General features: G+C 63.8%; 43 protein-coding genes. 25 read left to right on the top strand and 18 right to left on the bottom strand.

What is annotated here, in order from left to right; all coding sequences use genetic code 11:
• The 10 genes from B2S33_RS18900 to B2S33_RS18855 all read left to right on the top strand — a co-directional run.
• Positions 1-1,937 (top strand): hybrid sensor histidine kinase/response regulator (locus tag B2S33_RS18900; RefSeq protein ID WP_288650851.1); only part of this gene is annotated, 1,937 nt, incomplete at its 5' end.
• Positions 1,934-2,947, top strand: a complete 1,014-nt coding sequence (locus tag B2S33_RS18895) for a chemotaxis response regulator protein-glutamate methylesterase (protein ID WP_027913836.1) — start codon at positions 1,934-1,936, stop codon at positions 2,945-2,947. The genes B2S33_RS18900 and B2S33_RS18895, both read left to right, overlap by 4 nt.
• A 51-nt stretch (positions 2,948-2,998) precedes the next feature.
• Positions 2,999-4,003: a response regulator gene (locus tag B2S33_RS18890; protein ID WP_028686906.1), complete on the top strand. Its 1,005-nt coding sequence runs from the start codon at positions 2,999-3,001 to the stop codon at positions 4,001-4,003.
• Positions 4,004-4,143: 140 nt separating this feature from the next.
• A protein-coding gene (gene prfB, locus B2S33_RS18885) for a peptide chain release factor 2 (protein WP_110606993.1) occupies positions 4,144-5,239 on the top strand; the annotation gives its coding sequence in 2 pieces (ribosomal slippage) (positions 4,144-4,215 and positions 4,217-5,239; 1,095 coding nt in all).
• A gap of 92 nt (positions 5,240-5,331) precedes the next feature.
• Complete coding sequence (gene lysS, locus B2S33_RS18880) at positions 5,332-6,834, top strand: lysine--tRNA ligase (RefSeq protein WP_028686905.1); 1,503 nt, start codon at positions 5,332-5,334, stop codon at positions 6,832-6,834.
• Positions 6,835-7,022: 188 nt separating this feature from the next.
• Positions 7,023-7,727, top strand: a complete 705-nt coding sequence (locus B2S33_RS18875; protein ID WP_027913840.1) for a TetR/AcrR family transcriptional regulator — start codon at positions 7,023-7,025, stop codon at positions 7,725-7,727.
• A gap of 27 nt (positions 7,728-7,754) precedes the next feature.
• The gene (locus tag B2S33_RS18870; RefSeq protein ID WP_049695514.1) at positions 7,755-8,303 is read left to right on the top strand and encodes a hypothetical protein; all 549 of its coding nucleotides are present in this window, start codon (positions 7,755-7,757) and stop codon (positions 8,301-8,303) included.
• Between the two features lie 103 nt (positions 8,304-8,406).
• Positions 8,407-9,705, top strand: a complete 1,299-nt coding sequence (locus B2S33_RS18865) for a flavohemoglobin expression-modulating QEGLA motif protein (RefSeq protein WP_173645886.1) — start codon at positions 8,407-8,409, stop codon at positions 9,703-9,705.
• The gene (locus tag B2S33_RS18860; protein WP_288650848.1) at positions 9,677-10,600 is read left to right on the top strand and encodes an alpha/beta hydrolase; all 924 of its coding nucleotides are present in this window, start codon (positions 9,677-9,679) and stop codon (positions 10,598-10,600) included. The genes B2S33_RS18865 and B2S33_RS18860 overlap by 29 nt, the downstream gene beginning before the upstream one ends.
• The gene (locus tag B2S33_RS18855) at positions 10,597-10,923 is read left to right on the top strand and encodes a hypothetical protein (RefSeq protein WP_023534135.1); all 327 of its coding nucleotides are present in this window, start codon (positions 10,597-10,599) and stop codon (positions 10,921-10,923) included. Before B2S33_RS18860 ends, B2S33_RS18855 begins: the two co-directional genes overlap by 4 nt.
• A gap of 94 nt (positions 10,924-11,017) precedes the next feature.
• Here B2S33_RS18855 and B2S33_RS18850 read toward each other — a convergent pair whose 3' ends face one another.
• The 3 genes from B2S33_RS18850 to B2S33_RS18840 form a co-directional block, all read right to left on the bottom strand.
• Complete coding sequence (locus B2S33_RS18850; RefSeq protein ID WP_027913844.1) at positions 11,018-11,800, bottom strand: OmpA family protein; 783 nt, start codon at positions 11,798-11,800, stop codon at positions 11,018-11,020.
• A gap of 50 nt (positions 11,801-11,850) precedes the next feature.
• Positions 11,851-12,264 (bottom strand): DUF4398 domain-containing protein, encoded by a 414-nt coding sequence (locus B2S33_RS18845; RefSeq protein WP_023534068.1) that lies wholly within the window; start codon positions 12,262-12,264, stop codon positions 11,851-11,853.
• Positions 12,265-12,543: 279 nt separating this feature from the next.
• Positions 12,544-12,885, bottom strand: a complete 342-nt coding sequence (locus B2S33_RS18840) for a pilin assembly protein (RefSeq protein WP_288650847.1) — start codon at positions 12,883-12,885, stop codon at positions 12,544-12,546.
• A 197-nt stretch (positions 12,886-13,082) separates the two neighbouring features.
• Here B2S33_RS18840 and ppc point away from each other — a divergent pair, with 197 nt between their 5' ends.
• From ppc to B2S33_RS18805, 7 genes are all read left to right on the top strand, one after another.
• Positions 13,083-15,710, top strand: coding sequence for a phosphoenolpyruvate carboxylase (gene ppc, locus B2S33_RS18835; protein WP_027913846.1), 2,628 nt, complete (start codon positions 13,083-13,085; stop codon positions 15,708-15,710).
• A gap of 256 nt (positions 15,711-15,966) precedes the next feature.
• Positions 15,967-16,617, top strand: a complete 651-nt coding sequence (gene adk, locus B2S33_RS18830; RefSeq protein ID WP_028686901.1) for an adenylate kinase — start codon at positions 15,967-15,969, stop codon at positions 16,615-16,617.
• Between the two features lie 166 nt (positions 16,618-16,783).
• A complete protein-coding gene (gene tsaB, locus B2S33_RS18825) occupies positions 16,784-17,458 on the top strand; it encodes a tRNA (adenosine(37)-N6)-threonylcarbamoyltransferase complex dimerization subunit type 1 TsaB (protein WP_288502276.1) in 675 nt (224 codons plus the stop codon).
• Between the two features lie 130 nt (positions 17,459-17,588).
• Positions 17,589-17,879 (top strand): hypothetical protein, encoded by a 291-nt coding sequence (locus tag B2S33_RS18820; RefSeq protein WP_049695516.1) that lies wholly within the window; start codon positions 17,589-17,591, stop codon positions 17,877-17,879.
• Positions 17,880-17,882: 3 nt separating this feature from the next.
• Positions 17,883-18,752: a DUF72 domain-containing protein gene (locus B2S33_RS18815; protein ID WP_027913850.1), complete on the top strand. Its 870-nt coding sequence runs from the start codon at positions 17,883-17,885 to the stop codon at positions 18,750-18,752.
• 29 nt (positions 18,753-18,781) lie between these two features.
• On the top strand, positions 18,782-19,615 hold the full coding sequence (locus tag B2S33_RS18810) for an isocitrate lyase/PEP mutase family protein (protein WP_140174111.1): 834 nt from the start codon (positions 18,782-18,784) through the stop codon (positions 19,613-19,615).
• The gene (locus B2S33_RS18805; RefSeq protein ID WP_059183685.1) at positions 19,612-20,301 is read left to right on the top strand and encodes an extensin family protein; all 690 of its coding nucleotides are present in this window, start codon (positions 19,612-19,614) and stop codon (positions 20,299-20,301) included. Before B2S33_RS18810 ends, B2S33_RS18805 begins: the two co-directional genes overlap by 4 nt.
• Before the next feature lie 2 nt (positions 20,302-20,303).
• Here the strand turns inward: B2S33_RS18805 and B2S33_RS18800 are convergent, their stop codons facing one another.
• A complete protein-coding gene (locus B2S33_RS18800) occupies positions 20,304-20,924 on the bottom strand; it encodes a hypothetical protein (protein WP_027913853.1) in 621 nt (206 codons plus the stop codon).
• Between the two features lie 104 nt (positions 20,925-21,028).
• On the opposite strand from B2S33_RS18800, the gene B2S33_RS18795 reads away from it, so the two are divergent.
• Positions 21,029-21,805: a class I SAM-dependent methyltransferase gene (locus tag B2S33_RS18795; protein WP_049695519.1), complete on the top strand. Its 777-nt coding sequence runs from the start codon at positions 21,029-21,031 to the stop codon at positions 21,803-21,805.
• A gap of 78 nt (positions 21,806-21,883) precedes the next feature.
• Here B2S33_RS18795 and B2S33_RS18790 read toward each other — a convergent pair whose 3' ends face one another.
• Positions 21,884-22,525: a TetR/AcrR family transcriptional regulator C-terminal domain-containing protein gene (locus B2S33_RS18790; RefSeq protein ID WP_280076626.1), complete on the bottom strand. Its 642-nt coding sequence runs from the start codon at positions 22,523-22,525 to the stop codon at positions 21,884-21,886.
• Between the two features lie 173 nt (positions 22,526-22,698).
• Here B2S33_RS18790 and B2S33_RS18785 point away from each other — a divergent pair, with 173 nt between their 5' ends.
• Both B2S33_RS18785 and B2S33_RS18780 read left to right on the top strand, forming a co-directional pair.
• The gene (locus tag B2S33_RS18785) at positions 22,699-23,796 is read left to right on the top strand and encodes an efflux RND transporter periplasmic adaptor subunit (protein ID WP_286927926.1); all 1,098 of its coding nucleotides are present in this window, start codon (positions 22,699-22,701) and stop codon (positions 23,794-23,796) included.
• A 6-nt stretch (positions 23,797-23,802) separates the two neighbouring features.
• Positions 23,803-26,871: an efflux RND transporter permease subunit gene (locus B2S33_RS18780; protein ID WP_028686896.1), complete on the top strand. Its 3,069-nt coding sequence runs from the start codon at positions 23,803-23,805 to the stop codon at positions 26,869-26,871.
• Positions 26,872-26,928: 57 nt separating this feature from the next.
• Here B2S33_RS18780 and B2S33_RS18775 read toward each other — a convergent pair whose 3' ends face one another.
• Together B2S33_RS18775 and plsB are read right to left on the bottom strand one after the other, a co-directional pair.
• On the bottom strand, positions 26,929-27,615 hold the full coding sequence (locus tag B2S33_RS18775) for a DUF4197 domain-containing protein (RefSeq protein WP_027913858.1): 687 nt from the start codon (positions 27,613-27,615) through the stop codon (positions 26,929-26,931).
• Positions 27,616-27,643: 28 nt separating this feature from the next.
• Positions 27,644-30,130, bottom strand: coding sequence for a glycerol-3-phosphate 1-O-acyltransferase PlsB (gene plsB, locus B2S33_RS18770; protein ID WP_288650846.1), 2,487 nt, complete (start codon positions 30,128-30,130; stop codon positions 27,644-27,646).
• Positions 30,131-30,374: 244 nt separating this feature from the next.
• On the opposite strand from plsB, the gene B2S33_RS18765 reads away from it, so the two are divergent.
• Positions 30,375-30,584, top strand: coding sequence for a cold-shock protein (locus B2S33_RS18765; RefSeq protein WP_023534051.1), 210 nt, complete (start codon positions 30,375-30,377; stop codon positions 30,582-30,584).
• A gap of 60 nt (positions 30,585-30,644) precedes the next feature.
• Here B2S33_RS18765 and B2S33_RS18760 read toward each other — a convergent pair whose 3' ends face one another.
• The 4 genes from B2S33_RS18760 to B2S33_RS18745 all read right to left on the bottom strand — a co-directional run bounded on the left by B2S33_RS18760 (position 30,645) and on the right by B2S33_RS18745 (position 35,785).
• Positions 30,645-31,025 carry a hypothetical protein gene (locus tag B2S33_RS18760; protein WP_023534045.1) on the bottom strand — a complete coding sequence of 127 codons (381 nt, stop codon included), beginning with the start codon at positions 31,023-31,025 and terminating at the stop codon, positions 30,645-30,647.
• Between the two features lie 17 nt (positions 31,026-31,042).
• Positions 31,043-31,855: a putative RNA methyltransferase gene (locus tag B2S33_RS18755; RefSeq protein WP_288650845.1), complete on the bottom strand. Its 813-nt coding sequence runs from the start codon at positions 31,853-31,855 to the stop codon at positions 31,043-31,045.
• Positions 31,855-33,006 carry a succinyl-diaminopimelate desuccinylase gene (dapE, locus tag B2S33_RS18750; RefSeq protein ID WP_049695524.1) on the bottom strand — a complete coding sequence of 384 codons (1,152 nt, stop codon included), beginning with the start codon at positions 33,004-33,006 and terminating at the stop codon, positions 31,855-31,857. Before dapE ends, B2S33_RS18755 begins: the two co-directional genes overlap by 1 nt.
• 181 nt (positions 33,007-33,187) lie before the next feature.
• Positions 33,188-35,785: a glycosyltransferase gene (locus tag B2S33_RS18745; protein ID WP_027913862.1), complete on the bottom strand. Its 2,598-nt coding sequence runs from the start codon at positions 35,783-35,785 to the stop codon at positions 33,188-33,190.
• A 118-nt stretch (positions 35,786-35,903) separates the two neighbouring features.
• Between B2S33_RS18745 and tcdA the strand changes: the two genes are divergently transcribed.
• Complete coding sequence (gene tcdA, locus B2S33_RS18740; protein ID WP_023534048.1) at positions 35,904-36,713, top strand: tRNA cyclic N6-threonylcarbamoyladenosine(37) synthase TcdA; 810 nt, start codon at positions 35,904-35,906, stop codon at positions 36,711-36,713.
• A gap of 13 nt (positions 36,714-36,726) precedes the next feature.
• Here the strand turns inward: tcdA and B2S33_RS18735 are convergent, their stop codons facing one another.
• The 4 genes from B2S33_RS18735 to B2S33_RS18720 form a co-directional block, all read right to left on the bottom strand.
• Positions 36,727-37,137: a SufE family protein gene (locus B2S33_RS18735; protein ID WP_027913864.1), complete on the bottom strand. Its 411-nt coding sequence runs from the start codon at positions 37,135-37,137 to the stop codon at positions 36,727-36,729.
• Entirely contained in the window at positions 37,134-38,339 is a 1,206-nt protein-coding gene (locus B2S33_RS18730; protein ID WP_059183690.1) for an aminotransferase class V-fold PLP-dependent enzyme, read from the bottom strand. Before B2S33_RS18730 ends, B2S33_RS18735 begins: the two co-directional genes overlap by 4 nt.
• A gap of 85 nt (positions 38,340-38,424) precedes the next feature.
• A complete protein-coding gene (dapD, locus tag B2S33_RS18725) occupies positions 38,425-39,459 on the bottom strand; it encodes a 2,3,4,5-tetrahydropyridine-2,6-dicarboxylate N-succinyltransferase (RefSeq protein ID WP_027913866.1) in 1,035 nt (344 codons plus the stop codon).
• A 31-nt stretch (positions 39,460-39,490) separates the two neighbouring features.
• A complete protein-coding gene (locus tag B2S33_RS18720; protein WP_027913867.1) occupies positions 39,491-39,838 on the bottom strand; it encodes an ArsC family reductase in 348 nt (115 codons plus the stop codon).
• 363 nt (positions 39,839-40,201) lie between these two features.
• Here B2S33_RS18720 and B2S33_RS18715 point away from each other — a divergent pair, with 363 nt between their 5' ends.
• Positions 40,202-41,848: a Na+/H+ antiporter gene (locus tag B2S33_RS18715; RefSeq protein ID WP_027913868.1), complete on the top strand. Its 1,647-nt coding sequence runs from the start codon at positions 40,202-40,204 to the stop codon at positions 41,846-41,848.
• 26 nt (positions 41,849-41,874) lie between these two features.
• Here the strand turns inward: B2S33_RS18715 and dapC are convergent, their stop codons facing one another.
• From dapC to map, 3 genes are read right to left on the bottom strand one after another with little or no spacing between them, the layout of a single operon-like run.
• Positions 41,875-43,071, bottom strand: a complete 1,197-nt coding sequence (dapC, locus tag B2S33_RS18710; protein WP_028686888.1) for a succinyldiaminopimelate transaminase — start codon at positions 43,069-43,071, stop codon at positions 41,875-41,877.
• Positions 43,072-43,098: 27 nt separating this feature from the next.
• Positions 43,099-45,798 (bottom strand): [protein-PII] uridylyltransferase, encoded by a 2,700-nt coding sequence (locus tag B2S33_RS18705; protein ID WP_027913870.1) that lies wholly within the window; start codon positions 45,796-45,798, stop codon positions 43,099-43,101.
• A 38-nt stretch (positions 45,799-45,836) separates the two neighbouring features.
• Complete coding sequence (map, locus tag B2S33_RS18700) at positions 45,837-46,622, bottom strand: type I methionyl aminopeptidase (RefSeq protein WP_288650844.1); 786 nt, start codon at positions 46,620-46,622, stop codon at positions 45,837-45,839.
• A gap of 239 nt (positions 46,623-46,861) precedes the next feature.
• Between map and B2S33_RS18695 the strand changes: the two genes are divergently transcribed.
• Positions 46,862-47,389: a Csu type fimbrial protein gene (locus tag B2S33_RS18695; protein WP_164073412.1), complete on the top strand. Its 528-nt coding sequence runs from the start codon at positions 46,862-46,864 to the stop codon at positions 47,387-47,389.
• A gap of 10 nt (positions 47,390-47,399) precedes the next feature.
• Positions 47,400-47,903: fimbrial biogenesis chaperone (locus B2S33_RS18690; RefSeq protein ID WP_288650842.1), on the top strand; the 504-nt coding region annotated here is incomplete at its 3' end.

The raw sequence follows: 47,903 nt of genomic DNA, 5'->3' as shown, positions 1-47,903 counted from the left end.
TGCCCGCCGTATTGGGGCCCGGGGGGCCGAGCGCAGCCCCTGCCGTTCCCGCACAGGCCGGTGCACCGATGGCGCCGCCGCCGGTGGCGAGCCAGGCACCGGCGGCGGCGCCTGTACCAGCGTCTGAGCCGCCAGACGATGCTGAGCCCGCGCCGCGTCGCAAGGCCGGCAAGCGCACAGTAGAGGGGGGCGAGCGGGTGCTGCGGGTGACCGCCGACAGGCTCAACAGCCTGCTCGACCTGTCCAGCAAGTCCTTGGTGGAAACCCAGCGTCTCAAGCCCTACCTAGCCACCTTGCAGCGTCTCAAGCGCATGCATGGCCAGGGCATGCAGGCGCTCGATGGGCTGCGCCTGCAACTCGAAGACAGCGGCCAGGGTGGCGAGGTGCTCGAGGCCTTGGCCCAGACCCAACGCTTGTTGGCCGAAACCCAGCAGATCCTGCGTCAGCAAGCGGCCGACCTGGACGAGTTCGGCTGGCAGGCCAGCCAGCGTGCACAACTGCTCTACGACACCGCCCTGGCCTGCCGTATGCGACCATTTGCCGATGTGCTGGCCGGGCAGAGCCGCATGGTGCGCGACTTGGGCCGCGCCCTGGGCAAACCGGTGCGCCTGATCATCGAAGGGGAGAAAACCCAGGTCGATCGTGACGTCCTGGAAAAACTCGAAGCGCCGCTGACCCACTTGCTGCGTAACGCGGTCGATCATGGCATCGAACTGCCAGACAGGCGGCTGTTGGCGGGCAAGCCCGAAGAAGGGCTGATCCGCCTGCGCGTCTCGCACCACGCCGGGATGCTGAGCCTTGAGCTGATGGACGACGGTGCCGGCGTGGACCTGGATCGCCTGCGTGCCAGCATCGTGGAACGTGCCCTGTCTCCGGCCGAAACCGTCGAGCGCATGAGTGACGATGAATTGCTCACCTTCCTCTTCCTGCCGGGTTTCAGTCTGCGGGATACGGTGACCGAAGTGTCCGGGCGGGGTGTGGGGCTTGACGCCGTGCAGCACATGATCCGCGAATTGCGCGGGGCAATCGAACTGACCCAGACGCCTGGGTTGGGGTGCCGCTTCCACCTGCAGGTACCGCAAACCTTGTCGGTCGTGCGCAGCCTCGTCGTGGAAGTCGGCGGGGAGGCCTATGCCTTCCCTCTGGCGCATATCGAACACACCCTGGCGGTGGACGCCAACGACATCGTGCAGATAGAAGGGCGGCAGCACTTCTGGCATGACGGCCAGCACATCGGCCTGGTAGCCGCCAGCCAGTTGCTGCACCGGCCGGCCGGGCAAACCGATCAGAACAGCCTGCGGGTCGTGGTCATCCGCGAGCGCGAGCGCTTGTATGGCGTGGCGGTCGAGCGGCTGATCGGCGAGCGGGTGCTGGTGGTGATGCCGCTCGATCCGCGTCTGGGCAAAGTGCAGGACATTTCTTCAGGGGCGCTGCTGGACGACGGCTCGGTGGTGCTGATCGTCGATGTGGAGGACATTCTGCGCTCGGTCGACAAACTGCTCAGCACCGGTACGCTCGAGCGCGTCGAGCGCGGCGGTGCCGGCGCCTCTGGCCTGGCGCGCAAACGCATCCTGGTGGTCGACGACTCGCTGACCGTGCGTGAGCTGCAGCGCAAGCTGCTGGGCAATCGCGGCTATGACGTCGCGGTGGCAGTCGATGGCATGGATGGCTGGAATGCTCTGCGCGGCGACGATTTCGACTTGCTGATCACCGACATCGACATGCCGCGCATGGACGGCATCGAGTTGGTCACCCTGGTGCGCCGTGACCAACGCTTGCAATCGCTGCCCGTCATGGTGGTTTCCTACAAGGACCGGGAGGAAGACCGACGGCGCGGCCTGGATGCCGGGGCCGACTACTATTTGGCTAAAGCCAGTTTCCACGACGATGCGTTGCTGGATGCTGTAGTCGAACTGATCGGAGGTGCTCACGGATGAAGATCGCCATCGTCAATGACATGCCCTTGGCAGTGGAGGCCTTGCGCCGTGCCGTCGCGCTGGAACCTGCCCATGAGGTGGTGTGGGTGGCCAGCAACGGCGCCGAAGCCGTGCAACGCTGTCAGGAGCAGCAACCGGACCTGATCCTGATGGACTTGATCATGCCGGTGATGGATGGCGTGGAAGCGACTCGCCGGATCATGGCCGACACCCCGTGCGCCATCGTCATCGTTACGGTCGATCGCAAGCAGAATGTGCACCGGGTATTCGAAGCCATGGGGCATGGTGCACTGGATGTGGTCGACACACCGGCGCTGGGTGCGGGCGACGCCCGCGAAGCCGCCGCGCCATTGCTGCGCAAGATTCTCAACATCAGCTGGCTGATTGGACAGCAGCGCCCGCCGACGCCCAGGCCGGTTGCCGCACCGCTGCGTGAAGCGAGCCAGCGACGAGGGTTGGTGGCCATCGGTTCCTCGGCAGGTGGTCCGGCGGCCCTGGAAATACTGCTCAAAAGAGTGCCAGCCGGGTTCCCGGCCGCGATCGTGCTGGTCCAGCATGTGGATCAGGTCTTTGCCGCTGGCATGGCCGAATGGCTCAGCAGTGCGGCCGGGCTGCCGGTGCGCCTGGCGCGCGAAGGCGAGCCACCGCAACCTGGCCAGGTGCTGCTGGCCGGAACCAACCACCATCTGCGCCTGCTACAGAACGGGCAACTGGCCTACACTGCCGAACCGGTCAATGAAATCTACCGCCCCTCCATCGACGTTTTCTTCGAAAGCGTGGCGCGCTACTGGTCAGGCGAGGCAGTGGGGGTATTGCTCACCGGCATGGGGCGTGACGGAGCACAGGGGCTCAAGATGATGCGCCAACGGGGTTTTCTGACCATTGCCCAGGACCAGGCCAGCAGTGCTGTCTATGGCATGCCCAAGGCTGCTGCGGCGATCGATGCCGCAGTGGAAATCCGCCCGCTTGAAGGCATAGCCGGGCGTCTGACGGAAATTTTTTCACAATGATGAAGCGTAACGAATCATGCCGCCCGGCCGGCAGTGTTCAGGTGAACAGCCATGAATGAGCTCCCCATCGAAGGGTTCGCCGCCGCCGATGAAAATTCGGCGATGGTGCTGCTGGTCGACGATCAGGCCATGATCGGGGAAGCCGTGCGGCGGGGCCTGGCCCATGAGGACAACATCGATTTTCATTTTTGCGCCGACCCGCACCAGGCGGTGCAGCAGGCCATGCGCATCAAGCCCACGGTGATCCTGCAGGACCTGATCATGCCCGGGCTCGATGGCCTGACGCTGGTGCGTGAGTACCGCAGCAACCCGGCCACCCAGGACATCCCGATCATCGTGCTGTCGACCAAGGAAGACCCGCTGGTCAAGCGCGCCGCGTTCGCGGCCGGGGCCAACGATTACCTGGTCAAACTGCCCGACACCATCGAGCTGGTGGCGCGCATTCGCTATCACTCGCGTTCCTACCTGACCTTGTTGCAGCGCGACGAAGCTTACCGCGCCCTGCGGGTCAGCCAGCAGCAGTTGCTCGATTCGAACCTGATGCTACAACGGCTGATGAACTCCGATGGCTTGACGGGCCTGTCCAATCGACGCCATTTCGATGAGTACCTGGAGCTTGAGTGGCGACGGGCGATGCGCGAGCAGCAACAGTTGTCGCTGTTGATGATCGACGTCGATTATTTCAAGGCCTACAACGACACCTTTGGCCACCTGGCCGGAGACGAAGCGCTGCGGCGCGTGGCAGAAGCCATCCGTGGCTCGTGCTCGCGGCCTAGCGACCTTCCGGCCCGCTACGGCGGCGAGGAGTTCGCCCTGGTGTTGCCCAACACCTCCCCAGGTGGCGCCAGGTTGGTTGCCGAGAAACTGCGCCAGAGCGTGCTGGGCCTGGCGATCGAGCACACGGCACCGGCTGCCGGAGCGTACCTGACCGTCAGCGTGGGCCTGGCCACGCAGGTTCCCGCTATCGGCAGCCTCTGTCGGCAATTGATCTCGGCGGCGGACAAAGGGCTGTACCAGGCCAAGAACGGTGGCCGCAACCAGGTGGGTGTCGCCTAGCGCGCTGGGCGAGGGGTGCTCCTTTCGAGCGGCTGCACCCGGCGGCTGGTTGTCGATGCCTGCCAGGCGGGTCTGCCGCCACGCGGCCGACTCGGTTATACTCGCAGGCTTTTCACCGAATTCGCACGAGTAGCCTGCCCATGGAAATCCAACCGATCCTGAACACCATCAAGGACCTCTCCGACCGCTCCCAGTCCATTCGGGGGTATCTTTGACTACGATCTCAAGCATGACCGCCTGATCGAAGTCAATCGCGAGCTGGAAGACCCCAACGTCTGGAACAAGCCCGAGTACGCCCAGGCCCTGGGCCGTGAGCGGTCCATGCTGGCGCAGGTCGTCGAGACGCTGGACAAGCTGTCCAACGGCCTGGCCGATTGCAAGGACCTGCTGGACATGGCCGTCGAAGAGGGCGACGAAGGCGCTGTCGGCGACGTCGTGACCGAACTGCAAGGCCTTGAAGAAAACCTGGCCCAGCTCGAGTTCCGTCGCATGTTCAGCGGCGAGATGGACATGAACAACGCCTACCTCGACATCCAGGCCGGCTCCGGCGGGACCGAGGCGCAGGACTGGGCCAACATTCTGTTGCGCATGTACCTGCGCTGGGCCGACAAGCGTGGTTTCGACGCCACCATCATCGAACTCTCCGAGGGCGAAGTGGCTGGCATCAAGGGCGCCACCGTGCACATCAAGGGCGAATATGCCTTCGGCTGGCTGCGCACCGAGATCGGCGTGCACCGCCTGGTGCGCAAGAGCCCGTTCGACTCCGGCGCCCGCCGCCACACCTCGTTCTCGGCCGTGTTCGTCTCGCCCGAAATCGACGACAAGGTCGAAATCGAGATCAACCCGTCGGACCTGCGCATCGACACCTACCGCTCCTCGGGCGCCGGCGGCCAGCACGTGAACACCACCGACTCGGCAGTGCGTATCACCCACGTGCCGACCAACACAGTGGTGGCGTGCCAGAACGAACGCTCCCAGCATGCCAACAAGGACACCGCCATGAAAATGCTGCGGGCCAAGTTGTACGAGCTGGAGATGCAAAAACGCAATGCGGCCTCGCAGGCGCTGGAAGACAGCAAGTCGGACATTGGCTGGGGCCACCAGATCCGCTCGTACGTGCTGGACGACTCGCGCATCAAGGACCTGCGTACCGGCGTGGAACGCAGCGACTGCCAGAAAGTGCTGGACGGTGACCTTGACCAGTACCTGGAAGCGAGCCTCAAACAGGGGCTGTAAGCCACACCCTATCGCCGCGCCACCGGCCTCGTACCGGTAGCGCGCGCCCTGCCCGCCAAGGGCAACGAATACCTGATGGAAACAAAGACGACATGAGCGACCTGAAGACCGAATCGCAAGACCTGCAACAGGAAGAAAACGCCCTGATCGCCCTGCGCAAGGAAAAGCTTGCAGCAGAACGCGCCAAGGGCAATGCCTTCCCCAACGACTTCCGTCGCGACAGCTACTGCAACGACCTGCAGAAACAGTACGCGGACAAGACCAAGGAAGAGCTGGAAGCAGCCGCGATCCCGGTCAAGGTGGCGGGCCGCATCATGCTCAACCGTGGCTCGTTCATGGTCATCCAGGACATGACCGGCCGCATCCAGGTCTACGTCAACCGCAAGACCCTGCCCGAAGAAACCCTGGCTGCGGTCAAGACCTGGGACCTGGGCGACATCATCAGCGCCGAGGGCACCCTGGCTCGCTCGGGCAAGGGTGACCTGTACGTCGAAATGACCCAGGTGCGCCTGCTGACCAAGTCGCTGCGTCCGCTGCCCGACAAACACCACGGCCTGACCGACACCGAGCAGCGCTACCGCCAGCGCTACGTCGACCTGATGGTCAACGAAGAGACACGCCACACTTTCCGCGTGCGCTCCCAGGTCATCTCGCACATTCGCAAGTTCCTCATCGAGCGCGACTTCCTCGAAGTCGAGACGCCGATGTTGCAGACCATCCCGGGCGGTGCAGCGGCCAAGCCGTTCGAAACCCACCACAATGCGCTGGACATGGCCATGTTCCTGCGTATCGCGCCTGAGCTGTACCTCAAGCGTCTGGTCGTCGGTGGTTTCGAGAAGGTCTTCGAAATCAACCGCAACTTCCGCAACGAAGGGGTTTCGACGCGCCACAACCCCGAGTTCACCATGCTCGAGTTCTACCAGGCCTACGCCGACTACCGCGACAACATGGACCTCACCGAGGAACTGTTCCGCGAGCTGGCGCAACTGGTGCTGGGATCTACCGATGTGCCGTACGGTGACAAGGTCTTCCACTTCGGCGAGCCCTTCGTGCGCCTGTCGGTGTTCGACTCGATCCTCAAATACAACCCGGAGCTCACCGCTGCCGATCTGCAGGATGTCGACCGCGCTCGCGACATCGCTCGCAAGGCCGGTGCGAAGGTGCTGGGCCATGAAGGCCTGGGCAAGCTGCAGGTGATGATTTTCGAAGAGCTGGTCGAGCACAAGCTGGAGCAGCCGCACTTCATCACCGAGTACCCGTTCGAGGTCTCGCCGCTGGCCCGTCGCAACGACGAGAACCCTGCGGTGACCGACCGTTTCGAACTGTTCATCGGCGGGCGCGAAATCGCCAACGCCTACTCCGAGCTCAACGATGCCGAAGACCAGGCCGAGCGCTTCCTGGCCCAGGTGGCCGAGAAGGATGCCGGTGACGACGAGGCCATGCATTACGACGCCGACTTCGTGCGCGCGCTGGAATACGGCATGCCGCCAACGGCGGGCGAGGGCATCGGCATCGACCGCCTGGTGATGCTGCTGACCAACTCGCCATCGATCCGCGATGTGATCCTGTTCCCGCACATGCGTCCGCAGGGCTGAGTGAAGTCGAAAAAGCCGCCTTTTCAGGCGGCTTTTTCTTGCCTGAAGCATTATGTTGTCATTACCGGCCCGCTCGCGATCCAAGCGCCTGCGAAGCAATCTGCGATTCCAACGCCTGGGGGCAGATCGGACGCGAACGGGCATGCTCCGACCAGACACCGTACATGAGGTACTCCATGACAACCGCCATGGCTCAACAAGGGGCTGCAGGCATCGCCACTGCCGTTGCCGAAAGCGTGCGCTACCAGGGCCGCAAGACGGCCCGGCAAGGCAGTGAGCAGCGTCGCCAACTGATTCTGGACGCCGCCATGCGCATCGTGGTGCGCGATGGCGTGCGGGGCGTGCGACACCGTGCCGTCGCCGCAGAGGCAGGGGTGCCGCTGTCGGCCACCACCTACTACTTCAAGGACATCGAGGACCTGCTCACCGACACGTTCGCCCAGTACGTCGAACGCAGCGCCGCCTACATGGCCAAGCTCTGGCTCAACACCGAAGCAGTGTTGCGCCAACTGCTGGCCCAAGGTGACGGCAGTCCCCAGGCACGGGCAAAACTGGCCGATGAAGTGGCGCGCATGACGGCCGATTACGTGCAGCGCCAACTGCTCACCCGCCGCGATTTCATGATGGCCGAGCAGGCGTTTCGCCAGGAAGCGCTGCTGTGCCCACGCCTGGCCGAGCTGGTCTGTGCTCACGAGCAGATTCTGCTGCACGGTACGCGCCAACTGCTGCAGGTCGTTGGCTCGCGACAGCCCGAACAGGATGCACAGATGTTGACGGCGATTATCGAGCAGATGGAATATCAGGGCCTGCTCAAGCACGCCGAGGCGCAGGCCGATGGGCCGATGCTGGCGATGCTTACCCGATACTTGCAGTTGGTGCTGGCGTCGGCTTGAGCCCGACCTTTTCGAGGAAGAAACCTGATGAAAGCCTGGCGTGTGGTGCTGTTGACGCTGTCATTCCTGATGCTGGGCGGTTGTCTGGTGACCTTTTCCGAACCGCTACCCGGTAAGTCCTCGGCCCCCAAGGGGCTGGTGGGCAGCTGGACCACCAAGGACGCCTGGGGCGAGCCGCTGAAGCTGGTCATCACGCGTGCCGACGCAGGTGCCTACAAAGCGGTGGCCACACCCAAGGGCAAATCTGCCCAAACCTATGTATTCAATGTGGCCCAGCAGGGTAACCGCTGGTACCTGTCGGCGCGAGTGCCTGGCGACCTGGGCGGCAACTACGTGATCGGTGGTTTCGATATCGTCGATGGCAAGGAGCTGGTGGTCTATAACCTCGATCTGCAGCAAGTGCAGCAGGCCGTGGACAGCAAGGAATTGAGCGGGCACAGCACCGAGGTGGCGCAGGACAACGGCGAGGGTCTGCTGGTCGACAGCCCACCAGCGCGTGTCCTGGCCTACCTCAACGACCCAGCGAATTCGGACCTGTTCGTGGAGGCAGTGCGCTTCAAACGCGCTGGCCAGTGACAGGGCAAGTCTCTGGTGATTCGCGGATGCGCCAAGGGCGCACTCTCGCCTCGGCTGCTCGACACTTGAGTCGGCCGACACGAGCGGGACATGGCTTGGCCTGATGGCCGATAAGGATTTCTTTGTGGACGAGTACCAGCAAACCATTCGCGCACTGTCCGACCGCATCGTGGCTGCGCAAACGCCGATTCGCGTGCTCGATGCAGTCAAGTGGGACGATGGCATCCGTCGCGGCTTCTTCGAGGCCAAGGGCAAGGTCCCGCCTGCCGTGGACCGTGCCTATTACCAGGCGCGCTCACTGGGGTTCGACTCCAGCGCTGTAAAGGCGGAGTTCCAGGCCATCGAGCGTGACATCATTCGCCAGCTTGGTCAGTTCAGCCCCGTGGGGCAGATCATGAAACGCATGTGCCGCGAGTACCGCATGGTCGTGCGCATGCTCGAGGCCAGGGGTACGCAAGATTTCGGTCTGATTTCCCAGGAGCTGTACGGCGCTGCCTCCGATGTTTTCCATGCCGGTGACCCGACCCTGGCCGACCTTGGCCTGATGCTGTCGGACTACCTGAACAACATCGATGGACGCGGTGACCTCAAGGACGAGCCGAAGGACCTGACGGCCAAGCAGGCGGTGGAAATCCTCCAGTGCCGGTTGAACAAGGTGTTCGGTGAAGCCGAGGGGACCATTCGCGTGTTCGAGTCCGACGGTATCGTGGCCGATGCCGCCGCCGGTGCCGACTACATCAAGGTGCGTGCCGATGCCATGTTCAACGCGCGCGATGTACGGGCCCTGGAAGTGCACGAGGGGTTGGTGCACGTGGGCACTACCCTCAATGGCCTGAACCAGCCTATCTGCACGTTCCTGGCCAAGGGCCCGCCTTCCTCGACGGTGACCCAGGAAGGCCTGGCCATCCTGATGGAAGTCATCGCTTTCGCCTCCTACCCCAGCCGCCTGCGCAAACTGACCAACCGCACCCGCGCCATACACATGGTCGAGGACGGTGCGGACTTCATGCAGGTGTACCGGTTCTTCCAGGAGCAGGGCTTCGACATGGGGCAAAGCTACAGCAATGCCAGCCGGGTATTCCGTGGGTCGGTGCCCAATGGCTTGCCATTCACCAAGGACTTGTCCTACCTCAAGGGCTTCATCATGGTTTACAACTACATTCAGTTGGCCGTGAAGAAGGGCAAGCTGGAGCAGATACCGCTGCTGTTCTGTGGCAAGACCACCCTCGAAGACATGCGCACCCTGCGCCAGCTTGTCGAGGAGGGCCTGGTGGAGCCGCCCAAGTACCTGCCTGAGCAATTCCGCGACTTGAACGCCTTGTCGGCCTGGATGTGCTTTTCCAACTTCCTCAACCACTTGAGCCTGGACCGTATTGAAACCGACTACGCGAATATCCTTTGACGGGCTCCGCCTGCTGACGGCGGGCATGGTGCTGGTGCTGCTGAGCGGGTGCAGCGGTTTGCTGTTCTACCCTGAGCGGGGCCAAGCGTTCACGCCAGAGCGCGCCAGGCTCGCCTACAGCGATGTCACCCTGGTCGCCGCCGACGGTGTACGCCTGCATGCCTGGTGGCTGCCGGCCAAACCAGGTGTGGCGGTCAAGGGTACGGTACTGCACCTGCACGGCAATGGGGGCAATCTGCCCGGTCACCTGGGCGGCAGCTATTGGTTGCCGGAGCAGGGTTACCAAGTGCTGATGATCGACTACCGAGGCTACGGCCTGTCCGATGGCAAGCCGCGGCTACCTGAGGTCTATCAGGATATCGCCGCCGCCATGGCCTGGCTCGACCAGTCTCCGCAGGTCAAGGGCAAGCCCCTGGTCTTGCTGGGGCAGAGCCTGGGCGGTGCCATGGCCATCCACTACCTGGCGGCCCATCCCGAGCAGCGCGAACGCTTCAGCGCTCTGGTGTTCGACGGCGTTCCGGCCAGCTACCGGGCGGTGGGCCGATACGCCTTGAGCACCTCGTGGATGACCTGGCCGCTTCAGGTGCCGTTGTCCTGGCTGGTGCCCGATGCCGATAGCGCCATCGAGTCCGTCGGACAGCTGACCAGCCCGCCCAAGCTCTTTTTCCACAGCATCGATGATGACCTGGTGCCCATGAACAACGTCATCCGCCTGTATCAGCAGGCACCCCCTCCACGGGTGCTGCAGTTGACCCGAGGTGGACACGTGCAGACGTTCGCCGACCCTACCTGGCGTGAAGTGATGCTGCGTTTTCTGGATGACCCCAGCCACTTCACCGGCCTGCGGCGGCTCGCCGAAGTGCCCAATGCCTATGACGAGAAGAACCCGCAATGAGCGAAGAACGCAACGCCATACCGCTGATCCTGACAGGAGTCGGCAGCATTATCGTGACGGTGGGGGCCCTGTGGTACTACGGCTACCTGCACTTCGCCAAGCCTGAGGATGCCTTGTTGCTGCAGGATTTCACCATGCTCAAGACGGTACCGGGCGAAGACTACAAGGTGTCACTGGAGCCCGCAGCGCAGGTAGCCCAGTGCGCCGATGGCGTGCTGGTACTGTTCGACACTCAGCAAAAAGGCCTCAGTGGCGTGCTCGTCGACAGCCGCAAGCGCGCCGTACGCTGCGTGGGCGCCGATACGCCGCAGCAGGTGCGATAGGGCCTACGTGGCTAACCGGTAGCACCAAAAAAGAACCCCGCGCTGGNNGTGGAGGGACGCTCCAGCGCGGGGTTCTTGTTCCTGCCGTGCAGCGTTACTTCATCGAAGAACGCGGTGCAACTGGCTGGTTGTCATTGGAAATGGTCACTTCCACACGACGGTTCTGGGCACGGCCCGAGTTGCTGGAGTTATCCGCAACCGGATATTCCTTGCCGTAGCCCTGGGCAACGATGCGCGCTGGGTCTACGCCTGCGCGGACCAGTGCCATGCGTACGCTGCCGGCGCGACGCTCGGACAGGGACTGGTTGTAGCTGGCCGAGCCGACGCTGTCGGTGTAACCCTCGACGATCACTTTGCGCTCAGGGTTTTCCTGAAGGAACTGAGCCAGCTTGGTGATGTTCGGGTAGGCATTGCTCTTGAGCTCAGCCTTGTTGAAGTCGAACAGCACGTCGCCGAAGGTCACCAGGGTGCCGCGCTCGGTCTGCTTGGCGTTCAGGCTTTGCTGCAGCTTGGCGATCTGGGCGTCACGGGCGTCCAGCTTGGCCTGTGCGCGCAGCGCGGCGGCGTTTTTCAGGTCGCCTTCAGCAGTGCGCAGTGCGATGGTCTGCTTGGCCACTTCAACACGCTGGTTGGTCAGGTAGGCCAGTTGGTCGACCTTCTGCTCGTCTTCGCGGTCCATGTAGGCTTTGTCAGCCTTGTTCAGCCAGTCCTGGGCGTCCTTGGTTTCAAGGGCAGCCACTTTGCTGGCCTGCGGATCGCTCTGCAGGGAAGAGAAGTTGGTGCGAGCCGCTTCCAGGTTGGCGTTCGGGTCGTGCGAGCAGGCAGCGAGACCGACGCTCAGGGCCAGGAGGGCGGGAATCATGACGTGTTTGCGCATAGTGTTCATCCTTTGATCGAGTGCGAAGGCTAAGGGAGACAGGGCAGGGCTCATTGAGCGCTGCGCAGGCCTTCCTCACGTACGTCCTGGGCGCCTTGACGGGCGTCCTGTACGGCCTTCTGGGCCTTGGCCGCCTGGGCCTTACGTTCGGCGAGACGCGCGTCCCATTCGGCCTGTTCGGCCAGACGCTTGGCTTCGTCGTACTTCTTGTCATGCATGGCGATTTCGGCCTGCTTGAACTTGTCCTGAGCTGCTTTCATTTCGACAGCAGCGTACTCGGTGCCGCCTGCGCTGACGGCAGAGTTCACGGCGGACTGGGTCACAGCATACTGTTCGGTTGGCGGGTTGCCTGCACAGCCAGCCAGGACCAGGCTACTGCCCAGGGCCAGCGCGGCCAGCTTGAACCCGCGCACGTAAGTGGATGAAGGTTTGACAGTGCGGGTTTTCATGGTGGTCAGCTCCATTGGATCACTCCTGATAATGACGATGTCCGTAGCAGTCCATCGCTCATTCCCCGGACCGTTTTCATGCGCTTCAGCTGAATGGCGCACAAGTACCGGTGTGCAGGGTTTTAGCGTGATGGCTATTGGCTCCGACTGGAAGAATTTTCGAATAGTTCAGTAAAAAGTCCAGATTACGAGTAACTCTTTCTGACTAATCGGTCAGCTGAAATTCAGCGGAACTTTTGCCTGCCCAAGCGGTTTTCGCTACGGCCAGAAACCGAAGTCTTGGTCGGGCGACGGTCATTTGTCATCTCCCCCCGCCCCGTTCAGCGCATGCAAATGCTGACGCGAAAGTGCGAGGAAGCGGGGCGTGGGCCCTACGTCTTCGTACAAGGGATCACCCTCTTCATCGGTGGCGATGACCTGGCGTCCCTGGACATAGGGGAAGCTTGCCTCCAGCTCCTCCAGCGCCGCACCGACCAGTTCGCCAAGTAGCGCTTCGGCGGTTCGCTTGGGGTACATGTCGATGAGCGCCGCCAGGCGCGCTTCGGACTCCAGATCAAGGTGCAACACATGTTCGGTACGGCTGAGGGTGCCGGCCGCGTTCTGTTCCCAGTGCTGGGCGAGTTCACGAATTTTCATGATGACCTCTGTTAGCGCCTGCTAGGGCACGCAAGGCATGAGAGTGGTGAGCATCGACATTAGTTTGCTTTGGGTGTGCATGGCTTGCCATCGCCGCCTTGCTCTTGGCACTCTGGCATGAGGTCGCGGCCTCACAGGCAGCGCGATGAGCCTAACAAGGCATGCCAGGCGCTTGAGCTGCGCCACGGAGAGGGCCAATGACCGATATCGATGTGCGTTTGCGTGAAGATGTCCATGTGCTGGGAGAGCTGCTCGGCGACACGATTCGTCACCAGTATGGCGATGAATTTTTGCAGAAGATCGAGGATATTCGTCACAGCGCGAAAGCTGATCGACGCAATGCCGGCGAAGAGCTCAGCTCGACCCTGGGTGATCTGGACGATGACGAACTGTTGCCGGTGGCCAGGGCATTCAACCAGTTCCTCAACCTGGCCAACATGGCCGAGCAATACCAATTGATACGACGCCGCGATGCCGACCAGCCCGAGCCCTTCGAGGCCCGCGTGCTGCCGGAGCTGCTGGCCCGCCTCAAGCAGGCCGGCCATGACGATCAGGACCTGGCGCGGCAGTTGGCTGGCCTGGATATCCAGCTGGTGCTCACTGCGCACCCTACCGAAGTCTCGCGGCGTACCCTGATCCAGAAGTACGACGCCATCGCCGCCCAGCTGGCTGCCCAGGATCATCGCGACCTGACCCCCGCCGAAACCGCGCAGATCCGCGACCGCTTGCGCCGTCTGATTGCCGAGGCCTGGCATACCGAGGAAATCCGCCGTACACGCCCCACGCCCGTGGATGAGGCCAAATGGGGCTTCGCCGTGATCGAGCACTCGTTGTGGCACGCCATCCCCAACCACCTGCGCAAAGTCGATCACGCCCTGCAGGAGGCGACCGGCCAGCGGCTGCCACTGACGGCGGCCCCCATCCGCTTCGCTTCGTGGATGGGCGGCGACCGGGACGGCAACCCCAATGTTACCGCCAAGGTCACCCGGGAAGTCCTGCTGCTGGCGCGTTGGATGGCAGCGGACCTGTTCCTGCGCGATATCGATGCGCTGGCGGCCGAGCTTTCCATGCAACAGGCCAGTACGGCCTTGCGCGAGCACGTGGGCGACAGCCCGGAGCCTTACCGTGCGCTGCTCAAGCAACTGCGCGAGCGCTTGCGGGCAACTCGCAGCTGGGCCCATTCGGCACTGTCTGCCAACGTACCGCCTGGGCCTGACGTGCTGGTGGACAACCGCGAGCTGGTTGCACCGTTGCAATTGTGTCACCAGTCGCTGCATGACTGCGGCATGGGCATCATCGCCGATGGCCCGCTGCTGGACTGCCTGCGCCGGGCCGTGACCTTCGGCCTCTTCCTGGTCAGGCTGGACGTGCGCCAAGACGCCGCGCGTCACCGTGATGCGCTGAGCGAAATCACCGAGTACCTAGGCATGGGCCGGTATGCCGACTGGGATGAGGAACAGCGTATTGACTTCCTGGAACAGGAGCTGGCCAACCGTAGGCCGCTGCTGCCAGCCCACTTCGAGCCTCAGGACGAGACGGCCGAGGTGTTGGCCACCTGCCGGGAGATCGCCGCGGCGCCAGGCGCCTCGCTGGGCTCGTACGTGATTTCGATGGCAGGTGCTGCGTCGGACGTGCTAGCGGTGCAATTGCTGCTCAAGGAAACCGGCCTGACCCGTCCGATGCGGGTGGTGCCGCTGTTCGAAACCCTGGCTGACCTGGATAACGCGGGCCCGGTGATGCAGCGTCTGCTGGCGCTGCCCAGTTATCGCGCCGGCCTGCATGGCCCTCAGGAGGTCATGATCGGCTATTCCGATTCGGCCAAGGATGCGGGCACCACGGCCGCGGCCTGGGCCCAGTACCGCGCCCAGGAAAGCCTGGTGCGCATTTGCGCCGAGCACCAGGTCGAGTTGCTGCTGTTCCATGGCCGGGGCGGTACGGTGGGGCGCGGCGGCGGCCCGGCTCACGCCGCCATTTTGTCGCAACCGCCGGGTTCGGTCGCCGGGCGGTTCCGCACCACCGAACAGGGGGAGATGATCCGCTTCAAGTTCGGCTTGCCTGGCATTGCCGAGCAGAACCTCAACCTGTATCTGGCCGCCGTGCTCGAAGCCACGCTGCTGCCACCGCCGCCCCCGCAGCCGGCCTGGCGCGACCTCATGGATCAGATGGCTGCCGATGGGGTCAAGGCCTACCGCGACGTGGTGCGTGAGCACCCGGACTTCGTCGAGTACTTCCGCCAGTCGACCCCCGAGCAGGAGTTGGGGCGCCTGCCGCTGGGCAGTCGCCCGGCCAAGCGACGTGCCGGCGGTATCGAAAGCCTGCGGGCCATCCCCTGGATCTTCGGCTGGACCCAGACTCGACTGATGCTCCCAGCCTGGCTGGGTTGGGAGACGGCACTGAACAACGCGCTGGCTGCCGGGCAGGGCCCGTTGCTTGCGCAGATGCGCGAGCAGTGGCCGTTCTTCCGCACGCGCATCGACATGCTGGAGATGGTCCTGGCCAAAGCCGATGCCCAAATTGCAGAGGCCTACGACCAACGTCTGGTGCAACCGCACCTGCTACCTTTAGGTACACAGCTGCGCGACCTATTGTCGCAGTCGTGCCAGGTCGTGCTGAGCCTGACCGGGCAGCAGGTGCTACTGGCGCATAGCCCCGAAACCCTGGAATTCATCCGCCTGCGCAACACCTACCTGGACCCGCTGCATCGGCTGCAGGCAGAACTGCTGGCGCGTTCGCGTGACCGCCAGGCCGCTCTGGACAGCCCGCTGGAGCAGGCGTTGCTGGTGACCATCGCCGGTATCGCCGCGGGGCTGCGCAACACCGGTTGAGGGGAGGGGGCGGGGCTGCTTCAGAAAGGTGCAGGGGGGCATCGAACAGCGACGGCACGGGGGTTGCGCTGGGCGCAACCACTGACCCGCTCGACCTGAAGTGGTGCATTCATGCAACTTTGGGACGCTTGTCGGGCTGGCAGGCGCTGTGTATCTTGAGCAGCCTTCTGACCGATTCATGGTCATACCTAATTTCCGGACTTGGCCCTGGTTGCCGAATCCATTGAATTGCATACAAAAATTTGAGGAGCACAAGATGCGCGTAATTCTGCTGGGAGCTCCCGGGGCCGGTAAAGGTACTCAGGCAAAGTTCATCACCGAAAAGTTCGGTATTCCACAGATCTCCACCGGCGACATGCTGCGTGCGGCGGTCAAGGCCGGCACGCCCCTGGGCCTGGAGCTGAAAAAAGTCATGGATGCCGGCCAACTGGTCTCCGACGAGTTGATCATCAGCCTGGTCAAAGAGCGCATCGCCCAGCCTGATTGCGCCAACGGCTGCCTGTTCGACGGTTTCCCGCGCACTATCCCACAGGCAGAGGCCATGGACGATGCGGGCGTGAACATTGATGCCGTGGTCGAGATCGCCGTGGACGACGAAGAGATCGTTGGCCGCATGGCAGGCCGTCGTGTGCACCTGGCCTCGGGCCGTACCTACCATGTCCAGTACAACCCGCCGAAAATCGAAGGCAAGGACGATGTCACTGGCGAAGACCTGATCCAGCGCGATGACGACAAGGAAGAAACCGTTCGCCATCGCCTGTCGGTCTACCACAGCCAGACCAAGCCACTGGTAGACTTCTACCAGAAGCTGTCGGCGACCAACGGTGGCAAGCCCAAGTACAGCCACATCGAAGGTGTGGGCTCGGTAGAAGCGATCACTGCCAAGGTACTGGCCGCGCTGAGCTGATCGGCACATTGTCATTGAACGACGGCCCGCTTGCGGGCCGTTGTCGTTTTTGGCCTTGTGCGGTGTGGGCGTATCCCCGGCAGCCCACACGGCGGCCCTTTGGGACACGAAGGCGCGGCTGCTCTATACTCGCGCTCTTTCCCACTCACACCTGGATACCTGTTCGATGACCACCTTGTTGGCCCTGGATACCGCCACCGAAGCCTGTTCCGTTGCACTGCTGCATAACGGTGAGGTAACCAGCCATTACGAGGTGATCCCACGCATGCATGCCCAGAAGTTGCTGCCAATGATCAAGCAACTGCTGGCCGAATCCGGTGTAGCCCTGGGCACGGTCGATGCCATTGCGTTCGGCCGTGGCCCGGGTGCGTTCACTGGTGTGCGCATTGCCATCGGCGTGGTGCAGGGGCTGGCTTTCGCCCTGGAGCGGCCCGTGTTGCCGGTGTCCAATCTCGCAGCGCTGGCCCAGGGCGCACTGCGTCAACAGGGTGCCCAGCAAGTGGCCGCCGCCATCGATGCGCGTATGGACGAGGTGTACTGGGGCTGCTATCAGGCCGTAGCCGGGGAAATGCGCCTGCAAGGCGCTGAAGCGGTGCTGCCACCCGAACGTGTGGCGTTGCCAGCAGGGGCGCAAGGACCATGGTTCGGAGCAGGTACGGGTTGGGGCTATGCCGAGCGCCTAGCGGTCACTGCTGACGCAAGCGACCCCTCGGCCTTGCCCAGTGCCCTTGATGTGCTGAGCCTGGCGCGCTTTGCCTGGGCCCGGGGTGAAGCTATCGCAGCTGAGCAGGCTCAGCCGATTTACCTGCGCGATAACGTGGCAACGCCCAAAAAGCAGTAAGGCTGTTCGTCGGGCACGCTCGATAGTGCTACAACCTTTTGCATAAAGTGTGGTCAAGTTCTCAATCGAGCATTAGCGGCGGGCCATCAATGCTGCTAAATTGCCATCATTGGTCCTGGGTGCTCATGCCATGCGTGTCGACGGTTTCTCATCACAGTCCTTTCCGATCAAGCGTACGCCGCGCAAGGCAGCGGTGCATGATGACGTGGCCGATGATGGCGAACTGGTGGAAGAGGTCGCCATGGCAGCCCAGGAGCCTGCTGCTCGTCGCCGTACCGGGACGCTGCCAGCCCGTCAGCAGGACATGGTGTTCCCCCGCGCCCGTGACCGGCGCACCGCCTCGGCACTTGCCAGTTACCTGAGCACAGCAGGCTTTACCGACTGGGACATGGAAGTACTGGGGCTCGACCTGTACATTTGACGGATGAGCCTGCCGTCCATCCCCTATTTCATTGGCTGCCCCTCGTGGAGCGAAAACGCCTGGCGTGAGTACCTGTACCCTGCCGACGCCAGCGCCGCGCAAATGCTTGGGCTGTACAGCCAGGTCTTCAATGCCGTCGAAGGCAATACCACGTTCTATGCCAGGCCATCGCCTGCCACGGTGGTCCGGTGGGCGGCAACGATGCCAGCGCATTTTCGCTTCACGGCCAAGTTCCCCCGCGACATCAGCCACGGTGGCGACCTGCGCGACCATCTCGAACCTGCCTTTGACTTCATTCGCCTGATGGCGCCGCTCGGGCCGCGCGTGTCCCCTTACTGGCTGCAGTTGCCCGCTTCGTACGGCCCGGGGCGACTGGCAGAGCTGAGCCAGTTTCTGCAGCAGGTGGGTGTAAACGTTGCAGTGGAGGTGCGCCATCCGGCGTTCTTCGCCAAGGGCGAGGATGAACGCGCGCTCAACCGCCTGCTGGCCGACTTGGGTGTCGAGCGGGTGTGTCTCGATCCCAGGGCGCTGTTCAGCTGTACCTCCACTGACCCCGCCATCGTGCATGCCCAGTCCAAGAAGCCCAACGTTCCGCCGCGACCAGCCGCGTTCAGTCAGCGTCCGCAGGTGCGCTTCATCGGCCATCCGGCGCTTGAGTACAACGAACCCTTCCTGACCCCTTGGGTGGACAAGTTGGCTGCGTGGATCGAAGAGGGGCGCAGCCCGTACATCTTCTTGCACACTGCTGACAACCGCCTGGCGGCCGCGTTGGCGCAACGTTTCCACCAGCGGCTCATGTTACGCCTGCCCGGGCTGGCCGCACTGCCGGAATTGCCGCGAGCGCCGGAGGTCGAACAGCTGGGCCTGCTCTGATTTCTTCCCCATTGCCGGAGTGCTTGATCATGGATGTGCAAACCCTGCGAGCCGAAGCCTTCAAGGCCTTGCATCAACGCGATGGCGCCTTCGTCATGGCCAACCCCTGGGACGCCGGTTCAGCCAAGCTGCTGGCCAGCCTGGGTTTCGAGGCCTTGGCCAGCACCAGCGCCGGGCTTGCCTTCAGCCTGGGGCGCCCGGATGCCGAAGGGGCGCTAAGCCTCGATGACGTGCTGGACAACGCAGGCGAAATCGTCGACGCCACCGCATTGCCAGTGGCTGCGGACCTTGAGAACGGCTTCGGGGATCTGCCCGAGGATTGCGCCCAGGCCATTCTGCGCGCTGCTGAGGCAGGGCTGGTCGGTGGCTCCATCGAGGACGCCAGTGGCCGCGCCGCGTCACCTATCTACGACAAGGGCCTTGCGGTGGAGCGTGTTCGTGCTGCCGTGCAGGCGGCGCGCAGCCTGCCTTTTCCCTTCACCGTGTGCGCGCGCGCGGAAAACCTGCTGCACGGGCGCCAGGACCTGGACGACACCATCGAGCGCCTGCAGGCTTTCGCCGAGGCGGGCGCCGATGTGCTCTACGCCCCTGGGCTGCGTACGGCCGAGGAAGTGCGGGCAGTGGTGCAGGCGCTGGCGCCTCGCCCACTGAACGTGCTGATGGGCATGGCGGGGGTGCCGTTGTGCGTCAACCAGCTTCAGGACCTGGGTGTACGGCGCGTTAGCGTCGGTTCGTCGATGGCGCGTGCGGCCTTTGGCGCCTTACAGCGGGCTGCGCAGGAAATCCGTGAACAGGGTACGTTTGGCTACGCCGAGCAGGCCTTGCCGTTCGATCAGCTCAATGAGCTGTTCCGCCGCGGATGAAGGTCGTTCTGCTGCTTCTGGGCGTGCTGGTGCTGGCCGCCGGCCAGGCGTGGCACCTGGGCTGGCGCCCGCCTGCGCAGTGGAACCCGCTTGCCCCCTTGGACGTCAGCCAGCCGCCCAACTGGCTGACTGGCTTCAAGCTCAAGCGTCTGCGCGACGACCCGGCGCTTTGCCAACAGGCGCTTCAAAGCAGTCAACTGCGCTACCGGGCGCAGGCTGACAGCCCAGCCTCGGCCAAATGCCCACTGAGCAATGTCTGGCGTATCGAGGGTGGCCAGGCCCGCCTGAGCAGCAGTTTCCTGGCCAGTTGCCCGCTGGCGGTCGCCTATGCCTTGTTCGAGCGCCACGGCCTTCAGCCGGTGGCTCAGCGCGTGCTGGGTCAGCCGGTGGTGCAGGTCGATCACCTGGGTAGCTTTGCCTGCCGCAACGTCTACAACCGCAAGGCAGGGCGCTTGAGCCAGCATGCCAGCGCCAACGCCCTGGACATTGCAGGTTTTCGCCTGCGGGACGGCCAACGCATCGTCCTGGCGCGCGACTGGCAGGGGACCGGGGACAAGGCGATGTTCTTGCGTGAGGTACGTCAGGCGGCGTGCGAGCACTTCAGCACGGTGCTGGGGCCGGAGTACAATGCTGCGCACCGCGATCACTTTCATGTGGACATGGGCCGTTGGCAGGTGTGCCGTTAGCCTCAGGCGTAAGCGCGCACGTTGTTCAACACCACTGGGCGCGCCCAGTGCATGTCAAAGGCCAGGTCGTGCTGCTGGCGTGCCAGGGTCGGTTCATCGAACGGTTCGGGGGCCGGGTCCAGCAACGTGCTGTCGAACTCGGCGATCGGCAGGAACAGAGGCCGTGGTGCAGGGCCGGGACCCGGTTCAGCTAAGGGTTGGCCCTGACGGGCGACCACGGGCCGAACCCAACTGTTGTCGATATCAAGCTGACGCTGCTGCTCGATCATTTCCAGCGCACCGAACGGCTCGGGGGCGGGCGGCAGCAGGTTGGCCTCCAGTTCGGCCTTGGGCAGGAACAACGGCTCGGGTGGCGCGACCACGGTGTCTTGCACCGGGCAGGCGCGTTGCGCGTCGATCAAGGCCAGGGCACGGGCGCCGCCGACAGGTTCTCCGCTGGCCTGGTCGTACTGCACGAATGACTGGCTGACGCTGTCGACGGGCGTTTCAGATTGCTCCGCCATTGCCCGGGCGAAGAAATCCTGCCACAGGTGGCTGACGCCCCCCAGTGCCTGGGTGTTGTGCTGACTGTAGTTGTCGACAGGCGACAGGTAGGTCAAGCCGATAGGAAGAATTTCTGACATGGCAGTCGCGCGCGTTGTGCTCTGGCAGAATAGCGGGATATTGCCTGTATCGGCCGCGTTGGCCGGTTCATTAAGGGCCAGGTTGTTTTTTTCAGGTGTGAGCGATGCAAGAGCAAGGCGTGGGGATCAGGGTCGAGGCGATGTCCGAGGAGTATGCGGGCCAGGCGCAGGCATGGGCGCAGCGCTTGGGCTTGCCCTTGCAGAATGACGACGCGCAGTTCGCCGTTCAGCTGGGCCCCGAGGGTTTGCAGGTCCAGCAGTTGGGGCCCCAGGCCCCCGGCCCGGTGCGGGTCGACTTCGTCGAAGGCCAGGCTGCCCACCGGCGCCAGTTCGGCGGTGGCAACGGGCAGATGATCGCCAAGGCCGTGGGCATCGCCCAGGGTGTGAGGCCGGTGGTACTCGACGCTACCGCAGGGCTTGGCAAGGACGCCTTCGTGCTGGCCAGTCTGGGTTGCCACATGACCCTGATCGAGCGCCAGCCGCTTGTGGCTGCGCTACTGGAAGACGGGTTGGCGCGGGCCCGTGCCGATGAGGACGTCGGGCCAATCGTCGCGCGCATGCGCCTGCTGACGGGCAACGCCATCGAGTGCATGCGCAACTGGGAAGGCGAGCCGCCGCAGGTGATCTACCTGGACCCGATGTTTCCCCACCGGGACAAGAGCGCACTGGTGAAAAAGGAAATGCGCGTGTTCCGCCCGTTGGTCGGCGACGACCTGGACGCCCCGGCGCTGCTCGAAGCGGCGCTGGCGTTGGCGACCCACCGCGTGGTGGTCAAGCGACCGCGCAAGGCGCCGATCATCGACGGACCCAAACCCAGCCACGGCCTTGAGGGCAAGTCGAGCCGCTATGACATCTACCCCAAGAAGGCCTTGAAAGGCTGAGCACCGCATGAGAGTGGCCGGGCCCTGCGCCGCAGGCAACCCTGGACGATCAACGTGGGTTGTCGAGTCTGGTCCGACTCAGGGCCTGAATGCGCGCAGAAACACCTCGACCACCTCGCACACATGCGCCTCGGCCGCTTCGCCGCACAGCGGCTCGGCGCAGCCCAGCATCAGGCGGTAATCCGGCGCGCCTTTTACCAGGCAGAAGAAATGCTCCGCTGCCCTGAGCGGGTCATCGATCCGCAACAGCCTGCGCTCGTCGGCCCCGCGCAGCAAGGCCTCCATTCCCGCCAGCACCCGCTTGGGCCCGGCCTCGTAGAAATACTCGCCAAAGCCTGGATCGCTATTGCCCTGGGCCATGATCAGGCGACTGAGCTTGACGGCTTCGTCACTGCTGATCAGGGCCTGGAAACTGCGGGCGATGGTCAAGAGCACTTCTTCTATCGGCGCGTGCTCGGGGTATTCGAACAGTTGATCGGGCAACTGCAACTGACACGTGGCCATGACCGCCGAGCAGAACAGTGTCTGTTTGTCGGTGAAGTGGCTGTACACCGTCAGCTTCGATACACCCGCTGCCGCCGCGACCGCATCCATGCTGGTACTTGCGTAACCCAGGCTCAGAAACAGCGACTTGGCCGCTTCGAGAATGGCCTGGCGCTTGGCAAGGTCCTTTGGGCGGCCTGGGCCGCTGGAGACGTCGTTGGACATTGGGATCTGCATCTGCCTTGAAGGTTGCCTATCTTATACGGCTTGGGCGTGGCTCGCTGTTCTTGACCGCAATAGCGCGCAAACGCTCCAAAAAAACCTCGGGATGCTCTTCCCGTGCCTTGATGGCTGACTTACTATACCGGCCAGTTCAAATATTCGATCAGCATTTTGCGAAGGGATTCCCGATGTTGCCCCGTGCCCTCAGCCTTGCCCTGCCCATGGTTCTCTTGATGCTTACGGCGTGCAATCAGGAACCTGCATTACCTGCGGTGGTTCGCCCTGCTTTGGTGGTTCAGCCGCGGCCAGCCGAGGCGATGGCCGATAACTACCCAGGCGAGGTCAGGGCGCGACTGGAGCCGGAACTGGCTTTTCGCATTGGTGGCAAGGTCAGCAAGCGGCTTGTCGAAGAAGGGCAACGGGTCAAGCTCAACCAGCCGCTGGCTGAGCTGGACCCGCAGGATGTGCGCCTGCAGTTGGAGGCTAACCGTGCGCAGGTAGCCGGTGCCGAGGCCAACCTGGCGCTGGTGCGCACCGAGCGTGACCGTTACCAAAAGTTGCTCGACAAGCAGATGATCAGCCACTCGCAGTACGACAACGCCGAAAACCTCTATCGCGCTGGGGTCGCCAGGCTCAAGCAGGCCAAGGCCGAGTTCGACGTGGCGGGTAACCAGGCCGACTACGCTGTGTTGCGCGCGCCTCAGGCAGGGGTGATAGCCAGGCGCCTGGTCGAAGTCGGTCAAGTCGTCGCTGCGGGTCAGACGGTATTGACCTTGGCAGCTGACGGCGAGCGCGAAGTGGCCATCGCCGTCCCCGAGCAGCAATACGCCCGCTTCGCCGTGGGCCAGCCGGTCACCGTGGAGCTGTGGTCGCACCCGGGGCGGCGCTTCGAGGGGCGGATCCGCGAGCTGTCGCCGGCCGCCGATCCGCGCTCCAGAACCTACGCGGCTCGGGTTGCCTTTACCTCCAACGAGGTGCCGGCAACGCTGGGGCAGAGCGCCAGGGTATTGGTCGCCCACCCAGGTCAGGTGCCGTTGTCGGTTCCCCTGTCGGCCGTCACGGCTGAAGCCGGCCAGGCGTACGTCTGGCGGGTCACTGGCGAGCACCGTGTGCAGCGGGTCGCGGTGCAGCTTGGCGCCTATGGGACTGACAGCGTGCCTGTGCTCGCGGGGCTTGCGGTTGACGACTGGGTGGTGGCAGCCGGCGGTCATGTGCTGCGCGAAGGCCAGCAGGTGCGACCCGTGGACCGCGCCAACCGTACAGTCGACCTGACGGGCAAGGAGTAACTCGGGATGGGTTTCAACCTCTCTGCCTGGGCGCTGCGCAACCGCCAGATCGTACTCTTTTTGATGATACTGCTCGCGGGCGTTGGCGCGCTGTCCTACACCAAGCTGGGTCAGAGCGAAGACCCGCCCTTCACCTTCAAGGCCATGGTCATCCGCACCCTGTGGCCCGGCGCCACCGCTGAGGAGGTGGCGCGCCAGGTCACGGAGCGCATCGAGAAAAAGCTCATGGAAACCGGCGAGTACGAAAAGATCGTCTCGTTCTCGCGCCCCGGTGAATCGCAGGTGACCTTCATGGCCCGCGACGCTCTGCACTCGGCCGATATCCCCACATTGTGGTACCAGATACGCAAGAAGGTCGCCGACATCCGCCACACGCTGCCACCCGAGGTGCAGGGCCCGTTCTTCAACGATGAGTTCGGCACCACGTTCGGCAACATCTATGCGCTGACTGGGCCGGGTTTCGACTATGCGGTCCTCAAGGACTATGCGGACCGTATTCAGATCCAGCTGCAGCGGGTCAAGGATGTGGGCAAGGTCGAGCTGATCGGTTTGCAGGACGAGAAAATCTGGATCGAACTGTCCAACGTCAAGCTGGCCACCCTCGGCATCCCTTTGCAGGCGGTGCAGCAGGCGTTGCAGGAGCAGAATGCGGTGAGCACGGCCGGGTTCTTCGAAACGCCCAGCGAACGTGTGCAACTGCGGGTCAGTGGGCGATTCGACAGCGTCGAGCAGATTCGCCAGTTGCCACTGCGCGTGGGCGAGCGCACGTTTCGCCTGGGCGATGTGGCGCGCGTGTACCGGGGCTACAACGATCCGCCTGCGCCGCGGATGCGCTTCATGGGCGAAGACGCCATCGGCCTGGCGGTGTCGATGAAGGATGGGGGTGACATCCTGACCTTGGGCAAGGCCCTGGAAGCGGAATTCGAGCGTCTGGCCCGCGGCTTGCCGGCCGGCTTGTCGCTGCGCAAGGTGTCCGACCAGCCCGCTGCGGTGAAGGCAGGGGTTGGCGAGTTCGTCCAGGTGCTGTGCGAGGCGCTGGTGATCGTGTTGTTGGTCAGTTTCTTTTCGCTGGGCGTGCGCACGGGGTTGGTGGTGGCGCTGGCCATCCCCCTGGTGCTGGCCATGACCTTCGCCGCCATGTACTACTTTGGCATCGGCCTGCACAAGATCTCACTGGGTGCGCTGGTGCTCGCCCTGGGGTTGCTGGTCGATGACGCCATCATTGCCGTGGAGATGATGGCGATCAAGATGGAGCAGGGCTTCGACCGCCTGAAAGCGGCAAGCTATGCGTGGACCAGCACGGCATTCCCCATGCTGACCGGCACCCTGATCACCGCAGCCGGGTTCCTGCCCATTGCCACGGCTGCCTCCAGCACCGGCGAGTACACACGGTCGATCTTCCAGGTGGTGACCATTGCGTTGCTCACCTCCTGGGTGGCCGCCGTGCTCTTCGTGCCCTACCTGGGCGAGCGGTTGCTGCCGGATCTGGCCAAGCGACACGCCGCTCGCCACGGTAACGGCGGCGCTGCACCGGACCCGTATGCCACGCCCTTCTACCAGCGTGTGCGCCGTGTGGTGGCATGGTGCGTGCGGCGCCGCAAGACCGTTATCGTGCTGACCATCGCCGCGTTCGTGGGCAGCGTGTTCCTGTTTCGCTTCGTACCGCAGCAGTTCTTCCCGGCCTCCGGGCGTCCTGAGCTGATGGTCGACCTGAAGCTTGCCGAAGGCGCATCGCTGGTCAACACGGGCGAGAAAGTCCGGCAGCTTGAGCAGTTGCTCAAGCAGCAACAGGGCATCGTCAACTATGTCGCCTATGTCGGTTCAGGGTCGCCGCGCTTTTATTTGCCTTTGGATCAGCAACTGCCCGCTGCCAGCTTCGCCCAATTCGTGGTATTGGCCGACTCCATGCAAGCACGCGAAGACTTGCGCAGTTGGCTGATCAGCACGGTCGAGCAGCAGTTCCCTGATCTGCGCGCGCGCGTCACCCGGTTGGAAAACGGCCCACCGGTGGGCTACCCCGTGCAGTTCCGAGTGACAGGCGAGCACATCGAACAAGCACGCGCCCTGGCCCGGGAAGTGGCAGAAAAGGTGCGGGAGAACCCCCATGTGGTCAATGTGCACCTGGACTGGGAAGAGCCCAGCAAAGCCGTGTTCGTGGAAATCGACCAGGACCGCGCCCGCGCCTTGGGCGTCAGCACCCGCCAGTTGTCCAGTTTCCTGCAAAGCTCGCTCACAGGCACCGCGGTCAGCCAGTACCGCGAAGACGATGAGCTGATCGAAATCCTGCTGCGAGGCACCTCACAGGAACGCAACGACCTGAGCCAGCTCGCCAGCTTGTCGCTGCCCACGGACAACGGGCGTAGCGTGGCCCTGTCACAGGTGGCCACGCTGACCTACGGCTTCGAGGAAGGCATCATCTGGCACCGCGACCGTCTGCCGACGGTGACCGTGCGGGCCGATATCTACGACAAGGTACAGCCGGCCACGGTGGTCAAGCAGGTACAGCCTACCTTGCAAGGCATCCGGGCCAAGTTGCCCGATGGCTATCTGCTAGAGGTGGGTGGCACGGTGGAAGATGCCGAACGTGGGCAGAAATCGGTGAATGCCGGCATGCCGTTGTTCATCGTGGTCGTGTTGAGCCTGCTGATGATTCAGCTGCGCAGTTTTTCTCGCACGGTCATGGTCTTTCTGACGGCGCCGCTGGGCTTGATTGGCGTGACCCTGTTCCTGCTGGTGTTCAACCAGCCGTTCGGGTTCGTCGCCATGCTGGGGACCATCGCCCTGGCGGGCATGATCATGCGCAACTCGGTCATTCTGGTGGACCAGATCGAGCAGGATATCGCATCCGGGCTAGGGCGCTGGCAGGCCATCGTCGAAGCCACGGTGCGCCGTTTCCGGCCTATCGTGCTGACGGCCTTGGCGGCCGTTCTGGCCATGATCCCGTTGTCGCGCAGCGTGTTCTACGGGCCAATGGCCGTGGCGATCATGGGCGGGCTGATCGTCGCCACCGCCTTGACCCTGCTGTTTCTGCCGGCGTTGTACGCCGCCTGGTTCAAGGTCAGGGAACGCGACTAGCGGCCTTTTTGCTGCGGTGTAAAAAGGGCCCGCGGCGGGGCCCCTTTCAGGTAGCGATCAGAGTGCGCCAAATACCTTCTTGGCCAGGCTCGTGGCGGCCTGGGCAGGGTTCTGCCGAATGCTCTGCTCCTGCTTGGCGATCATCTCGAACAAACCGTCCATTGCCTTTTCCGTCACGTAGTTCTCGATGTTGGCGTCATTCTTGATCAGCCCCAGGCCTTTGGCCTGTGCGGCGAAGGCGTTGTACTGCTGGGCCACGCCGACCTGGTCGGTCGCTTGCTTGACGATTGGCAGGAACTTGGCACGGATCTGCTCGCGGCTGCTTTTGTTCAGGTACTGGGTGGCCGAATCCTGACCGCCGCTTAGAATGCCCTTGGCATCGGTCACGGTCATGTTTCTCACGGCGTTGACGAGAATCGCCTGGGCCTGCGGCACGGCCGCCTCAGCGGCCTTGTTCATGCCGGCTTCGAGCGCGTCCACCTGGTCGCCTTTGCCGAACATTTTCATGGCCTTGGCCGCCTTGCCCAGGTTGCCGGGCAGCTCGATACGCACGTCCGGGTTGTTGCTGAAGCCGCCCGGCGTGCTCAGCTGCTTGACGGCCAACTGCGCGCCTTGGGTCAGTGCGTCTTTCAGGCCACCGGTGGCGTCCTTCTGGCTGAGGTCGCCAAGCGACAGGGCAAAGGCGCTGGCCGACAGCAGCAGGCCGGCGCACAGGGTGGTCAGACGCAGGGAGGAGCGGGTCATGGCAGTGTCCTTGTATTCAGAAAAAGGTTCATAGGGTCGCCGTTGCCAGGCCATCATCCCCGTGCAGGGCAACCTGGCGGATCGACAAGCGCAACTCGGCCGACAGCACGCGCTTGGCCACGCCTTCGGCCAACCCGCCTAGCTTGTTGCTGTAGCTCAGTTTGCCGTGTGCATTCTCGCGCAGCACACCTTGGTCGATCAGCGTCTGGATGAAGTGGCGGAACAGGCTTTTGTCGAAAAATTCCGGTGCGTTCAGGCCATGCAAGATCGAAAGGCGCTGGGCCATCATCACGCACAGTGCTTCGAGCGCTTCGGCGCTCAGGGTACCTTGGCCGCTGTTGAGCAGCAGCGAAGTCGCCATGTAGAAGCGCTGCAGGGTCTGGGTGATGCTGCGCGCCAGCAGGGTCAGCAGCACGAACTGACGAGAACTGGGCGCTGCACGGACAAAGATGTCGTGGTCCTGGCGAAGCAGGCCTTGCTCGACCAGCGCGCCAAGCCACTGGTCGATCACCTCGTCCAACTGCTCAGGGTCCCAGCGCAGGAACAGCTCCGCCTGCAGGTAGGGGTACAAGGCATGGACATATTGGCCAAGCAAGGCGCGGCTCATGCGCGAGCTACTCAGGAAGAAGCTTGCCAGCAGGGCCGGCAGGGCAAAGATGTGCAGGACATTGTTGCGGTAATAGGTCATCAGTACCGCGTTGTTTTCATCCAGGTACAGAATGCGCCCAAGCGCGTCCTTCTGCTCTGCCACCAGGTCCATCCCGCGCACATGCTCGATCAGGGCCTGACCGTCGCCTTCGGGCACTGTGGTATGTGCGGAGTAGGGCACCTGGCGCATTAACGCCAGGTACAGGTCGAGCACGCGCACCAGCGCACGTTCGTCCAGGGCCAGCTTGCTGGTGGAAAGCAGGGCCAGCGCCACCAGGTTGACCGGGTTGATGGCCGCTGCGCCGTTCAGGTGCCTGGCGACGGTATCGCCCAGGCGCGTCGTGGTTTCGCTGAGCCAAGCCGGGCGGTACTGTGGCCCGTGGTCCTGGTCTCGCCAGCCGGGTTGCTGCTGGTCGAGAAAGCTGGCCAGGCGGATGGGTTCGCCGAAGTTGACGTAGACCTGGCCAAAGCGTTGCTTGAGCGCACCCAGCACTTTGAAAATGTCGAAAATGGATTCTTTCTTCTTGCTCGCCCCGCGCAACTCCCCGAGGTAGGTACGGCCTTCGAGTACGCGCTCATACCCAATGTAGACAGGCACGAACACGATCGGCGTGCGTGAGGAGCGCAGGAAGCTGCGCAGGGTGATGGCCAGCATTCCCGTGCGCGGCTGGAGCATGCGGCCGGTACGCGAGCGGCCGCCCTCGACGAAGTACTCCACCGGGAACCCTTTGGTGTACAGCGTATGCAGGTATTCGTTGAACACGGCGGTGTAGAGCGGGTTGCCCTTGAACGACCGGCGCATGAAGAACGCGCCACCACGGCGCAACAGGTTGCCCACCACGGGCATGTTCAGGTTGATGCCGGCCGCCACATGCGGTGGTGTCAGGCCGTTCTTGAACAGCAGGTACGACAGCAGCAGGTAGTCGATATGGCTACGGTGGCAAGGGACGTAGATCACCTCGTGGCCCGGGGCGATCCCCTGGACCTGCTCGATGTGGTTGACCTTGATGCCGTCATAGATCTTGTGCCAGAACCAGCTGAGTACCACTTCGAGAAAGCGAATGGCCGTGTAGGTGTAGTCCGAGGCGATTTCGTTACCGTAGTGGCGGGCCTGTGCCTCGGCCTTGGCTTGGGGCACGTGCTCGCGCTCAGCGTGCTCGGCGATGGCCTGGCGCACCAACGGCGCATGGATCAAGCCTTTGACCAGGTTGCGTCGGTGGGAGATGTCCGGCCCGATGACCGCTGTCTTGAGGTTGCGCAGGTGCACGCGCATCAGGCGCTGGGCCATGCGCACGGTGCGGGCGTGGCCCTTGTTGTGCTGCACGAGTTCGCGCAGGTGAATCGGGGTGGAGAACTGCACCCGGGTCTTGCGTCCCAGGATCAGCACGGTCAGCAAGCGGCGCAAGCGGCCGGTCACCGCCCAGCTGTCGGCAAACAGCAGCTTCCACGGGCTCGACTCGCTGTCGGGCGATTGCCCCCAGAACACACTCACCGGAATGATCTGCGCATCTTCCTCGGCGTGCTGGCCGAGCACTTCGACCAGACGCTCCAGGGTAGGCGGGGCGCCACTTTTGTCATGGCGCCCCAGCCAGTCCGGGTCGGGGGTGAGGTAGAAGAACGCAGCCGCCTCGTGCAGGGGGCCGACGACCACTGGCAGTACCGGGCGTGGCAGCCCTGCCTTGGTGCATTCGTGGTCGAGCACCGCCAGGTCCGTCAGCGCAGGCGAAGGCAAGGCGTAGAACACAGGGCGACTGCGGTCGAGCTTGAGGGTCAGGGCTGACTGATTGATGGTTTCGGAGCGCACCCACAGGTACAAGAACCGGCGCAGAACGCCGAATACCAAGCGGTGCAGGGGAGAACGGGTCATGAAAAGAGCCCTGGTTGAGGGTGAAGAGTGCCGAGCGCAGCGATCACTGCGCGGTTAGCCCAGATAGGCCAGTCGTTCGCATTGCGCCTAGCTTGACGTGCACGTGGCCTGTCTTCAATTTTTTTATGCGCCAGCACCGATCAGGCCTGCCGCTTGCAGGAGATTTACGCACGCGGCGCTGATTCGGGGCGATTGTCTCGTGTCTGCAAGGCGATTTTCACAATAAAAATCCGGAGTAGTGCAGATGTCGTCTCGTGAGACTGGGAACGTTAAGTGGTTCAACGATGCCAAGGGCTATGGCTTCATTCAACGGGAAGGGGGCGCAGATGTCTTCGTTCACTACCGGGCCATCCGGGGTGAGGGGCATCGTAGCCTGGTCGAGGGCCAGCAGGTCGAGTATGCCTGCGTGCAGGGCCAGAAAGGCCTGCAGGCCGAGGATGTCGTGGGTCTCTGAGCGACCAGGCTCAAGCCTGAAGCTGCAAGCCGGCTGTGCTTGCAGCTTCAGGGACGCCCATCAGGGCGACGTGCGCCAGGTGATTTCCTCTTCGCCGTCGGCACTGATACGCACCCAGCGGTCAGCATCTTCCTCGCCGTCTTCCTCTACCCAGCCGCCGGGTGCACAGCGTACTTCCACACCCAGAGCCGCGTGGGCATCACGACCACAGGCGATATCATCGGCCCAGGGCGTCTGGTCGCTTTCCAGGTACAGGCTGTTCCATTTCCCTACAGCTTTGGGTAACCAAGTGACCGGAATGTTACCGGCCTGGCACTTGTAGGTCTGGCCTTTCTGCTTCCATTCGGTGCACGGGCCGATGGCCTGGGTCAGCCAGGCTGCAATCTGCTTGTGGTCGACTTCGGCGTCTTTGAGATAAATCTCGATATCAGGTTGGCGCATAACACCTCCGGGTGTGCTCATGCTTGGCGCACGAAATAGTCAAAACGCATGGAGACGGTGACCTCGAACGGTTCCGGCTGCTCGATCACGCGCGCCCGACGCTCTGCACTGGCGCGCCAGCCATGCGGGGTCATGGCGAGCAGGGCAGCGCGGGCTTGGGGTTCGGCCAGGCTCAGGCGAAATTCCAGGACCTCGCCATGGGCGTGATACATGCCCTGGGGCACGAGGGCCAGGTGCTTGTCGTCAGCATAGGGGCGCACGTGGTCGTAGAGCACTTCGCGCAGCTCCATCAGGTGGCCGCTGGTAGGGCCTACGCGCATCAGGCCACCGCCTGGGCTCAGCACACGGCTGGCTTCGGCCCAGTCGAGCGGGCTGAAGACGCTGGCGATGAACTGGCAGCTGGCATAGGCCAGCGGCACGCGCGCCATGCTGGCTACCATCCAGGTGACGTCCGGTGCGCGGCGGCAGGCACGCTTTACGGCCTCGCGGGAGATATCCAGGGCGTAGCCTTGGGCATCAGGCAGTGCCTGGGCCAATTGCGCGGTGTAGTAGCCTTCGCCGCAACCGATGTCCAGCCAAGTACCTGGCTGGCGCTCGACCGCCAATTGCGCCAGCCGTCCGGCCACCGGTGCATAATGGCCAGCGTCCAGAAAATAACGGCGTGCCTCGACCATGGCCTGGTTGTCACCTGGGTCGCGACTGTTCTTGTGCTGCACCGGCAGCAGGTTCAGGTAGCCCTGGCGCGCGCGATCGAAGCGGTGGCCCGCTGGGCACACCACACCGTTGTCCAGCGGGCTCAGGGCAGCCTGGCAGAGTGGGCAGGTCAGCATCAGGCGAGCAACCGTACCAGGGTCTGGTAGTAGATTTCGGTCAGCAGGTCCAGGTCGCTCGCCAGGATGCGCTCGTCGACCTGGTGAATGGTGGCGTTGACCGGGCCAAGTTCGACCACCTGGGTGCCCATGGTGGCAATGAAGCGGCCATCGGAGGTGCCGCCGCTGGTCGAGGGTTGGGTGTCGCGGCCGGTGACGCCCTTGATGCTGGCCGAAACCGCATCGAGCAGCTCGCCCGGCTCGGTCAGGAACGGCAGGCCGGACAACGCCCACTCCACCGACCAATCCAGTTCATGCTTGTCCAGGATCGCCGAGACCCGAGCCTTCAGGCCCTCCACGGTGGACTCGGTGGAGAAGCGGAAGTTGAACAGCGCCGTCAGTTCGCCGGGCACCACGTTTGTTGCACCGGTCCCGGCGTTGAGATTGGAAATCTGGAAGCTGGTTGGGGGGAAGAAGGCGTTCCCCTGGTCCCAATGCTCGGCTGCCAATTCGGCCAGCGCTGGCGCGGCCAGGTGGATCGGGTTGCGCGCCAGGTGCGGGTAGGCAACGTGGCCTTGCTTGCCGCGTACGGTCAGCGTGGCGCCGAGCGAGCCGCGACGGCCATTCTTGACCACATCGCCCAGCACGTTGGTGCTGGAGGGCTCGCCGACGATGCACCAGTCCAGGCGCTGGTTGCGCGCCTTGAGGCGCTCGACCACGGCCTTAGTGCCGTGATGGGCCGGGCCTTCCTCGTCACTGGTGATCAGGAAGGCAACCTGGCCCCGGTGGCCTGGGTAGTCACGCACGAAGCGCTCGCTGGCCACCACCATGCACGCCAGGCTGCCCTTCATGTCGGCCGCGCCACGGCCGCAGAGCATGCCGTCGGCATCGATCAGCGCCTGGAACGGCTCGTGTTGCCACTGCTGGACCGGGCCGGTAGGCACGACATCGGTATGGCCAGCAAAGCACAGCACCGGGCCTGCCTGGGTGCCATGGGTGGCCCAGAAATTGTCGACGTCCTCGATGCGCATCGGTTCAAGCTCGAAGCCCACGGCGCCCAGGCGCTGCATCATCTGCGCCTGGCAATCGGCGTCGACGGGGGTGACCGAGGGACGACGTATCAGGTCGCAGGCCAGTTGAAGGGTAGGCGAGAGCTCGGCAGGGGCCGTCATGGGGGACTCCGGGGCAAGGCAAGGCGGGAAAGCTGAGGGGCGTTATCTTATATCAAACGATGCCGGGCTTCACGGCCCAATCGCCGACAAGCCCGGCCCTGCACGCATTCGCACAATACGCAGTCCTTTTGCAGGCGACTTGCCGGTGATGGCCGGCAGGTCGGCCTGCAAGGCCTCACGCCTAGGGCGTCTCGACAGCCTTTTCCGTAGCCTTTGCTTCAGGCTTGGGCAGTGATGACAGAAACGCCATCACCAGCGCGGCCAGGTAGGGCAGCGACTGCACCAGGAGCATGGCGACCCAGAAGCGCATGTCCGAGCTCGGCAAGCCCTGCACCAGGTAAATTCCGGCTGCAGCGCCCCACAACAGCAGCATGATGAACAGTTCTTCCCGCGCTTCGGAAATCGCCACCAGCAAGCCATGGCTGTCGGCATTTTTCGGCGTGCGGAAGAACGGCATGCTGCTGGTGAAGAACCCGTACAGCACGGCCTTGGCGATGGTGTGCGACAACGCCAACCCGGCCAGCGCAGCGGCCAGTGCATCCTTGAGGTTGACCCCAACGGCGCGGCGATACAGGAACACGATCTTGCCGACCTTGAAGAAGAACAGCGCCAGCGGCGGGATGGCGAAGATCATCAGCGGCGGGTCCACCCGGTGCGGCACGATGATCATGGCGGCAGACCACAACAAGGCCCCCACCGTGAAGAAGATGTTCATGCCGTCGGCAATCCACGGCAGCCAGCCGGCCAGGAAGTGGTAACGCTGGCCGCGGGTCAATTCACTGCCTTTGCCGCGCAGCAGGGCAGCGGCGTGGTGCTTGATGATCTGGATGGCGCCATAGGCCCAGCGGAAGCGCTGTTTCTTGAAGTCGATGAAGGTGTCAGGCATCAAGCCCTTGCCATAGCTGTTGTGGGCGTAGGCCGCCGACAGGCCCTTCTCGAACACCCGCAGGCCAAGTTCGGCGTCTTCGCAGATGCACCACTCGGCCCAGCCCAGTTCGTCCAGCACGCTGCGCCGGGTCATGGTCATGGTGCCGTGCTGGATGATCGCATCGCGGTCGTTGCGGGTGACCATGCCAATGTGGAAGAAGCCCTTGTACTCGCTGTAGCACAGCTTCTTGAAGGCGCTCTCGTGCTGGTCGCGGTAGTCTTGCGGCGACTGCACCACGGCGATCTTCGGATCGGCGAAATGCGGCACCATGTGCTTGAGCCAGTTACGGTCGACGCAGTAGTCCGAGTCGATCACCGCGATCACTTCGGCATCCTTGGCCGTGTGCGGGAGCAGGTAGTTGAGCGCGCCGCCCTTGAAACCGGCCAGGGGTGCGACGTGGAAGAACCGGAAGCGCTCGCCGAGCTTTTCACAGTGGGCCTTGAGCGGCTCCCACACGGCCGGGTCCTTGGTGTTGTTGTCGATGACCAGCACTTCGTAGTCCGGATAATCCAGCGCGGCCAGGGCATCGAGGGTCTGTTTGACCATTTCCGGCGGTTCGTTGTAGCACGGCACATGCACCGACACTTTCGGTCGGTAGGCACTGTCGCCGTGCACCGGCAGGAATTCGCGCCGCCGCTTGTGCGTCCATACCGCCTCGGCCAGCTCATGGGCTTCGGTCAGCAGCACGATGAACACCCCCAGTGCGCCAAGGGCCAGGAGCACGCCTACCGTAAGGCTGAACCAGGTGCTGTACTGCTGGCTGTAGTCGTAGGCGATCCACACCAGCACCGATCCGCACAGGAACGTGATGAACGTCAGGAAGGTGCGCCCACGCTGGCGCAGGGCCGAGCCATCGATGAACAGCACCATCAGTGCAATCATCGCCAGCACCACCGAGGCCACTGCCAAGGCTCGCCATTGGGGAATGGCGACCACGGGGCCTTCGAAGTTGAATTTCTGCTGGCGTTCGGCGTTGAACACGCCCCAATAGGCCCCGACCGAGCCTTCATCACTGGCTTTCCAGGGTTGGTCGTAGGCTTCGATCACAAAATAGTTGAAGCCGCGTCGGTTGAGCGTGTTGACCAGGGTGCGCAGGTAGATGGCCTGGTCGGCCTGGGTGGCATCGGCACCACCGCGCATCCGGCCATTGCTCGGCCAGCCCACTTCCGAAAGCAGCAGCGGCTTGCGGGGAAACTGGTGTTTCAGCTCCCGCGCACGGTCGAGGACGAACTCGACCGAGTCCTTCATGGGCACGAATTCCCAGTAGGGCAGGATGTGGGCGGCGATCAGGTCCACATGCTTGGCCAGTTGCGGGTTCTGTTTCCAGATGTGCCACTGCTCGCTGGTGGTCACCGGCACCTTCACGGCCGCGCGTACACGGTCCAGGTACTGGATGAGGTTTTCCGGCGTCACTTCCTCGCGGAACAAGGCTTCGTTGCCGACCACCACCCGTACCACGCTGCGCGAGGTGTTGGCCAGTTCGATGGCCGTGGCGATCTCGCGCTCGTTACGCTCAAGGTCCGGGCTGATCCAGATCCCCACCGTTACCCGCAGCCCGAATTCCTCGGCCAGCTTCGGGATGTGCGCCTGGGTGCCTTCGACGGTGTAGATACGGATGCTGTCGGTGAGCTTGCTCATCTGCTCCAGGTCCTGACGCATCTCGTTGTCGTCCGGGTACTGGCCCTTCTGCGGGCTTTCACCCAGGCGAAACGGCGAGTAGGAAAAGCCGGAGATTTGTTCGGGCCAGGCCGGTGCCGATACCGGGCGATTGATCAGCGCCCAGAAACCGGTGAACAGCGCCGCGATGGCCAGGACCACTACCAGGTTCAGGCCGAATTTACGTGAAGACATTGTCGTCCATAAGTGTCGAAGTGTTACGACATTAAAGCAGGGTTAAGGTGTCTTTCATAACCGTGCAGGGCATGGCCTGGCTGGCCTATAATGCGCGCCGGTTTTTTGGGGTATTGACATGAGCACAGAAGATCCACGTTTTGCAGGGGTGGCCCGGTTGTATGGCGACCAGGGCCTGCAGCGCCTGCAGCAGGCCCACGTGGGCATCGTCGGGATTGGCGGGGTGGGCTCGTGGGTGGCCGAAGCCTTGGCCCGCTCGGGGGTGGGTGAGATCACCCTGTTTGACCTGGATGATGTGTGCGTGAGCAATACCAACCGTCAGGCCCATGCGCTGGAAGGGCAGGTGGGCCGGCCCAAGGTCGAGGTGATGGCCGAGCGCCTGCGGGCCATCAACCCGGCGTGCAAGGTCCACGCGGTGGCCGATTTCGTCACCCGCGAGACCATGGCCGAGTACATCACCGAACAGTTCGACTACGTGGTGGACTGCATTGACAGCGTCATGGCCAAGGCAGCCCTGATAGCCTGGTGCCGGCGGCGCAAGATCGGCATCGTCACCACCGGTGGTGCAGGTGGCCAGATCGACCCGACCCAGATCCAGATCGCGGACTTGAACAAGACCTTCAACGACCCGCTGGCCTCAAGGGTGCGCTCGACCTTGCGCCGCGACTACAACTTCTCGCGCAATGTCAGCCGTAACTATGGCGTGCCCTGTGTGTTTTCCAGTGAACAGCTGCGTTATCCCAAGGGGGATGGCAGTGTGTGCCTGCAGAAGAGTTTCGTGGGCGAGGGCGTACGGCTGGACTGCTCCGGCGGCTTTGGCGCGGTGATGATGGTGACGGCCACGTTCGGCATGGTTGCCGCCAGCAAAGCCGTGGAGAAGCTGGTAGCGGGCGCCAGGCGGCCATCGGAGCGTGTCCGGCCGGAGTGAATGCGCGGTGGCATCAACGCCCAGAAGCCAGCACCGCCATTCGCTGCACCACGGCATGCAAGCCGTTGCTGCGTGAGGGTGACAGCTGGCGTTCAAGGCCCAGTTGCCCGAACCAGTCCTGCACGTCCAGCGCCAGCAGCGCCTCACCACTCAAGCCCTGCACCCTCACCAGCAGCAGCGCCAGCAGACCGCGCAGCAAGCGTGCATCGCTGCTGGCCTTGAATCGCCAGTGGCCGTCCACGGCATCGGCCACCAGCCAGACCAGGCTTTCGCACCCGTGAACGCGATTGGCTTCGGTCTTCTCGGCTTCAGTCAGCGGTTCCAGGCGGTCCCCCCACTGCATCAACAGCCGCGCGCGCTGCTCCCAGCCCTTGCTCTGCGCAAAGGCCTCCAGTGCCTGATCGGCTTGTGCTGGCAAGGTCATCGCAGCAACTCCAGCGCCTGGTCCAGCGCCTCGAAGAAGCGTTGCAGGTCGGCCTGGTCATTGTAGAGGCCCAGCGACACGCGGATCGCCCCGTCCAGGCCCAACCCCTGGAGCAGGGGCATCGCACAGTGATGGCCTGCCCGCACGGCAATGCCTTGTTCGGTGAGCAGGTGCGCGATATCGGCGTTGTGCACCCCTTCCACGACGAAGCTGGCCAACGCACACTGCGGCAGGCCTAGCAGGCGAATACCTTCGCGTTGCGTGAGGCCCTCGATCAGCCGGGCATGCAACCCGGCCTCGTGAGCCAGCACCGCCGCCGCGTCCAGGCTCGCCAGATAATCGAGCGTAGCGCCAAGGCCGATCACCCCGGCGATGGGCGGTGTGCCGGCTTCCAGGCCCAGCGGCGCCGGCCTGAAGCTCGCGCGCTGGTACTCGGCCAGTTGCACCATCTCTCCGCCGAACTGCCAATGGCGCAGCAGCCCCAGCGCCTGGTCGCGCCCGTACAAAACGCCCACCCCGTCCGGCCCGTACAGTTTGTGACTGGAGAACACATAGAAGTCGCACCCCAGTTGCTGCAGGTCCTGGCGCCCATGCACCACACCCTGGGCGCCGTCTACAACCGTCAGTGCACCCTGTGCGCGGGCATGGGCGAGCAGGGCCGGCAGCGGCTGCCAAGTGCCCAGCACGTTGGACAACTGGCTGACGGCGAGGACGCGGGTGCGTGGCCCGATCATCTGCAGCGCCCGCTCCAGGTCGATGAAACCGCGTGCATCGACCGGCAATATCACCAGGCGCAGGTTGCGTCGGTGTGCCAGCTGCTGCCACGGGAGCAGGTTGGCATGGTGTTCGAGGGCGCTGATGGCAATCTCGTCGCCGGCCTCGAAACGAGACTCCAGGCCGTAGGCCAGCAGGTTCAGCGCAGCCGTGGCGCCATGGGTGAACACGATCTGGCCGGTCTGTCCGACATTCAACCAGTGGGCGACCTTGTCGCGGCTGGCTTCGAAGGCCTGGGTTGCCCGTGCGCCAGGCAGGTGCTGGGCACGGTGGACATTGGCCGCCCCGCTGCCATAGTAATGGCCCAGAGCGTCGAGCAGCGCCTGGGGTTTCTGAGCGGTGGCGGCGCTGTCCAGGTAGGTCTGGTGCTGGCGTTGCAGGGCGTCGATGGCAGGAAAATCGGCACGCCAGGGGGAGGGCTGGAACATATTCGCGGGGCCTGGAATGAAAATCGGGTCTGGCGCTGNNTGAGGCGCCAGACCCGATCTTAACACTTCATACCCGGTGGGGTTTTCAGTTGTGTGCGTGCAAGGCTTCGTTCAGCTCGATGGCCGATTTGTGGGTCTTGCACTCCACGGCGCCATTGAGCGAGTTGCGGCGGAACAACAGGTCGGCCTGGCCCGCCAGGTCGCGTGCCTTGACGACCTTGACCAGTTCGTTGTGCTCGTCCAGCAGGTTCACCTTGGTCCCGGCGGTGATGTACAGGCCCGCTTCGACGGTATTGCGGTCGCCCAGTGGAATGCCGATACCGGCGTTGGCACCGATCAGGCAGCCTTCGCCGACCTTGATGACGATGTTGCCGCCGCCGGACAGGGTACCCATGGTCGAGCAGCCGCCACCGAGGTCCGACCCTTTGCCGACGAAGACACCGGCCGACACACGACCTTCGATCATGCCCGGGCCTTCGGTGCCGGCGTTAAAGTTGACAAAACCTTCGTGCATGATGGTGGTGCCTTCGCCAATGTAGGCGCCCAGGCGTACCCGTGCAGTGTCGGCGATGCGCACGCCGGCCGGGACCACGTAGTCGGTCATCTTCGGGAACTTGTCCACCGAGAACACTTCCAGCAGCTCGCCACGCAAGCGCGCTTCGAGTTGCAGCTCGGCGAGCTCGGCCAGGTCCACGGCGCCGATGTTGGTCCAGGCCACGTTTGGCAGCAGGGGGAAGATACCGGCCAGGCTCACGCCGTGCGGCTTGACCAGGCGGTGGGACAGCAGGTGCAGCTTGAGGTAGGCCTCGGGCGTGGAGGCCAGTGCGGCGTCTTCAGCCAGCAGGGTGGCTACCAGCGGCTTGTGGCTTTCTGCCAGACGCGTGAGCAGGGCGGCTTGTGCGGCATCGACGCTTCTGACGGCGTCGGCCAGTTGCGCGGCCTGGGCGTTGCTGAAGGTGATGGCCTGGTTGCCACCCTCATAGCCAAGGATTGGTGCGATGGCCGCGACCAGCTCGGGGCTCGGGTCGATCAGGGGCTGTGCGTAGAACACTTCCAGCCAGGCGCCCTGGCGGTTCTGGGAGCCGACACCGAAGGCCAGGCTGAACAGGGAATTGGACATGTGGTTACCTCTTGCTAAATAGGGTAGGGACTCAGGCCAGGGCGGCGGCGTACAGGTCGGGTTTGAAGCCCACCAGCGTGCGCGTACCCAGGTCGAGTACCGGGCGCTTGATCATCGAAGGCTGGGCCAGCATGAGCTCGACGGCCTTGGCCTGGTCGAGATCGGCTTTGCTGGCGTCGTCGAGCTTGCGGAACGTGGTGCCGGCGCGGTTGAGGAGGGTTTCCCAGCCGTGCTCGTCGCACCAGCGGTTCAGGCTGTCACGGTCGATGCCTTGAGTCTTATAGTCATGGAATTCGTAGGCGATGGCCTGGTCGTCGAGCCAGGTGCGAGCCTTTTTCATGGTGTCGCAGGCTTTGATGCCGTAGAGCGTGTAGGTCATTGTGTGCATCGGGGATACGTGTCGCCCCAATCTCTCCATTTCCGAATGTCAGTCGCGCGATTATGCGATAACCCTCCGCACGGCGCCACGGGAGGTTGTCCTGAACGGGCAGCGGTTGCTTCTGCAAACGCGTGCTGCCTTCCTTCATGGGCGGGAACGTGCGTCCAATTGAGCGAAACCACCGGTCATTTCCCGATACCGGCTGAACCCTTGGGCGGTAGATGTATCTTCATGTTACACATTAGTTCGCCACCTGCGACCTTGGTGCAGCGGCCAGGCACGCTTGTCACCCGTTACCATGCTGATCCAGGTGTACGTTTTGTCCTCGGGTACGGGGCCGTTTGAAGAAGGAAGACCCACTGGATGCAGTCCGCCTATACCGTCCTTATCCTGCTGATGCTGGTCAGCGTGTCGAAATTGGTCGGCCGCCTGATTCCCCTGCCTCTGCCGCTGGTACAAATCGCAGCTGGCGCTTTGCTGGCCTGGCCGACACTGGGGCTGCATGTCGCCCTCGACCCCGAACTGTTTCTGTTTCTGTTCTTGCCGCCGCTGTTGTTCGCCGATGGCTGGCGCATTCCCAAACGCGCGTTGTGGCGCATTCGCGGCCCGGTGGTGGCCCTGGCGGTGGGCTTGGTGTTGTTCACCGTGGTCGGTGCGGGCTATTTCATCCACTGGTTGTTGCCGAGCATCCCGTTGCCGGTGGCATTCGCGCTGGCAGCCGTACTGTCGCCGACTGACGCGGTGGCCGTGTCGGCCATTACCCAGGACCGCCTGCCTACGCCGTTGATGCACATGCTCCAGGGTGAGGCCCTGATGAACGATGCCTCGGGCCTGGTTACCTTCAAGTTCGCCCTGGCTGCGGCCATCACCGGTGTCTTTTCACTGACCGATGCCAGCCTGAGCTTCGCACTGGTGGCGCTTGGCGGTCTGGCCGTGGGGGTGGCGCTGAGTTGGCTGGTCGGCCGCCTGCGTGCCTGGATGATCGGCCGCGGCTGGGACGACCCGGCCACCCATGTGGTGTTCATGCTGCTGCTGCCGTTCGCGGCCTATGTGCTGGCCGAGCGCCTCGGGGTGTCGGGCATCCTCTCGGCAGTGGCGGCCGGCATGATGCAAAGCTGGCTCGACCTGCTGCCACGCCAGACCAGCACCCGCCTGCTCAATCGTAGCGTGTGGTCGCTGCTGGAGTTCGCGTTCAATGGGCTGATCTTCCTGTTGTTGGGCTTGCAACTGCCCGACATCGTCAAGGCGGTGGTCAGCCATGAAACCACGCTGTGGCCGACCCTGGCCTGGCGCTGCCTGGACGTGGTCGCCATCTTCGCGGCGCTGATCGTGCTGCGGTTCATCTGGGTGCAGAGTATCTGGCGCCTGGTGGGGGTTCTGCGCCGTTGGCGCGGCAAGCCTGCGCTGGTGATGTTGCCCACCGCACGCTCGTGCTGGTTGCTCACGCTGGGCGGTGTGCGAGGGGCCGTCACCCTGGCGGGTGTGATGTCGATTCCGTTGCTGATGGGCGCGGACAAGGCGTTTCCAGAGCGCGATCTGCTGATCTTCATTGCCGCCGGTGTCATCCTGCTGTCGTTGATCGGTGCCTGTGTCGCACTGCCGCTTTTACTGCGCGGCGTGACCAAAAGCCCTGACGAGCGCATGCAGCAAGAGGTGCATGAAGCCTGGCGACGCACCGCTGAGGCCGCGATTCACGCCTTGGAGGCCGAGGAGGTGGTCGATGCCAACGCGCCGCAGGATGCCGCCCAGGCCACACTGGCTACAGAATTGAAGGCTCGGCTGATGGCTGAGTATCGCGACCAGCTGGACCGGCACAATGACAGTGAAGAGGCCAGGGCCTTGGCCGAGCAGATGGACCTGCTCGAGCGCCGCCTGCGCTTGCGTGCGCTGCGGGCCCAGCGCCTGGAGCTCTACAACCTGCACCGCCAGCACCTGCTCGGTGACGAGGTGGTGCGGCATGTGCTGGGCGACCTGGACATGAGCGAGGCTAACCTGGGCCAGATCAAGTGAACTGGCCCCGTCTTGCCTAAAAGGCTTCAGCGCGTGTGCAAGAACGCGCGAATACGCTCGGCCGCCTCGATGCATTCGGACAGCGGGGCAACCAGCGCCATGCGCACGCGTCCGGCGCCGGGGTTGACCCCGTCCACTTCACGGGACAGGTACGAGCCGGGTACCACGGTCACGTGCTCGGCCTCGAACAGATCGCGCGTGAAGTCGGCATCGCTACCCGGCACCTTGGCCCACAGGTAGAAGCTGCCGTCCGGGCGCTGCACATCCATGACCGGCTCGAGGATGGCCAGCACGGCGTCGTACTTGGCGCGGTACTGGTCGCGGTTTGCGCGCACATGCGCCTCATCCTCCCAGGCGGCGATGCTGGCCAACTGTGTCTGCACCGGCATGGCGCAACCATGGTAGGTGCGGTACAGCAGAAACGGCTTGATGATGTCGGCATCGCCGGCCACGAAGCCCGAGCGCAGCCCCGGCAGGTTCGAACGCTTGGACAGGCTGTGGAACACCACGCAGCGCTTGAAGTCATTACGCCCCAGCTCCGCACAGGCCGACAACAGCCCCGGTGGCGGTGCATCCTCATCGAAATACAACTCGCTGTAGCATTCGTCGGCAGCGATCACGAAATCGTGCGCATCGGCCAGTGCGATCAGCTTTTTCAAGGTGTCCATGGGCACCAGGGCGCCGGTGGGGTTGCCGGGTGAGCACAGGAACAGGACCTGGCAACGGGCCCAGACGTGGTCGGGCACCGCGTCGAAGTCGGGGTTCAAGCCGTTGCTTTCCAGGCACGGCAGGTAGTACGGGGTGGCACCGGCCAACAGCGCAGCCCCTTCATAGATCTGGTAGAACGGGTTGGGGCTCAACACCAGGCCATCGGCACTACGGTCGACCACCGCCTGGGTAAAGGCGAACAGCGCTTCGCGGGTGCCGTTCACCGGCAGGATATGACGATCGGCATCCAGCCAGCCAGCAGGCACGCCAAAGCGGCGCTCGCACCACTGCCCGATGGCCTGGCGCAAGGCAGGCAGGCCCAGGGTGCTGGGGTATACCGCCAGCTTGTCGAGGTTGTCGGCCATCGCCTGGGCCACGAAGGGTGGCGAGGCGTGCTTGGGCTCGCCGATCGACAGGGCAATGGCGCGTTTGTCAGCAGCGGGCGTAACGCTGCCCAGCAGGGCACGAAGCTTTTCGAAAGGGTAGGGCTGAAGCTGGCTCAAGGCAGGGTTCATTGGCGCAAGGTCTCGTCAATCATGTCGTCAAAAGGTCACGCGGGCAGGGCTGGCGCTGGCCTGCCCTGCTTGCAGTTGTTGCACGATGGCTTCCTGCAGGCGGCTGCACAGTTGCGGGTCGGACAGGGGCTGGTTGTCGGCGTCGGTGATGAAGAACACGTCCTCCACACGCTCGCCCAGGGTGGCAATCTTGGCGTTCTGCAACGACAGGTCGAATTCCAGGAAGATGCGCCCTAGCCGCGCCAGCAGGCCCGGCCGGTCGGGCGCGGTGATTTCGAGAATGGTCACCGGGCGCTGGGCGTCGTTGAGGATGGTCACCTGCGGCGGGAAGTCGAAGTGCTTGAGTTGGCGCGGCACCCGACGCTGGATGATCGTGGGGTAGTCTTCGGGGTTGCGCAGCGCCTCGGTCAGGCCGTCGCGAATCTGCCTGACCCGTTGCGGGTTGTCGCCGATCGCACCGCCGTCGTTGTCCAGCACGATGTAGGTGTCCAGGGTGAACTGGCTGCTGGAGGTGATGATGCGGGCGTCGTGGATGTTCAGGTTCAGCTGCGACATGGCCGCCACCGTCACGGCGAAGAAATCGTGCTGGTCAGGGGCATAGATGAAGATCTGAGTCCCGCCTTCGAATTCGCGCTGGGTGGTTTCCTTGATCAGTACCAGCGGGCCACCGTCAGCCGGCTGTTGCAGGATGGCGTCGGTGTGCCAGGCCACGTCGGAGGCGGTGTGCTTGAGGAAGTAGTCATCCCCCAGCTGCGACCACAGCTGCTCCACGTCATCCGGGTCGGTGCCTTCGCGCACCAGCGTGTCCAATGCCGAAGACTGGGTCTGGCGAATCTGCTCCTCACGATCCAGCGGGTTTTCGAGCCCACGGCGCAGGGCACGCTTGGTCTCGGTGTACAACTGGCGCAACAGGCTGGCTCGCCATGAATTCCACAAGGTGGGGTTGGTGGCGTTGATGTCCGCCACCGTCAGCACATAGAGGTAGTCCAGCCGTGTTTCATCCCCCACGTGCAGGGCGAAGTCGTTGATCACCTGCGGATCGGACAAGTCCTTGCGCTGGGCGGTGGTGGACATGACCAGGTGGTTCTGCACCAGCCAGGCGATCAACCGGCTGTCCCAGGCTGGGAGCTGGTGGCGCTCGCAGAACTTGAGGGCATCGACCGCGCCGAGCTCGGAATGATCGCCCTGACGCCCTTTGCCGATGTCGTGGTAGAGACCGGCCAGGTAGATCAGCTCGGGCTTGGGCAAGCGGCCCATGAGCTTGCTGGCCAGCGGGAATTTCTCCGACACCGGTGTGTACTGCAGCTTGCGCAGGTGCTTGATCAGGTTGAGGGTATGGGCATCGACGGTATAGATGTGGAACAGGTCGTGCTGCATCTGCCCGACGATCAGCCCGAACTCCGGCAGGTAGCGCCCGAGGATGCCGTAGCGGTTCATGCGCCGCAGGTTGCGATGAATACCGATTTCACACTTGAACAGTTCGATGAACAGACTGGTGTTGCGAATATCGTTGCGGAAGGTGTCGTCGATCAGGTGCCGATGCTCGCGCAGCAGGCGTACCGTGTCGGCACGCACACCCTTGATGTCCGGGTGCTGGGCCATCAGCACGAATATTTCCAGCATGGCGAACGGCGTGCGCTTGAACACGTTCGGGCGCACGGCCTCGATGTAGCCGTCATGCAGGCGGAAGCGCGCATTGAGCGGTTGGGTGGTACCACTGTCGTCGTCGGCGAGAATGACTTCCTCGAAATGCTGGATGATCAGGTCGCACAACTGGCTGATGCTCATCACCACCCGGTAGTACTGCTGCATGAACTGCTCGATGGCACGCTTGGGGTTTTCGTCGCTGTAGCCCAGCAGGGCGGCAATGCTGCGCTGGTGGTCGAACAGCAGGCGATCCTCGGCACGGCCGGCGAGCATGTGCAGGGCGTAGCGCACCCGCCACAGGAAATCCTGGGAGGAGGCCAGGAGCGCATTCTCGCTTTCCAGTAGGAAGCCTTCGCCGGCCAGGGCATGCAGGTTCAGGGTGCCGTACTGGCGGCGCGCCACCCACAGCACGGTCTGGATGTCGCGCAGCCCCCCAGGCGAGCCCTTGACGTTGGGCTCGAGGTTGTACTCGGTGTCGTTGTACTTGTGGTGGCGCGCCTGCAGCTCGGCGCGCTTGGCCAGGAAGAACTCGCGGCTCGGCCACATGTGCGCCGTGCTGGTGACCTCGAGCATGCGCTGGCGCAGGGCTTCCGGGCCGGCGATGGTGCGGCTTTCCATCATGTTGGTGATGATGGTGAGGTCGGCGCGGGCCTGTTCGGCACACTCATCGACGGTGCGCACGCTCTGGCCGACCTCCAGGCCGATGTCCCACAGCAGGGTCAGAAAGCGCTCGATGGCATCGCGATACCGTTCGTGCTCGGCCTCTCCCAGCAGGATAAGCAGGTCGATGTCCGAGTGCGGGTGAAGCTCACCGCGCCCGTAGCCGCCGACCGCCACCAGGGAAATGCCGCCCTGCTCGCCCCAGTCGAACTGGTTCCAGGCCTGCTGCAGGACGTTGTCCACCAGCCAGGCCCGAGCTTGGATCAGCGGGCGGATGGCGTGGCCTGCGCGAAAGCGCTTGTCCAGCACCTCGCCCGCCTGGCGAATGGCCTTCTTGAAGGCGGGTATGGGGCTGGCCTTGAGGGCCAGTTCCGCCTGGAACTGACCACGGTCGAACAGTTCGGGGTCGAGCTGGAGCATGGGGTCAGGTTCCTGTCATCGAAGGCTGCTGGGGTGGCTCAGGCCGAGGTGCGGGCGATGGTGTCGTCCTTGCGCAGGGTGAAGATCTCGTACCCGGTCGCCGTGACCACCAGGGTATGCTCCCACTGCGCCGAGAGCTTGCGGTCCTTGGTGATCGCGGTCCAGCCATCGCCCAGCACCTTGGTGTCGGCCTTGCCCTGGTTGATCATCGGCTCGATGGTGAAGGTCATGCCCGGCTGCAGCACCAGGCCCTGGCCCGGGCGGCCGTAATGCACCACCTGCGGCTCATCGTGGTAGACCTTGCCGATGCCATGGCCGCAGTACTCGCGCACCACGCTGAAACGCTCGCCTTCGGCATAGCTCTGGATGGCATGGCCGATGTCGCCCAGGGTCGCGCCCGGACGCACCGCGCGGATGCCGCGCCACATCGCTTCGTAGGTGGCTTCGACCAGGCGGCGGGCCATCACCGACGGCGTGCCGACGAAGTACATGCGGCTGGTATCGCCGTGCCAGCCGTCCTTGATGACGGTGACGTCGATGTTGATGATGTCGCCGTCCTTGAGCACCTTCCCTTCGCTGGGGATGCCGTGGCAGATGACATTGTTGACCGAGGTGCACACGCTCTTGGGGAAGCCGCGGTAGCCGACGTTGGCCGGCGTGGCGCCCTGCACGTTCACGATGTGGTCGTGGCAGATGCGGTCCAGCTCCTCGGTGGTGACACCGGGCTTGACGTGGGGGGTGACGATGTCGAGCACTTCGCTGGCCAGGCGGCCGGCGATGCGCATCGCCTCGATTTCCTGCGGGGTTTTCAGATTCACGCTCATGGCACCCATTATCGCCGATCCGGCCGCAATCTGAACGAATGCCACCCAACTGGGCGTACTGACGATGCACGGATCCGGCAAGGACCGTGAAAACGTGACCCGGCCAACGCTTTATCCGACGCAAATATCACTGAATACAGACACTTACCCGGCCTAGGCTGAACGGGACCGTCGTCAACGCGGCTCAGAACGTGCCGCACCGTCCTGTTCAACAGACCCTCGGGTCAGGGAGGTTGTCCATGCGCTCTGCAGTCCGTTCCCCACTCACCTGGGCCGTGGCCCTGCTTCTGGCCGGCCCCGCAACAGCTGCCGACACCACGACCTTCAACGTCCTGCTGACGATCAACAAGGCCTGCACGATCACCGCCGCCGCCGCGACCAACGTCAACTTCGGCGCCGCAGATGCCAGTTCCACCACCCCGCTCAATGCCCAGGGCACGCTGACCGCCCAGTGCAGCGTATCCACCCCCTACACGATCGCGCTCAACGCCGGCCTCAATGCCGGGACTGCGGCCGATGTGACCACGCGGCGCATGCGCAACACCGATACCGGAGTGACCGCCAACAACTTCGTCGGCTACCAGCTGTACCAGGACGCCGGCCACAGCGTCGTCTGGGGCTCGACCACCGGAACCAACACCCAGGCAGCGACCGGCACGGGCGCCAACCAAGTCTACCAAGTCTACGGCCAGGTGGCCAACCCGAGCGTCAACAACGCCGCTCCGGGCGCCTACCAGGACACCATCACCGCCACGATCACCTATTGAGGTGGCGCTGATGGTGCTGCGTACCGACCGCTGGCTGCGGATGCTGGCGTGGGTTGCTTTGGCCCTGCCCGCGAGCACCTGCCTGGCCGCCAGCCTGCAGGTATCCCCCACCCAGTTCGAACTGCGGCCGCAGCAGAACGCCGAGGCGCTGTGGATCAGCAACAGCGGCACCGAAACGGTGCAGGTGCAGGTGCGCGTCTTCCAGTGGCAGCAGGCAGACGGCCGTGACCAGTTGACGCCGACCGGGGCGCTGCTTGCCAGCCCACCGATGCAGGCCCTGGCCGCCGGCCAGCGCCAGCTGATCCGGCTGGTGCGGGCAGACGAGACCGCACCCGCCACGCAGCAGGCGTACCGCGTGATCGTCGATGAAATCCCCGCCTACGACCCCACGCGGCAGGGCATGCAGTTCGTCCTGCGCTATTCGATTCCCGTCGTGGTGCAGCCTGCCGGCAAGCCGCCCGCGCCCCTGCTGTCCGCACGGCTGGTGCAGGACGGCACGGCGCAGGCGCAGCTG

The sequence above is a fragment of the Pseudomonas sp. UBA5568 genome, assembly GCF_002425525.1.
Taxonomy (GTDB): domain Bacteria; phylum Pseudomonadota; class Gammaproteobacteria; order Pseudomonadales; family Pseudomonadaceae; genus Aquipseudomonas; species Aquipseudomonas fulva.
This window is presented reverse-complemented; position numbering and strand designations above follow the sequence as displayed.

Bases quoted from the DNA above. Each gene is read 5' to 3' on its own strand.
- dapE (WP_049695524.1), bottom strand. From the start codon at position 33,006: ATGACGGCCCCTGCCGAGCTCTCGCCTACCCTTCAACTGGCCTGCGAC.
- B2S33_RS18890 (WP_028686906.1), top strand. From the start codon at position 2,999: ATGAATGAGCTCCCCATCGAAGGGTTCGCCGCCGCCGATGAAAATTCG.
- B2S33_RS18720 (WP_027913867.1), bottom strand. From the start codon at position 39,838: ATGACCTACACGCTCTACGGCATCAAAGCCTGCGACACCATGAAAAAG.
- B2S33_RS18695 (WP_164073412.1), top strand. From the start codon at position 46,862: ATGCGCTCTGCAGTCCGTTCCCCACTCACCTGGGCCGTGGCCCTGCTT.
- tsaB (WP_288502276.1), top strand. From the start codon at position 16,784: ATGACCACCTTGTTGGCCCTGGATACCGCCACCGAAGCCTGTTCCGTT.
- B2S33_RS18760 (WP_023534045.1), bottom strand. From the start codon at position 31,025: ATGCGCCAACCTGATATCGAGATTTATCTCAAAGACGCCGAAGTCGAC.
- dapC (WP_028686888.1), bottom strand. From the start codon at position 43,071: ATGAACCCTGCCTTGAGCCAGCTTCAGCCCTACCCTTTCGAAAAGCTT.
- B2S33_RS18845 (WP_023534068.1), bottom strand. From the start codon at position 12,264: ATGGAGCTGACCACCATGAAAACCCGCACTGTCAAACCTTCATCCACT.
- B2S33_RS18870 (WP_049695514.1), top strand. From the start codon at position 7,755: ATGAAAGCCTGGCGTGTGGTGCTGTTGACGCTGTCATTCCTGATGCTG.
- lysS (WP_028686905.1), top strand. From the start codon at position 5,332: ATGAGCGACCTGAAGACCGAATCGCAAGACCTGCAACAGGAAGAAAAC.
- B2S33_RS18820 (WP_049695516.1), top strand. From the start codon at position 17,589: ATGCGTGTCGACGGTTTCTCATCACAGTCCTTTCCGATCAAGCGTACG.
- B2S33_RS18705 (WP_027913870.1), bottom strand. From the start codon at position 45,798: ATGCTCCAGCTCGACCCCGAACTGTTCGACCGTGGTCAGTTCCAGGCG.
- B2S33_RS18780 (WP_028686896.1), top strand. From the start codon at position 23,803: ATGGGTTTCAACCTCTCTGCCTGGGCGCTGCGCAACCGCCAGATCGTA.
- B2S33_RS18745 (WP_027913862.1), bottom strand. From the start codon at position 35,785: ATGTCTTCACGTAAATTCGGCCTGAACCTGGTAGTGGTCCTGGCCATC.
- B2S33_RS18840 (WP_288650847.1), bottom strand. From the start codon at position 12,885: ATGAAAATTCGTGAACTCGCCCAGCACTGGGAACAGAACGCGGCCGGC.
- dapD (WP_027913866.1), bottom strand. From the start codon at position 39,459: ATGTCCAATTCCCTGTTCAGCCTGGCCTTCGGTGTCGGCTCCCAGAAC.
- B2S33_RS18800 (WP_027913853.1), bottom strand. From the start codon at position 20,924: ATGTCAGAAATTCTTCCTATCGGCTTGACCTACCTGTCGCCTGTCGAC.
- B2S33_RS18755 (WP_288650845.1), bottom strand. From the start codon at position 31,855: ATGCTGACCTGCCCACTCTGCCAGGCTGCCCTGAGCCCGCTGGACAAC.
- B2S33_RS18765 (WP_023534051.1), top strand. From the start codon at position 30,375: ATGTCGTCTCGTGAGACTGGGAACGTTAAGTGGTTCAACGATGCCAAG.
- B2S33_RS18805 (WP_059183685.1), top strand. From the start codon at position 19,612: ATGAAGGTCGTTCTGCTGCTTCTGGGCGTGCTGGTGCTGGCCGCCGGC.
- B2S33_RS18795 (WP_049695519.1), top strand. From the start codon at position 21,029: ATGCAAGAGCAAGGCGTGGGGATCAGGGTCGAGGCGATGTCCGAGGAG.
- B2S33_RS18875 (WP_027913840.1), top strand. From the start codon at position 7,023: ATGGCTCAACAAGGGGCTGCAGGCATCGCCACTGCCGTTGCCGAAAGC.
- B2S33_RS18785 (WP_286927926.1), top strand. From the start codon at position 22,699: ATGTTGCCCCGTGCCCTCAGCCTTGCCCTGCCCATGGTTCTCTTGATG.
- tcdA (WP_023534048.1), top strand. From the start codon at position 35,904: ATGAGCACAGAAGATCCACGTTTTGCAGGGGTGGCCCGGTTGTATGGC.
- adk (WP_028686901.1), top strand. From the start codon at position 15,967: ATGCGCGTAATTCTGCTGGGAGCTCCCGGGGCCGGTAAAGGTACTCAG.
- B2S33_RS18815 (WP_027913850.1), top strand. From the start codon at position 17,883: ATGAGCCTGCCGTCCATCCCCTATTTCATTGGCTGCCCCTCGTGGAGC.
- B2S33_RS18715 (WP_027913868.1), top strand. From the start codon at position 40,202: ATGCAGTCCGCCTATACCGTCCTTATCCTGCTGATGCTGGTCAGCGTG.
- B2S33_RS18775 (WP_027913858.1), bottom strand. From the start codon at position 27,615: ATGACCCGCTCCTCCCTGCGTCTGACCACCCTGTGCGCCGGCCTGCTG.
- B2S33_RS18895 (WP_027913836.1), top strand. From the start codon at position 1,934: ATGAAGATCGCCATCGTCAATGACATGCCCTTGGCAGTGGAGGCCTTG.
- B2S33_RS18735 (WP_027913864.1), bottom strand. From the start codon at position 37,137: ATGACCTTGCCAGCACAAGCCGATCAGGCACTGGAGGCCTTTGCGCAG.
- B2S33_RS18790 (WP_280076626.1), bottom strand. From the start codon at position 22,525: ATGCAGATCCCAATGTCCAACGACGTCTCCAGCGGCCCAGGCCGCCCA.
- B2S33_RS18865 (WP_173645886.1), top strand. From the start codon at position 8,407: ATGGCCGATAAGGATTTCTTTGTGGACGAGTACCAGCAAACCATTCGC.
- B2S33_RS18850 (WP_027913844.1), bottom strand. From the start codon at position 11,800: ATGCGCAAACACGTCATGATTCCCGCCCTCCTGGCCCTGAGCGTCGGT.
- B2S33_RS18855 (WP_023534135.1), top strand. From the start codon at position 10,597: ATGAGCGAAGAACGCAACGCCATACCGCTGATCCTGACAGGAGTCGGC.
- plsB (WP_288650846.1), bottom strand. From the start codon at position 30,130: ATGACCCGTTCTCCCCTGCACCGCTTGGTATTCGGCGTTCTGCGCCGG.
- B2S33_RS18810 (WP_140174111.1), top strand. From the start codon at position 18,782: ATGGATGTGCAAACCCTGCGAGCCGAAGCCTTCAAGGCCTTGCATCAA.
- B2S33_RS18730 (WP_059183690.1), bottom strand. From the start codon at position 38,339: ATGTTCCAGCCCTCCCCCTGGCGTGCCGATTTTCCTGCCATCGACGCC.
- ppc (WP_027913846.1), top strand. From the start codon at position 13,083: ATGACCGATATCGATGTGCGTTTGCGTGAAGATGTCCATGTGCTGGGA.
- map (WP_288650844.1), bottom strand. From the start codon at position 46,622: ATGAGCGTGAATCTGAAAACCCCGCAGGAAATCGAGGCGATGCGCATC.